We start from the raw sequence: 56,863 nt of genomic DNA on the forward strand, positions 1-56,863 counted from the left end.
TGCGCACCGGCTTCGGCGACGACTGGCTGTCCGTGGGCGCGCTCAAGGTCTACACCGACGGCGGCATGATGGCCCGGACCGCCGCCCTGACCCGTCCGTACGAGGGCATCGGGGCGACCGGCCACACCGGCGAGTTCCAGGACGACCCGGAGCGGATCAAGGACACCGTCGTGGCCGGCCACCTGGCCGGCTGGCAGCTCGCCGTGCACGCCATCGGCGACCGGGCCGTCGACCTCGCCCTGGACGCCCTGGAGGCCGCCCAGCGCGCCCGGCCGCGCCCCGCCGCCCGGCACCGCGTCGAGCACGCCGGACTGGTCCGCCCCGACCAGCTGGAACGCTTCGCGGCCCTGGGTGTGGCCGCCGTCGTCCAGCCGAACTTCCTGCGGTACCTCGGCGACGACTACGCCACGATCATGGGGGAGGAGCGTGCCCCCTGGCTGTACCGGGGCCGCGGCTTCCTCGACCACGGGGTCACCCTGGTCGGCAGCTCCGACCGGCCCGTCACCGACGGGGCGCCGCTGCGGGCGGTCCAGTTCATGGTGGAGCGCGCCACCCTCTCGGGCCGGCTGGTCGGCCCCGACGAGGGCATCACCGTGGACCAGGCGCTCCGCGCGTACACCGTGGGCGCCGCCTACGCCTGCCACTGGGAGGACGTCGCCGGCAGCCTGGCCCCGGGCCACCGCGCGGACCTGGTCGTCCTCGGTGACGACCCGCGCCGGGTCGACCCCGGACGGATCGGTGTGATCGACGTGGTACAGACATTCGTGGACGGCCGCGCTACCGTGAAGACGGCCGCATGAGCGCGCTCGCCGGACAGCACGACACCGATGTCGACGCCCTGGGCCCCTACACCCACCTCTGGCAGGAGTCCGGTCCGCCCGCCCGCTGGGTGCTGTGGAACACCCCCGAGGGAACGCTCGTCTTCGACACGGAGATCAACTGCCCCGTGTTCATCGACGACGAGCCGGTCCTCGCCCGGGTCCTGCACCGGATGCGCCGCGCGGGAGCGCCGGAAGGCCGGGAGTACCCGGGCCGGCCCTGCTCGTAGGACCCCACGCCCAGGCCCCACGCCCAGGCCCCGGGCCGCACCGCCCGTGCGGCCGCCCCAGGAAGGAAGGTCAGCTCCTTGACCACGGTTACCCGGCGCCGCCCCGGCGCGACTCTGCGGTCCCCGCACGGACCGCGCCTTGTCCCGTCGCCGGTACGGCGCGGACGCCGGGAGGACGCCACCGCCCTCCAGGCCCTGTCCCGGCCGTTCGTCCGCACGGGCGCGCTCCGGGACCGGCCGCTCTCCGTGTACGCCTCGGAGGCGTCCGACTTCCTGGTGTACCAGGCCCCTGACGGGACCCTGGGCGGGTGCCTGGGCCTGCGGCTGCACCCCGAGGAGGACGGCCGGGGGCCCACCGGGGTGCTGTTCAACTTCTGTGTCGCCCGTCACATGCAGGGGCGCGGGGTCGGCGGCATGCTGCTGCGCGACGCCCTGTCCCGCGCCCACGCGAACTCGCTGTTCGCGCTCTTCGCCGCCACCACCGGCGGCGGCGCCCTGTTCCGGACGTACGGCTTCGCCCCCGAGGGCGCGGCGGGCTTGGCCCCGGCGGCCTGGCTGGCCTCCCTGGACCCGCGACGCGGCGCGCAGGTCCTGGCCCGCCGGCTCACGGCGTAGGCGCCGGCCGGCGGCGGGCCGCACCGCCCGCGGGTGGTGGACGTACCGGGTCCGTCAGCAGGCGGACCGGTACCTCACGGTCGCGGGGGAGGCGGCGGCAGGGGTGTCGTCCGGGAGGACCGTGGTGCCGCCGGGGGCTCCGTCGAGGAGGGTCCGGAGCACCGCGCCGGGGACGCGGCCGTCGAGGACCCGGGCCGACCGCACCCCGGCCCGCACGGCCCGCAGGCAGCCCTCCATCTTGGGGAGCATGCCGCTGGTCAGCTCCGGCATCAGCTTCTCCAGCTCGGCGGCGGTGAGGCGGTCGATCACCTCGGTGTCGTACGGCCAGTTCGCGTACAGCCCGGCCACGTCGGTGAGCACCACCAGCTGCTCCGCGCCCAGGGCGGCCGCCAGGGCGGAGGCGGCGAGGTCGGCGTTGATGTTGTAGACGCTTCCGTCGGCCCCGCGCGCCACGGGGGAGACCACCGGGATGCGTCCCTGCGCGAGCAGCTCCCGCAGCGTCTCCGCGTTGACCTCGGTGATGTCGCCGACCAGGCCGATGTCCACGGGTTCGCCGTCGACCCAGGCGGCCCGGCGTACGGCGGTCATGGTGTGCGCGTCCTCGCCGGTCAGGCCGACGGCGAACGGCCCGTGACGGTTGATCAGGCCGACCAGCTCCCGCTGGACCCCGCCCGCGAGGACCATCCGGACCACGTCCATGACCTCCGGCGTGGTCACCCGCAGTCCGGCCTCGAAGCGGACCTCCAGGTCCAGCCGGCCGAGGAGGGCGCTGATCTGGGGGCCGCCGCCGTGCACCACCACCGGCTGCAGCCCGGCGGCGCGGAGCGCCACCACGTCGCGGGCGAAACCGCGTTTCAGCTCCTCGTCCACCATGGCGTTCCCGCCGAACTTGATCACGACCGTTCGGCCGCTGCACCGCTGGTCAGCGGTCACGAGGTACTCCATTCATGGGGGCGGGTATGACGGAACCTCAAACTCCGCTCCTGCGCGGGCCGTTGGGGTTCCGCAGTATGCGCCCATCAGGATTTAGCTTAGGCTAACCTAAGTCAAGTTGAAGTGCGCCGTCAGGCCCAGTCGTCCGGTCCGGGATCGCCGCCCTCCGCCCAGGTCACCAGGCGGCGGACGTAATGCGTCCAGACCTCCGCGTGGGCCGAGCACGCCTCGGGGGAGGGCAGGCCGCGGTGCGCCAGCCGGAACAGGGTGCCCTCGGCCGCCGGTTCGCAGGTGACCTCCACGATGGTGGAACCCGGCGGGACCTCCGTCCCGGCCCCGGCCCAGCCCCAGGTGAAGACCAGCCGCCCGGGCGGGTCGATCTCGGTGAACCGCCCCTCGGCCACGTGGTCGCGGGTCACGGCGATCCGGTAGGCGCCTCCCGGGCGGAAGGCGAACTCGCCGTACCGGCCCATCCAGGCCAGCCATTTGTCGTCCTCGGCGAAGAAGGAGAACACCGTCCGGGGGCGGGCGGCGATGCGCCGCTCCAGGGTCACCGGCTCCACCGTGTCAGGGGCCATCACACCATCCTTCCGAGCCGACCGCCGCGCTCCGTTCCGCTCCGGGGAGCCTGCCCCAGTACCCGGCCCGCGATGCCTCCCCGGCCTGGTGGCAGGCTGTCCGTGTGAAGATCGCCGCATCCCAGCTCACCTGTGTGCCCGCAGACGTTCCCGCCAACGTGCGCATCCTCGCCCGGCTCGCCGCACAAGCCCGCGACGAGGGCGCGGAACTGGTCGTCTTCCCCGAGTTCGCCCTCACCGGCTACGAACTCGGGGCCCTGGCCGGCGATCCCGGCCTCTGGGTGCACGACCCCGAAGGGGACCCCCGCCTCGACCCGGTGCGCGGGGCGGGCATCGCCACCGTGGTGAACTGCGCCGTGGCGACCGGCGGGGAACGGCCCGCCATCGGCACCCTCGTGTTCGGCGCCGACGGCCGGCTGCTCACCACCTACCGCAAGCAGCACCTCCACGGACAGGAGCAGGACGTCTTCACGGCGGGCGACCGGGACGGCCGGTTCGCGCTCGGCGGCCTGCGCTTCGCCCTGGCCACCTGCTACGACAACCACTTCGCCGAGCTGACCTCCCGTGGGAGCGCCGACGGCTGCCGGGTCCACCTCGCCTCCTCCCTGTACGGCACGGGCGACGGCGTGCGGGAACGCGCGACCGTCCACCCGCGCATCGCCGCGGACTCCGGCATGTACGTGGCCCTGGCCAACCACGTGGGCCCGGCAGGGCCCTGGACCGGCTGCGGCCGCGCCGCCGTATGGGCCCCGGACGGCACCCTGCTCGCCGAGGCCGACGACCGTACGGCCTCCGTGGTCACGGCCGAGGTTCCGGCCGAGGTTCCGGCCGAGGTTCCGGCGACGGGAACGCCCCCGAACGGATGAACCGGTCCACGGTGGCCGCGAACAGGTCCGGGGCGAGCGGCGCCGGCCGCGTCCCGGGCAGCAGCGCGCGGGTCGCGGACGGGTCGTAGCGGGGTTCCGCCCCGCCCGGTCCCGGCCGCAGCGTGCCCAGCAGCGCCAGACCGGCCGGCCGCCCCAGGGCCTCGACCCGGGCCGTCCAGGCGGCGGTTCCCGCGTCGGCGATGCGGTACCCGAGCGTCCGGAGCCAGCCGACGGCGGTGCGCAGCGGCAGCTGCCGGTCGGCGGAGATGTGGAAGGTCCGGCCCGCCGTGTCGGGGCGCAGGGTGAGTGCGACCACGGCCTCGCGGACGTGGTCGACGGGAACGAGATCGAAGTCCGGGCCGTCCAGGGTCGGCGCCACCCCGGCCTCCGCGCAGGCCCGCAGCAGCAGCCAGAACCAGTCGTCGGCCCGGCAGATGCCGGTGGTGGTGTCCGCGGCGATCCGGGTGGGCCGGTGCACGGTCACCGGCAGCCCGCGCCCGGCGGCCTCCGCGACCAGGCGCTCGGCCACCCACTTGCTCTGCGCGTAGCCGTGCCTCAGCAGGCCGGGCGCGGGCAGCGGCGCGTCGGCGCCGGTCAGGCGGTCCCCGCCCGGCGGGGGCGCGAGCACGCCGACGGTCGAGACGTGGTGCAGGGCGACCGTCCGGTGGCGGGCCGCCAGGCGCAGCAGTTCCACGGTGCCGTCGACGTTCGCGGCCTTCAGCCGGCCGTAGGAGTGGGCGAGGTTGACCGCGGCCCCGCAGTGGTAGACCGCGTCGGCCAGCCGGGCCAGTTCCTCGAACCGGTCCGGGGCGAGGCCCAGCCCGGGTGCGGCCAGATCGGCCGGGACCGCCTCGACGCGTTCCGCGAATCCGGGGCGCCACAGCTCGTGCTCGCGCAGCGCGGCCACCACCCGGCGGTGCGCGGCCGTCGCGTCGTCGGCCCGGACCAGGCAGTGCACCGTGGCCCGGGTGCGGGTGAGCAGCTCGTACAGCAGGTGGACGCCGAGGAAGCCGGTCGCCCCGGTGAGCACCAGGTGCCGGGGCTCGGCCACCCACCCCTCGACCTCGGCCGCGGGGACGACGTCCGGCGGGAGCACGGCGTCGGCGAGCATCCGGTCGGCCGGTCCGCTCTCCGGTCCGCTCTCCGGGCCGGCGACCGGACCGGCGGCCCGGCCGGGGTGCCGGTCCGTGTCCGGGACGGCGTGCGGGCACGCGGGGCGGCCGACCGGCGATCCCGCGACCGGGCCGGCCTGCGCGGCGGAGGAGACCGAGCACGCGACTGCGTCCGTTCCCGCAGCGGGGGAGCGGCCCGTCCCGGCATCCGTCCGTGCCATCCCGTGGGCCGTCCCGGCGGTCCCGGCGGTCCGGGGAGCCGCCGCCGTCCGCGGGGCCGTACCGTCCGTGCCGGGGCCCGTACCGGACGCCGTCCCGCAGCACGTGCGCGTACCCGTACCCGTGCCCGGGCGCGGGCTCGCGCCCGTGTCCGGGCCCGCCGCGGTCCCGTCGGTCTCGGCGGCCGCGGTCAGGCGGGCCGTCAGTTCCCGTACGGTCGGGGAGCCGAAGGCGGTGTGCGCGGGCAGGGGAACCCCGGTCGCGGTGCGCAGGGCCAGGACCATGCGGACGGCCAGCAGCGAATCGCCGCCCGCGTCGAAGAAGTTCTCGTCCGCGTGCGCGGGCGGGCTGCCGAGCAGTTCGGCCCACACGTCGGACACGATCGCCGCCGGTCCCGGTTCGTGTGCGGCCGGTGCGGGCCCGGCCGGCGCGGGGCCGGCCGGGGCATGGTCCGGAGCCGCCAGGTCCGGGGCCGGCCGGTCGAGGGCGAGCCGGTCGAGTTTGCCCGTGGGCGTCCGAGGGAGGTCCGCGTGCTCCACGACCCGGGACGGCACGCAGGCGCCGGGCAGTACGGCGGCCAGCGCCTCCCGCACCCCCGCCGGCGTGAGGGCGGCCCCGGCCGCGCCTGGCGCCCGTACGACGTGGGCGTGCAGCCGCGGCCCGGCCGGTCCCGGGACCACGGTGACCGCGGCCTGGCCGACCCCCGGCAGCCCGCGCAGCACCGGCTCCACCTCGCCCGGTTCCACCCGGTGCCCGCGCACCTTGACCTGGTCGTCGTTGCGGCCGCGGAACTCGATCAGCCCGTCGGGGCCGAGCCGTCCCACGTCGCCCGTGCGGTAGAGGCGCCCCCAGCCCGAGTCCTTCGGACCGGCGGTGAACCGCCGGGCGGTCTCCTCCGGCCGCCCCAGGTAGCCGTCCGCGAGCGGCACGCCCCCGACGCAGATCTCGCCCGGCACGCCCTGCGGCACGGCCCTCCCCGCCCGGTCCAGGACCAGCACGCGCGCGTTCTGCACCGGCCGCCCGACCGGCGGCCGCTCCGGCCAGCCGGCAGGGTCTCCGGTCAGCCGGTGCGCGGTCACCACATGCGTCTCGGACGGCCCGTACTGGTTGTCGAGCACCGCTCCCGAGCCCGCGAAGAACTCCCGCACGGCCGGGGTGACATGGAGCTGCTCCCCGGAGGTGACCACCTCGGCGACGGGGCAGCGCACCCCGGCGGCCGCCGCGTGTCCGGCGAGCTGCTGCAGCGCCACGAACGGCAGGAAGAGCCGGTCGATCCGGTGCCCGGCGGCCACGGCCAGGAGCCGCTCGGGATCGCGGCGGACGTCCGCGCCGGCCGTCACCAGGGTCCCGCCGCCCGCCCAGGTGGCGAACACCTCCTGGAAGAAGACGTCGAACCCGGCCGGTGCGAACTGCAGGGTCCGGGTGGGGCCCGGCGACCGGCGGCACTGCCAGTCGACCAGGTTGGCAAGCGCCCGGTGCGGCATCACCACGCCCTTGGGAACGCCCGTGGAGCCGGACGTGTACACCACGTACGCCGGGTCGCCCGCCCCCGCCGAGGGCAGCGGTGCCCCCGCCGGGCCCGCGGGCGCCCCCTCCGCCTCCGCCGGGGCCGGCGGTTCCGCCAGGTCGTCCAGGCAGAGGACCCGCAGCCCTTCGGCGGCCGGGCCACCGCCCGCCAGGGCCGCCCGGTCGGTCAGCAGGACCTCCGCGCCGCTGTCCGCGAGCACCAGCCGGGTGCGTGCCTCCGGCAGCCCCGGGTCCAGCGGGACGCAGCAGGCGCCGCTGCGCAGCACCGCCAGCACGGCCGCCGGCAGGTCCGAGGCCCGGCCCAGCCGCACCGCCACCCGGGTACCGGGCCCGGCGCCGAGCGCCGCCAGCTCCCGGGCCAGCCGCCCGGACCACGCCGCGAGCGCTCCGTACGACAGGCCTCCGGTGGCACCGTGTCCCGCGGCCGCGTCCTCCACGGCCGCGCGGTCCGGCGTACGGGCCGCCTGCCGGAGGAACGCCTCGTGCACCGGCGGCAGTTCACCTGCCTCCCGGACCGGCCCCTCGGCGAACCCGGCGGCGACCCGGCCGTGTTCGGCGGCGGACAGCAGAGCCAGCTCGCCCAGCGCGGTGTCCGGCCGGGTCACCGCGGCGTCGAGCAGCCGGGTGAACCACCCGGCGATCCGGTCCGCGTACGCCGCGTCGTACAGCCCGTCCGCGAAGGTGAGCATCCCCAGGTAGCCGCCGTCCTGCGGGACCAGGTGGAAGAACAGGTCGAACTTGGCGGTTCCGTGGTCGGCCCGCACCTGCTCCGAGGTCACCCCGGGCAGGTCCAGGCCGGGAGCGGCCGCGTCGTCGACGGTCAGGACCACCTGGAAGAAGGGGAACCGGGCCGGGTCCCGGTCCGTGCGGAAGGCCCGCACCAGATGCCCGAACGGGATCTCGCGGTGGTTGACGGCGTCCCAGACGGTGTCCTTGGTGGACCGCAGCAGCGCGGCGAACGGCATCCCGGCGGAGACCCGCTGCCGCAGGGGCAGCAGATCGGTGAGGCAGGCGAGGAGCGGTTCCAGGGCCGGCTCGGCCCGCCGGGACACCGGGGTGCCGATGACCACGTCGTCCTGGTCCGCGGTCCGCGCCACCAGCGCGGTGAGCGCGGCGGCGAGCACGCAGAAGGTGCTGGACCGGTGCACCCGGGCCAGCTCCCGGACGCGCCGCCCGGTCTCCGCCCCGATCCGGAACCGGACCTGGCCGCCGCGGTGCCCCTGCACCGCCGGGCGTCCCCGCAGCGGCGGCACGGTGGACTCGGCCGGGGCGTCCGCGAGCACCGGGCCCCAGTGGGCCGCCAGGTCCTCGTGCCCGGCGGCGGAAACGGACCTCTGGCGGTGCGCGTAGTCGGTGAACTCCGTCTCCAGCGGCGGCAGATCCGGCTCGGTCCCGGCCAGCGCGGCCCGGTAGCGGGCGGTGAACTCGAGGTCCAGCAGGCGGAAGCACCAGCCGTCGACCAGCGCGTGGTGCAGGGTGACGGCGAGCACCGAGTCCTCCGGACCGAGCCGCAGCAGGGAGGCCCGCAGCAGCGGCGGCCGGGACAGGTCGAGCGGCCGGGACACCGTCTCCCGGAGCACCTCCTCCCAGTCCTCCTCCCGTACGGTGCGCTGCTCGACCCGGACGGCGCGCGGCGGCTCGACGTACTGCACCGCCCGGCCGTCCACCAGGGCGTGCCGCGACCGCAGGGCCGCGTGCCGGGCCACGATGCCGGTCAGCGCGGCCTCCACGGCCCGGTGGTCCACGGGGCCGCGCAGCCGGTGGTTCCAGGACTCGGTGTAGCGCGAAGTTCCTTCGTGTAGCTGGTCGTTGAGCCAGATCGACTCCTGCTCGTGCGTCATCGGGTGCGCGACGGGAACCGACGTGACGGAGCCCTGCGCAGAAGCAGCGGAAGCGGCAGAAGCAGCAGGGGTAGCGGGGACGGCGGGGACGGCGGGGTCGGACATGGGAGTGGCGGGGAACGCGGTGGTCATCGGGTGCTCCGTGCGGCGGTGAGGGTGGACAGCAGGGCGGCGGAGTCGACCTTGCCGTTGGCGGTGACCGGCAGGTACGGCACGCGGCGGACCTCGGCGGGCACGCTGTACGCGGGCAGCCGCTCGGCCAGCGCCCGGCGGACGTCGGCGGCGGTCATGCCGCCCGTCAGGGAGGTGTAGAACAGCGCCAGGTGCGCGGGGCCGGCGTCCGGCCCCGGGCCCGGCACCGGCAGCACGTGGCAGTGCCGGACGCCGGGCACGGCCCGGGCCGCGGACTCGATCCCGGCGGGCTCCAGCCGGTGCCCGGCGATCTTCACCTGGCGGTCGGTGCGGCCCAGGAAGTGCAGGACGCCGTCCCGGTCGTACGCGCCCCGGTCGCCGGTCCGGTACGCGCGTTCGTCGCGCCCGTCGATCCTCAGCCGGGGGAACGCGGCCCGGGTGGCCGCCGGGTCGGCCAGGTAGCCGTGGGCCAGTCCGGTGCCGGTCAGCCAGATCTCGCCGTCGACCAGGTGGACGCCGGTGCCCGGTACGGGCCGGCCGATGGGGATGCCGTGCGGCAGCCCGCAGTCCTCCGGCCGGACCGTACGGGTGGTGGCGAACACACAGCTCTCCACCGGGCCGTAGCCGTTGACCAGGCGGATGCCGGGGTGGCGGCCGAGGAAGGCCCGGACGTGGGCCGGGGAGAGCACCTCGCCGCCGGTGAGCACCGTCCGCAGACCCGCGAAGGAGTCGATGTCCTCGTCCACGAACAGGTTGAACAGCGCGGAGGTGATCCACAGGGTGTCCACGCCGCTCCGGGTGCGCAGCAGGCGCAGGTCGTCGGGGAGCAGCCGGTTCGCGGGGGCCAGGGCGCACGTTCCGCCGGTGCTCAGCGGCCCCCACACCTCCAGGGAGAAGGCGTCCCAGCCGGTGGGCGCGGCCTGGGCCATGGTCCGGCCCGGGCCGAGGCCGGCGACCGGCCGGTGCCCGGTGAACAGGCGCAGGGCCGCGGCGTGCGGGGACAGCACGCCCTTCGGCGAACCGCTGGTGCCGGAGGTGAAGAACACCGAGGCGACGGAGGACGGGGACACCTCGGTGTGCACGGCGCCGGTACGGCGTCGGGCGGCGTCCTCGAGGGCCTCCTCGGGCGGGGTCCAGCGGATCCGCCCGGCCGGCCCGGACGGCTCGTGCGCGGTTGCGGCGGGGACCACGGCGACCCGGCCGCCGAGCCGGCCGACGCACTCCCGGAACCGGTACGCGGGCAGGGCCGGGTCGAGCGCCGCGTACCCGGCACCGCACTTGAGGACGGCCAGCAGTACGGCGATCAGCCGGGCGCCGCGCGGCAGCGCGACCGGCACCAGGTCGCCGGGCCGGACGCCGAGTCCGCGGAGCTCCTCCGCGTAGGCGTCGGCGGCGTGGTCCAGGGTCCGGTACGTGATCCGGTCGCCGCCCCCGGCGGTGCCGTCGGCGAGGGCGATGGCGTCGGGCCGGAGCCGGGCGTGCCCGGCGACCGCGGCGTGCAGCAGATCGCGGGGGTAAGGGGCGGGGTCAGGCGACAGCATGGCGTATGTCCGGATCGAAGGTCAGGAATTCCTCCAGCGTGGCGCTTTCGAAAAGGTCCTGCGGGAGGAAGGGAATTCCGGTGGCTTTTCTCAGACGGGCGCAGATGCGCATGGCCTGGAGGGACGTTCCGCCGATGTCGTGGAAATTGTCGGCGGGCGTCAGCCCGGGCCGCGCGGTGACGTCCCGGACGATGCCGAGGAGCACGGCGGTGACGGCGGAAGCGGTGACGCCCCCTGCGACGGTTCCGGGCACGGCGGGCCCGGACGCTTCGGCGCCGGAGAGCTCCGGCCGGGTGCCGCGCGGGTGGAAGAGGGTGCCGCACGGCCGGCCGGCCAGGGCGTCGGCCGCCCGGGCTGCCGAGGCCACCCGTACGGTGATGCCCTCCTCCGTCGCCGTGCGCGCCGCCTCGATCTTGGTGGCCATGCCGCCGGACCCCAGCCCCGAACCGGGGGAGGACAGGTCCAGCCCGGACAGTTCCCCGGGCGACCGCACCTCGGCGATCCGCCGGCTGCCGGGCAGCCGCGGGTCCGCGTCGTACACCCCGTCCACGTCGGACAGCAGGACCAGCCGGTCGGCCCGGACCAGCCCCGCGACCAGCGCCGCGAGCCTGTCGTTGTCCCCGAATCGGATCTCGTCCGTGGCCACCGTGTCGTTCTCGTTCACGACCGGCAGCACGCCCAGCGCGAGCAGCGCCTCCAGGGTCCGGCGGGCGTTCCCGTAGCGCCCGGCATGGGCGACGTCGTCGCCCGTCAGCAGCACCTGCCCGACCCGGATCCCGTGGCGGGCGAAGGACGCGGTGTACCGCGCGATCAGCAGGCCCTGGCCGACACTGGCCGCCGCCTGCTGGTGCGCGAGGTCCTCCGGGCGGGCCGCCAGCCCCAGCGGGGCCAGACCGGCGGCGATCGCCCCGGAGGACACCAGCACCAGCTGCTCGCCCCGCCCGCGGGCCGCCGCCAGGGCGTCGACCAGCGCGTCCAGCCGCTCGGCGTCCAGACCGCCGGCCGCGGACGTCAGGGAGGACGAGCCCACCTTGACGACGGCGCGCGGCCCCTGCTCCCGCACCTGTGATGTCTGCATGGCTTCAGCCCCCTCAGAACGGACGCGGAAAGGCCCGTCACGACGGAATCGGATTTCCGAACCGGATTCGGATTCGGATTCGCTGGAATGGCCGGAACCGGCCTGGTGATCTTTCTATCAGCGGGTTCCGTGCACGGCAGGGGCGGCGCTGACAGGAAACTGCCGGAGCGTGTGCAGCTTCCTGATCCGGGCGGCTCTGGTGACGGCCGGCCGGCGCTGCGAGATTTTCCTCCGTCGGCGACAGGGACTTGCCGTCACATCCGGTGCGGAGGAAAGAGGGAAGCCGTGTCCACCACCATTCACTACACCGACCCCGTCGAGGGATTCCAGGGCTGGCTCGTCTACGACGGCCACACCGCGGACCTCGCGGCGGGCGGCTTCCGGGTCCAGCCGGGCGTCACCGAGGAGCTGGTGGCCTCGCTGGCCTCCCGCATGACGCTCAAGCAGCGGGTGCTGGGCCTCGGTGTCGACGGCGCGAAGGCCGGCATCGACTACGACCCGGCCGCGCCGGGGAAGCCCGCGGCGGTCCGCCGCTTCCTGGCCTTCCTCCGCGAGGAGCTGTCCGAACGCTTCAGCATGGGCTGCGACATGGGCACCCGCTGGCACGAACTGGAGGAGCTGGCCGCCCTGGAGGACATCCCCTCCATCAAGTACGTGGTGAAGAAGGCCCAGAACCTCACCGACGAGGACTTCTTCGGGCGGCTCCGCGCGCTGGACGACCGGGTCGGCGCCCTCACCCTCGGCCAGCGCCGCGCGGGCCACGCACTGGCCCACGCCGCCCTCGCCGCCGCCCGCAAGCAGGGCCGCGAACCCGCCGCGCTCACCTGCTCCCTGCAGGGCTTCGGCAACATGGGCAGGGCCGCCGCCTACTCCCTGCTGGAGCACGGCGTACGCATCACCGCCGTGGCCGACGCCCACGCCTGCGTGGTGGACCCGCGCGGGCTGGACATCGCCCGGATGCTCGACACCGACCAGAACCGGGCCGTGGACTCCATCGCCCCGGGCGCGCTCCGGCTGCCCCGCGAAACCCTGCTCGACCTGCCGGCGGACGTCCTCATCCTGGCGGCCGGCGAGAACGCCATCACCGGGGAACAGGCCCGGGTGCTGCCCTGCCCGGTGGTCGTCGTCGGCTCCAACCACGGTCTGAGCGCGGCGGCGGAGCAGACCCTCGCCGACCACGGGGTGCTGGTCGTCCCCGACTTCATCGGCGGCATCGGCGGCTCCGCCTCCATCGACGCGCTGTTCGGCCCGGAATCCGCGCCCTCGCCCGGCCAGGTCCTCGACAGCGTCGCCGCGATGATGGACGACCTGCTGGACGACCTGCTCAGCCGCGCCCGCAACCTGGGCACCACGCCGCGCCAGGCCGCCATGGACTTCGCCGCGGTCGCCGTGGACAAGCGGGGCCGCCGCCCGTACGGCACCGGCCCGTACTCGCAGAGCGGCCTGCGCCGGGCGATCCGTACCGGCCGCGCCACCACGGCCCCCGCCGCCACCACGGCCCCCGCCGCCTCTGCGGTCTCCGTCGCCTCCGTGCCGGGTGACGGCCGGTGACCGCCCCCGCCGCCCCCCTGCCCCGGCACGCCCCGCCGCCCGTACGGCCCGCCGGGCCCGCAAAGAAATCGGACACCGTTCACCCGATGCACGCCCACGCCGCCATGCCGACCCCACCCGACGGGCCCGACGCGCACGCCCTCCGGATCGCCGCCGACGAGGATCCGGCCGCCGAGAGCTGTCGCCACGAACGCGGCCACATCACCGACTCCCGTTTCTACGGCCACATCTACGCCACCGAGACCAGCCGCGCCATCTTCTGCGACGTCTGCCGCTTCCAGAGCTGGCTCGATGTCGAGGCCGAACTCGCCCTGGCCCAGGCGGAACTCGGGATGATCCCGCAGGCTGCGGCGGACCGGATCGCCGAGTGCGCCCGGGTCCACCTCCTCGACCTGGACGGGGTGCGCGCCGAGATCCGCCGTACCGCCCACTCCCTGGTCGGACTGCTCCGCGCCTTCCAGACCGTGTGCGGGCCCGAGGCCGGCGAGTACATCCACTTCGGCACCACCACCCAGGACATCCAGGACACCGGCCAGGTGCTGGCCATGAAGCGGGTCCTGGACGCCCTAGGGCAGCTGATCGCCGGACTGGTCGCCCGGCTGGTCGAGATCTCCGAAGAGCACGCCGGCACGGTCGTCCTGGGCCGGACCCACGCCCAGCCCGCCCTGCCCATCGGCTTCGGCCTCAAGGCCGCGAGCTGGATCGACGAACTGCTGCGCCACGCCCAGCGGATCGAGGAGATGCGGCCGCGCGTGCTGGTGCTGCAGATGTTCGGTGCCGCCGGCTCGATGGCCGGGTTCGACGGCAAGGGGCCGGAGCTGCTGTCCCGCCTCGCCTCCCGCCTGGGCCTGGCCGTGCCGGACTCCGGCTGGCACGCCGCCCGGGACCGGATGGCCGAGTACGTCTCCACCCTCGCCATGACCGCCGGCACGCTCGGCCGGATCGCCGACGAGATCCGCACCCTAGGCCGGCCCGAGATCGGCGAACTGCGGGAGGCCTGGTACCTGGGCAAGGTGGGCAGCTCCACCATGCCGCACAAGCGCAACCCCGAGGGCTGCGAGCAGATCGTGGTGATGGCGCGGCTGGCGGCCGCGCAGGCCGCGACCGCCCTCTCGGCGATGGGCGGCGACCACGAACGGGACGGCCGCACCCTGCGCATGGAGTGGGTGTGCGTCCCGGACGTCTCCCACTACACGCTGACCGCCTGCGAGATCATGACCCGGGTCCTGGGCGGGCTGACCGTGCAGACCGACCGGGCGCTCGCCAACGTGCTGTCCGTGCGCGACCAGGTCGCCACCGAGGGCCTGATGCTGGCCTTCGCCGGCCACCTCGGCAAGCAGAGCGCCCACGAGCGGATCTACCAGCTGATCCAGCGGGGCATCAGCGAGCGGGTGCCGCTGCGCGAGCTCATCGACGCCGACCCGGACCTGTCCGGCGTACTCGCGCCGGAGGAGCTCGACGCCCTCTTCGACCCGGCGCGCTACCTGGGCGACTCCGCCCTCCTCACCCACCGCGTCACCACCCGCGCCCGAACCTGGCTGACCACCCGCAAGGCCGCCTAGGCACCCGCACAGCCGCCGCGTGAGCCGGCCGGCCGCACCGCACCGCCGTGTGGGCAGGCCGCCCGCACCACCGCGCCGCCGTGTGGGCAGGCGTGCCGCAGGGCGGCACGGGTGGGCACACGGCACCCCGGCCCCGCGCCGCGCAGCCTTCCCACAGCCCGGCCCCGCCCGGCCCCGCGCCCTGTCCAGCCGCCGCGGCCCCGGCCCGGCCCGTGCCCAGCACTCGCCCCAGCCCAGCCCAGCCCGTCCCGCCCCGCAGCCGGCTCCACTTCGCCCCCGAGGAACCACTGATGAACCCCGCCACCGCCACCGCGTCCCCGCTCTCCGCCGGCCAGCAGGCCCTCTGGCTCGACGAGTCCCTCCGCGGCGAATCCGCCGTCTACAACGTCCCCGTCGCCTACGAGATCCACGGCGAGCTCGACACCACCGCCCTCGCCGCCGCCCTGACCTCGCTGGTCGGCCGCCACCCGGCCCTGCGCGGCATCGTCGGCGAGGACGCCGGCCGGCCGGGCCGCCCCGCCGTGCTCACCGCGACCGCCGACGGGGCGCCGGTGCCGCTGGACGTCCGCGACCTCGGGCACCTCCCGCCCGGGGAGGCCCGCGCCCGGGCCGCCGACGAGGCCCGGGAGTTCGCCGCCGAACCGCTCTCGCTGTCCCGGCTGCCGCTGCTGCGCGCCCTCCTCCTGCGCACCGCGGCACAGGACGCCCTGCTGGTCCTGGTCGTCCACCACGGCTGCTTCGACAGCTGGTCGGTCGACGTGCTCCGGGAGGAGCTCGCGGCCGGTTACGACGCCGCCCTCGCCGGGAACCCGCTGCCCGCCGAGGACCTCCCGGCCTACGCCGAACACCGCGCCCCGGCCGAGGCCGGGAACCCCGCGGAGGACCCCGCAGAGGACCTCGCGGAGGACCCCGCCGGGAGCATCGCCGAGGACCTGGCCCACTGGCGCACCCGCCTGGCCGGCACACCGGCCGAGAGCACCTGGCCGCACGACCGGACCCGCCCCGAACACCCCACCCAGCAGGGCGCGGTGACCGGCTTCACCGTCCCCGGACCGCTCGCCGGCCGGCTGCGCGCCCTGGCCCGGAAGCAGCGCACGACCCCCTTCGCCCTGTTCACCGCAGCCCTCCAGCTCCTGCTGGCCCGGGTCGCCCAGGACACGGACGCCGAGGACGCTGCGGTCGACGTCGCGATCGGCACCCCGGTGGCCCGCCGCGAGCACGCCGCCGCCGAGCAGCTGATCGGCTACCTCGCCAACACCGTCGTACTCCGCCGCCGTATCGATCCCGCCGAGTCCTTCACCGGTCTCCTCGCCCGCACCGGACGGGAACTGCGCACCGACCTCGCCCACTCCGCGCTGCCCTTCCCGGCCGTGGTCAGGGAACTCGCCCCGGTCCGCAGCCCCGGCCGTTCACCGTTCTTCCAGGTGATGCTGGTCGTGGAGGACGCCCCACAGGCGGACCTGCGGCTCGGCACCGCCACCGGGCACCCCGTCCGGCTCCACTCCGGTACCGCCAAGTTCGACCTGACCCTCACCCTGGAGCCGGAGGGCAGCGGCTACCGCGGCACCCTCGAATACGCCACCGACGCCTACACCCCCGCCACCGCCGAGGAGATCACGAGGGCGCTGCTCGCCCTGCTCCAGGGCGTGGCCGCCGACCCGGACGCCGCCGTCGGCACGGTCCCGGTGACGGCCGCCCGCCCGGCTCCCGGGTTCGCCGCCGCGCAGGCCGCCGCCGCCCGCGAGCTCCCCTTGTCCCACGTCCTGTTCGACCGCACCGCGGACCGCGTCCCGGAGGCCCCCGCCCTGCGCTGGGACGGCGGCGAGCTCTCCTACGCCAGGCTCCGGCAGGCCGCCGACCGGCTCGCCCGCCGCATCGGCACCCACCGGGCGGTCGCCCTGTGCGCACACCGCTCCCCGGAGCTCGCCGTCGCCCTGCTCGCCGTGCTCAAGAGCGGCGCGGGCTACGTGCCGCTCGACCCGGCGTACCCGCGCGAGCGCCTCGACTACATGCTCGCCGACAGCGGCGCCGGCCTGCTGCTCGTCCACTCCGACGCGGCCGAGGGCCTGACCGTCCCGGACGGGGTGAAGGTCCTGCCGCTGGACGACGTGCTCCGCGACCTCGACTCCCCGGAGCCCGCCGGTCTCCCGCAGCCCGCCGGTCTCCCGGAGCCCCGGCCCGCCGGGTCCGGGGACCTCGGATACGTGATCTACACCTCCGGATCCACCGGCCTGCCCAAGGGCGTCGAGATGCCGCACGCCCCGCTCGCCAACCTCATCGACTGGCAGCTGGCCCGATCCGCCGCCCAAGAGGGCTGGAACACCCTGCAGTTCGCCGCGTTCAGCTTCGACGTAGCCTTCCAGGAGCACTTCTCCACCTGGGCGAGCGGCGGAACCCTGGTCCTCGTCGACGAGGACGTACGCCGTGACCCGGCCCGGCTGCTCGCCCACATCGACGAGCAGCGGGTACACCGCGTGTTCGCCCCCTTCGTGGCGCTCCAGCAGCTCGCCGACGCCGCCGCCGAGACCGGCCGCTACCCGGAGTCCCTGCGCGAAGTGGTCACCGCCGGTGAGCAGTTGCAGGTCACCGACGCCCTGCGGACCTTCTTCGAGCGGGTGCCCGCCTTCCTGGAGAACCAGTACGGCCCCTCCGAGACCCACGTGGTGACCGCCGAGCGGCTGACCGGCCCGCCCGCGACCTGGCCCGACCTGCCGGCCATCGGCCTGGCCGTGGACCGCACCGCGGTGGAGGTCCTCGACGACCGGCAGCAGCCGCTGCCGGCCGGGGTGCCCGGCGAGATCTGCGTCTCCGGCGCCGCCCTCGCCGACGGCTACCGCGGCAAGCCCGACATGACCGCCGAGCGGTTCACGGTCCGCGACGGCCGCCGCCTCTACCGCACCGGCGACTTCGGCCGCATCCTGTCCGACGGCCGCATCCAGTGCCTGGGCCGCCGCGACGGACAGGTCAAGGTCCGCGGCTACCGTATGGAACTCGGCGAGATCGAGGCCCAGGTCCGGCGTCAGGAAGGCGTCGCCGACGCCGTCGTGGTCGTCGACGACGTGCCCGGCCGGGGCAAGCGGCTGATCGCCCACTGCCTGCCCGCCGCGGGCGCCGGGCTCTCCCCGCAGCGGCTGCGCCGCGCCCTGCGCGGGGTCCTGCCCGACTACATGCTGCCGGCCGCGTACGTGGTGGTGGACGGCTTTCCGCTGACCCCCAGCGGCAAGGTCGACCGCAAGACCCTCGCCGCCCGGCCGCTGCCCGGCGCGACGGGAGCGGGCCCGGTGGCCGCCGCCCGCGACGCAGTCGAGTTCGAGATGTGCGACCTGTGGGCCACCGCCCTCGGCCGGGAGAGCGTCGGCATCGACGAGGACTTCTTCGCCCTCGGCGGGGACTCCCTCACCGCGGTCCGGCTGATGGCCTCGGTCCGCGCCCACTTCGCCACCGGCCTCGAACTCGTCGAACTCTTCCGCGCCCCCACCGTCGCCGAGCTGGCCCGCCGGGTCCGCGACGGCGGGGACGGCGCGGACGGCGAAGCGGCCGGCCCGCTCGTCCGCCTCCAGGCGGGCGACGGAACGGCCCCGCTCTACCTCTTCCCGCCGCTGGCCGGCACCGTCGTCCGCTACGCGCCGGTCGCCCGCGCCCTGGGCGGTGGGCGCACCGTGTACGGGCTCCAGTCGCCCGGCCTGCAGCCCGGCGAGGACCACTGCGACACCATCGCCGACATGGCCCGCGTCTACGTCGAGCAGATGCGCAAGGTCCACCCGGGCGGCCCCTGGCACGTCGGCGGCTACTCGATGGGCGGGGTGATCGCCTTCGAGGCGGCCCGGCAGCTGAAGGAGGCGGGCGAGGAGATCGGCCTGGTGGCCCTGCTGGACACCAATCCGCGGATGGACCTCGACCCGGCGGAGGACTACGCCACCCGCATCCTCGTCACCATGGGCCTCAAGCTGGACCTCGACCTGGAGGCGCTGGCCGCCCTGCCCGAGCCGGAGCGGATCCGGCTCCTGCTGGAGCAGGGCATCGCCACCGGGGCCCTGCCCGCCGACTACGACGAGGACAGGCTGGTCCGGATGCTGGCCGCCTACCGCCGCAACGGCAGCGCCCTGGAACGGCACACCATCGAACGGTTCGACGGGGAGGCCGTGCTGTTCCGCGCCGAGGACCGCAGCGCGGACGTCACCGAGGAGCCGTACGACCTGGGCTGGGGCGACCGGTGCGCCCGCCTGACCGTCCGGGACACCCCGGGCACGCACTTCACCATGCTGGACTCCGGCGGCCCGCTGGAGACCCTTTGCGCGCTGGTCGACACCGAACTGGAGGCCCGCCGATGACCGCCGCCGCCACCGCGACCGGCCCCGCCGGTGACGCCGCCGGTGACGTCGCCGGTGAGGCTGCCCACGACGCCGGTGAGGCCGCCCACGACGCCGCCGGTGCCGCGGCAGGCGGCGGCACCGGGCTCCGGGTCCCGCTGCGCCGCCGCCGGTTCCGGCTGCTGTACGCCGGCCAGTGCCTGTCCCGCACCGGTGACTTCGTCTTCCAGGTCTCGCTGGCCGGGTACGCCGTCACCGCGGGCAATCCGGCCCTGCTCGCCTACACCCTGTTCGGTCAGGCCACCGGGACCGTGCTGATGCTCCTCGTGGGCGGCGCGCTGGCGGACCGGTTCGGCGCCCGCCGCGTGATGCTCTGGGCCGACGCGGCCCGGGTGCTGGCCACCGCCGGGGTCGCCGCCCAGGTGGCGGCGGGCGGGCAGCACGTCTGGGCGATCGCCGCCTGCGGGCTGCTGCTCGGACTCGGCGACGGCGCCTTCGAACCGGCCTTCACCCTCGCGTTCACCGAACTCCTGCCCAAGACCGAGCTGCTGGCGGCGAACGCCCTCCAGTCGATCGCCCTGCGCACCGCGGGCATCGCGGGCGCGGCCCTCGGCGGGGTCCTGCTGGCGGCGGTCGGCGCCGCCGGCTCCCTGGCCCTGGGCACGGCCGGTTTCACCCTGGCCCTGGCCCTGGTGCTGGTGGCGGGCAGCTGGCCCACCGCGGACCGGCCCCCCTCGGGCGACGGGCTGCTGAAGGAGGCGACCGGCGGCATCCGGTACGTGTTCGCGCACCGCTGGCTGTGGGTGTCCATCGGCAGCTTCGGCGTCAGCGTGGCGCTGGTCGTCGCCCCCGCGAAGGCCCTGCTGCCGCTGGCCTCCGCCGACGTACTGGGCGGCGGGGCGGGCACGTACAGCCTGCTGGTCGGCAGCCAGGCGGCCGGAGCGCTGCTGGGCGGGCTGCTGGTGGGCCGGCTGCGGCGGGTTCCGCCCGGTGTGCTGGTCTTCGGCGGGATGACCGTGGTCTGCGCCGGGTTCGCGGCGCTGGGCCTGTCGCCCTCGGTGGCGGCCTCCGTGGGCGTGGCCCTGGTGGTCGGGGCGGTGCTGTCCGCGGCGACCGTGGCCTGGGCCGCCACCCTGCAGAGCCGGGTGCCCGGGGAGCTGATCGGCCGGGTCTCCAGCGTCGACTGGCTGATCTCGCTGGGGGTTTCCCCGCTCGCCCTGGTGGCCGTACCGCACCTGCTGGGCTTCGGCGCCCCCGCCACCGTCCTGGTCGCCGCCTCCGTGATCGCCCTGGCCGTGAGTGCCGCCACCGTGCTGGTGCCGGACGTACGGCGGCTGGCCTGGCCGGCCGGCACCGCTGCCTGACGCCTTCTTCCCCTTCCGCTCTCATCGCATCCCTCTTCCGATCTCCCTCACGCCCCGTACTCACCAGGAGGACCCCCATGGACGACCGCAAGCTGTTCACCGACACGCCCGCCGTGCCCGCCCTGGACGCCACCGAGGCCGCGGTGATCCGTCTGTGGGAAGAGGCCCTGCAGGTCAGCCCGATCGGACGGGAGGACAACTTCTTCGAGATGGGCGGTACGTCGATGCTCGCCGTGCGGATCTGCGGCGGGGTCGAGCGGGCCACCGGCACCCGGCCCTCGGTGGACCTGGTCTTCGACACCGACACCCTCGCCGAGTTCGCCGGGCTGGTCTCCGTCTCCGCCCGCGACGGCGTCCTGGCCGGGGCCGCGTGATGGCCGACATCCTGATGGTGGACCCGATCCACCCCGAGGCCCTGACCGACCTGCGCCGCCGCTACCGGGTGGCGCTGCACCCCAAGCCCGACCCGGGCCGACTGGCCGTGCTGGCCCGGGACGCGGACGCACTCGTGCTGCGGGCGAGCGTCCGGGTCACCGAGGAGGTGATCGCGGGCGCGCCCCGGCTGCGCACGGTGGTCCGGGCCGGCGTGGGACTGGACAACATCGACCTCGCGGCGGCCGCCCGCGCCGGGGTGACCGTCCGCAACGTGCCCGGCGGGTCCGGCGACGCCGTGGCCGAGCTGGCGCTCGGGCTGATGCTCGCCGTGTGCCGCCGGATCGTGGTCGGCGACCGCCACACCCGGTCGAACGTCTGGCACAAGCAGGGACTTCTGGGCGGCGAGCTGCGCGGCAAGACCCTGGGACTGGTGGGTTTCGGAGCCATCGGCTCCCGGATCGCCACCCTCGCCCAGGGGTTCGGGATGGAGGTGGTGGTGGCCGTCGCCCGTCCGGGCGAGGACCGGGCCCGGGAGCTCGCCGTGCGCGGCATCCGCCTCGCGGCGCTGGACGAGCTGCTGCCCATGGCCGACGTGCTCTGCCTGTCGGTGCCGCTGACGGAGGCCACCCGCGGGATCGTCGGCCGGCGCGAACTCGCGCTGATGAAGCCGGAGGCGTACCTGGTGAACGTCTCCCGGGGCGGCACGGTGGACGAGGAGGCGCTGCTGGCGGCGCTCCGCGACGGCGCCCTCGCCGGGGCCGCCACCGACGTACTGGCCCGCGAGGGTTCCCCGACGGAGCTGGCCGAGCTGGACAACGTGGTCCTCACGCCCCACATCGGGGCGCTGACCCGGGAGGCGCAGCGGCGGATCGGCCGCCGGGTGGTGGAGCTCCTGGACGAGAACCTGGCCCCGCTGGAGCGGCTGAAACTCACCGCCTGAGCCCCTGGAATCACGCCCGGCCCGTGCTCCCCACCTGCCACTGAGCCCGCGAAATTCCGAGATGCGGAAACACTTATCCAAAAACAGCCCCCTGGGGTAGCATCGCGCCGGACCGAGCGGAGCCGTGCCAGGGGGAGAACTGCACCGTGACCTTGACCAGCCTGGGCCTGAGCCAGCGTGAGGAACGCGTCTACCGGCACTCGCTCCGCACCACGAGGGTGTGCCCCGAATCGGTCGGCCGGAGCCTGGGCATCAGCCAGGACGAAGCGGACAGCGCGATCCGCAGCCTGTGCCGGCACAAACTGCTCCGGGTCGCACGCGAAGGGCACGCGGTCGCGATCGACCCGGTCCTGGGCATCGAGCGCCTCATCGAGCAGCGGCTGCAGGAACTCAACGAGCAGCTCCGCGAGGTGGCTTCCGCCCGGTCGCTGATCCCGGAACTCGTCGAGGAGGCCCGCGGCGGCGACGGCCCGGGGGAGGCCGCGGGCGAGGGTCAAGCGAGCGGGATCGAACGGCTCGACGGACTCGACGAGATCCGGGCCCGTCTCGACGAACTGGCCTTCTTCGCCCGCACGGAGATGTTCGCCCTGCAGCCCGACGGGCCGCTCACGCCCGCCTTCATCGAGGCGGCCCGGCCCCTGGACCTCCGATGTATCAGGCGCGGGATCACCATGCGTACGGTGATCCTGCGCACCGCCCTGGACGACCCGCTCACCAGCGGGTACCTGCACGAGATGGCCGACCTGGGAGCCGAGTTCCGGGTCGTCGACAAGGTCATGGACCGGATGGTCATCTACGACCGCGCCACCGCGGTCGTCCCGCTCGACCCGTCCGACAGCGCCCGCGGAGCGCTCATCGTCCGCCAGGGCGGACTCGTCTCCAACATGGTCGCCCTGTTCGAGAAGGTGTGGGCCTCGGCTGAGCCGCTGCCCGGCCGGGAGACGGCCCCGCAGTCCGAGGACATCACCGACACCGACCGCCAGGTCCTCACCCTGCTGGCCAGGTTCGACAAGGACGAGATCGCCGCCCGCGAGATGGGCATCTCCATCCGGACCTTCCGCCGGCACGTCGCCGACCTGCTGCTCCGCCTCGGCGCCTCGAACCGCTTCCAGGCGGCCATGTTCGCCAAGGAACGCGGCTGGATGTAGCCCGGCCGGACGGAACGCGGCTGGATGCAGCGCGGCCTGACGGAGCCGAGCGGCGGTCGGCATGCGGAAAGGGCCCGGTCCACTGTGTCCAGTGGACCGGGCCCTGCCCGTACCGCTCCGGGTGCCGCCTCACGGGGTGTCATGCGCCACCTCCCGGCAGGCCACGAGGTCCCAGCCGTCCAGCGCCGGATCGTCCAGCACCTTCCGCGCCTCCGCGCACGCCCGCGGCACCGGCACCCCGCCGTCCCGCGAGAACCGCAGGACGATCGACAGGCCGTCGTCCGCGACCCCGTGCAGCTCCGCGCGCCACGCCGCCGGAAGCAGCGCCAGCCAGCGTACGGCGCTCAGCAGGGCGCCCTCGGCGACCGCCGCCGACCGGGCGCGGGCCACCAGCTCGATGTCGCGGCTGACGGACTGCACGCGGTGCTCCAGCCCGGCGGTCACTGCCAGCCGTTCAGCGGCTTGGCCTCCGCCGGCTCGGCCTGCCAGCCGTTGTCCGCGACCACGGACGTCGCGGACGCGTCCGGCCGGCCGCCGTCGGCCACGGCGACGCCCAGCGCCACGGCGGTACAGACGGCGAACAGGGCGGTGGCGGCCTTGATGCGGGTGCGGATCGAGACGTTCATGATTCCTCCTGGGCGGTTGTTCCGGTGACTCCGCTGACCTGCGGTGACAGGAAGAAATCTGTCATCCGGCGGCCGCCGGTCCAACGCCCCGGGGCGCCAGCTAACTGCCGCGGGCCCGGCAGTTTGCTGCCACCGCCGCACCCGGCGACCGCGCCGTACGGAACGCCAAGTCGCCGAACGGAAGGCCCGGTTCAGCCGCTCCGGCGGTCTTGACGGCCGTCCGGACGGCCATGACACTTGGGCCGACTCGCCTGCTGCGAGCCATGGGAACGGAACGGACGGGACGGGACCGGTGGAGATGGCGAGAGCGTCGGACCAGGAGGCGGCAGCCCCCCGTCACCGGTACCTGACCCGCCGCCTCCACATCGATCTCCTGCGGGTGTGCAGCGCCGTCGGCGCAGCGCGCTGACCTCGCACACCCACCCCGTCCGATCCCGCACCCCAGGAGAGCCATGTCCGGCACGTCCGCGTCCTTCACCTCCCCCTCCGACACCCACCGCACCCCCGCGGGCCTGATCCGCGGCCGCATCGGCAGCGGCTTCCACCCCGCCCCGCACCGCTACCGCCTGTACCTGTCCGCCGGCTGTCCCGATTCGGAACAGGTCCGGCGGGCCCACGAGCTGCTCGACCTCGCAGGCTTCGTCGGCCTCGCCGTCCTCGACGCGGCCGGGCCGACCGGCCCGGCCGCGCCCGGACACGCCGCGCTGTGCGCCGCGTACGAGGCAGCCGACCGCTCCTGGGACGGGACCGCGACCGTCCCCGCCCTGTGCGACACCTGGAGCGGCCGGGTGGTCAGCAACCACACCCCCGACATCCTCCACGACCTCGTCGTACGCCTCGCCGGACGGCCCGACCTGCTGGAGCGGGTGCTCCGTCAGAGCCAGGGGATCTGTTCGGCCGCGTACCGGTAGGCGCGGAAGACCGCGTTCTGCGCGCCGGCGGAGGACTCCAGCCCCACGCCCTGCCCGAAGGCGCCGAACTCCGGGACCACGAATTCCCACACCACGTCACCCTCCGGGGTCACCTCGAACAGGCGCCCGAAGGAGCCCTCCGCGATGAAGGTGTTCCCGTTGGGCAGCCGCTGGGCGCTGGACATGTACGGGCTGTAGAAGTTCTGCGGCGGGTTGTCCTCGTACGACCACACCTCCCGTCCCGTGTGCGGGTCCACTTCCACGGCCCGGGAGTACGGCACGGAGGTGGTGTCCCGGTAGGTGCCGTTGTCGAAGACGAGGATGTTCCCGTTCTCCAGCTCGTGCGGGTAGTGGTGCTGGGAGTGCGTCTCCGGGCCCAGGGTCCAGCGCACCGATCCGTCGGCGCGGTCCACGGCCACCGTCGTGGACGCGCTGCGGAAGCCCACCACGATCCCGCCGTCGGCGAGTTCGTTCACCGTGTTCGCCATCGGCCAGTGATTTCGGGCGAAGTGCTTGTTCAGCGGCACCTGTTCGGGGTCGAGGTGCTCGATGGCGGCCCAGCGCCACACCACCTCGCCGTCCCAGGTCAGTTCGTACACCACGTCCCCGTAGATCACCCCGCCCGGGGCCTCCGAGTCCGGGATGCCGCCCTGGACGCGGGCCGCGTCGGCCGGGGCCAGCGGCTCGACGCCGAGGACGATCAGGTTGCCGTTGCGCAGGACCGAGGCGTCGTGGTGGTGGAAGGGGTGCCGGGTCTCCCGCACCACCGTGGAGTCCGGGGCCAGTTCCTGGAAGACGCCGCCGTGGTAGACGTCCCAGATCGGGAACAGGGTGGGGCTGCTCAGGTCCTTGCCCTGGTTGAAGAGGTTCCCGTTGGGCAGCAGCCGGGCGTGCCGGCCGGGCGGCTGCGGCGGGTTCCAGGTGTGCACGGTCCGGCCCTCGATGTCCACGAGGCGGATCTCGCCCGAGCCGGCGATCGGGGTGTAGAGGGTGTACCCGCCGAAGCTGCGCTCGGGGTCGTGGGCCCGGAGGCCGACGCCGCGCCGGACCAGGGTGTTCTGTTCAACGGTCATGGGGTTCTCCTGTCGGTGGAAGAGAGTGGGGAAGAGGGGAGAGGGAGAGAAGGGGGACGGGCCGGCGCCCGTCAGGGGGACACGGTGACGGCGGCCGGGTCGGCGGCCTTCAGCGGCGCGGTGTCCAGGTACCGCAGCAGGGCCGCCCGGTCGGCGGAACCGGGCAGCTTCTGGGCGGCCTTCGCCCAGGCGGCCTCCTCCGTCAGCTGGGTGAGGAGCTGCGAGGAGAGCGTCGCGCCGTACTCGTACCGGGGGTGGAAGGCGTCGACGTGACCGGCCTGCACGGTGCCCTTGGACTGGGCGACGACGGCCTTCCGCGCACCGGCCGGGTCCGCGGCCGCCTCGCGTTGGGCCCGAACCAGGGTGCGGAGCACGGCCGTGGTGGTCTTCTCGTCCGCCTTGGCGCCGGCCACCAGCAGGGTCCGCGCGGTGTACCCGGTGAAGGGCAGTTCGGCGTACCGGTCGCCGAGAGCGGTACGGGTGGACTCGTAGAAGCCGGGGAAGGTGACCCCGGCGTCGATGTCACCGCGGGCCAGCGCCGGGCCGACCTGGTTGGGGGCGAGGTTGACCACGGTCACGTCGGCGGGCGTCAGCCGGGCCGAGCCCAGCATCCGGGACAGCGCGTACTCGACGTTCGTGCCCTGGGGGACGCCGACCTTGCGGCCCCGGAGGCCGGCGAAGGAGCCGATGCCCCGGTCGGTGCGGGTGAGCAGCCGCCAGTCGGAGAACCGCGAGAGGTCGGCCACGACCCTCAGCTCGCGCCCGCCGAGGGCGGCCGTCACGGCGGGCAGGTCACCCACCACGCCGAGCGGGGCCTGCCCGCCGAGCACGGCGTTGAGCGCCTCCCGCCCGGTGGGCAGGGTGGTCACCTTCGCGTCCAGGCCCTCGGCGGACCACAGGCCGCGCTCCGCGGCGATGTAGACGGGTGCCCCGCCGAGGTGGTCGCTGGCGGCGAGGGAGACGGCCTTGGTGCCGCCCGCGCCGGAACCCGGCCCGGAGCCGGAGTCCCCGGCGGAGCAGCCGGTGACCAAGGAGGTGAGCAGGGCGGCCGCGAGGGCGACGGCGGCGGCCGCACGGGGTCTGGAGAAGGGCATCGACACGGTGATCGGGTCCTGTCGTCTGAGGGTGGCGGTCGGTACGGGGGGGGAGTCCGGTGAGGAAGGTCAGGAAGGAGTGCCGAGGTGACGGGCGATCAGCGCCCGCAGCCTGGGGTCGGGCGGCCCGGCCGGCACCGGGTGGTCGGCCAGCACCCGGCCGGGCCTGCCGCCGAGGACCACGACCCGCTCGGCGAGCGCCAGGGCCTCGTCGATGTCGTGGGTGACGAACAGCACGGTCAGACCGGTGCGTTGCCACAGCTCGCGCAGCAACTGCTGCATCCGGGACCGGGTGAGAGCGTCCAGCGCGCCGAACGGCTCGTCCATCAGCAGGACTTCGGGTTCGGCGGCCAGCGCCCGGGCCAGCGCGACCCGCTGCTGCATTCCGCCGGACAGCTGGGCCGGGTACTTCTCCGCGCCGTCCGCGAGGCCCACCTCCTCCAGCGCGGCCAGCGCGCGGCGGCGGCGTTCGGCACGCGGCAGCCCGAGCCGCTTGAGCGCGAACTCGACGTTGCCGCGGGCGGTGCGCCACGGGAACAGCGCGTAGTGCTGGAACACCACGCCCCGGTCGGGCCCGGGCCCGACCACCGGCGCAGAACCGGCGGTGACCGTGCCGGAGGACGGCCGGACGAAGCCCGCCACGGTGTTCAGCACGGTGGACTTGCCGCAGCCGCTCGGCCCGAGCAGTGCCGTGAACGACCCGGCCGGGAACTCCAGGTCGGTTCGCTCCAGCACCGGGGCGGCCCCGGACCCGTATCCGACGGACAGGCCCTCCAGTCGTACGTCCAGGCTCATGAGCTGCCCCAGTGCACGAACCGGCGGCCGATCCCGGCCAGGACGAGGTCCACGGCCACCCCGAGGAGCCCGAGCACGATCAGCCCGGCGAACATCCGGTCCACCCGCAGGAACTGGCCGTCGACCTGGAGCCGGTACGCCAGCCCGCTGTCGGCGCCGCCGAGCTCCGCGGCGACCAGGGCGAGCAGCGCCACCGAGGCGCCGTACCGCAGGGCGGCGAGCAGCGCCGGCGCGGCGGCCGGCAGCAGTACCTCGGTGAACCGCCGGTGCAGCGGCGCCCCCAGCGAGCGGGCCGCCCGCAGATGGCTGACCGGCACCCGTGACACCCCGTCATGTACGTACAGCCATACGGCGAGCAGCACGGCGTACGCGATCAGCAGCCGCTTCGCGGTCTCCCCGATGCCGAACCAGGCCGTGGCCAGCGGCACCAGGGCGATGGCCGGGATCGGCCGGAGGAAGGACACCACCGGATTGACCGCGGCGGCCAGCCGCGGCAGGCACCCGGTGGCGAAGCCCAGCGCCCCGCCGATCACCGCACCGAGGGCGAATCCCTGCCCGGCGCGGGCCAGGCTGGCAGCGAGATCGGTGGCCAGGGTGCCGCTGCGGGCGCTGTCCGCCAGCGCGGCGGCGGTCTCCGACGGCGTCGGGAGCAGGCCCGGGGCCACCGCCCCCGACCAGGCGGCCAGTGACCAGAGCGCGAGCACGGCGGCGGCCGCGCCCAGGGGCGGGCCCAGCCGGCCGAGGGCCCGGCCCGGGGGTGAGGGGGTGGCGTGCACGGGACGACTCCTCGCTCGTGTGCTGCGTCGATAAGTGAGGTCAATAATTGACCACGCTTATGAACTGGGTGTTGCAGCAGTACGAAACCTCCCGGGCCCACCCGGCGGGTGATCAGAGATGAGGTACGTTCACCTGCGTGTCACGCCCCGAACCCACCCCCGAATCCATCGCGGTCGGGCAAGTGATCCGCGCCTGCCGCAAGCAGCGCGGGGTCTCCATGGCCGCACTCGCCGCCCGCTCGGGACTCTCCCAGCCCTTCCTCAGCCAGCTGGAACGCGGACTGGCCACCCCGAGCCTCAGCTCCATCTACCGGATCGCGGAGGCACTCGACGTCACGCCCGGCACCTTCCTCCGCCCCCCGGACCGGCCCGGAGCCGTCAGCCACGAGAGCGACCCACAGGTGATCCGCGTCGCCGAGACCGCCGGACAGGTGGCCCGGGTCCTGATCCCCGGCGGCCGCAGCGGCCTGATGGAGGCGTACGAGCACCACTTCGAGCCCGGCCGGGGCGAGCGGGGCTGGTTCGAGCACCCGGGCGAGGACTTCCTCTACGTACTGGAGGGCGAGATCGTGCTGGAGGTCGAGGGCGAGGAACCGCTGACCCTGCGGGCGGGCCAGAGCGCCCACCACCGCGGCGAGGTCCCGCACCGCTGCCGCCTGGCGGGCCCGTCACCGGCCCGCACGCTCCTGGTCGTCGCCAACGGCTAGGACCCGCCTCGGATCTCGTGGAGAACCTGCTCCATCTCCTTGAGTTCGGGCTCACTCAGGGTGGTCCGGAGACCGAGGAGTTCCGCGGTCCATGCGGGCGTGCGCATGACGAGGATGCAGTGGAGGGCGGGGTGGATGACGGCCTCCGCCCGGTAGGAGGGGTTCTCGGTGTGCCGGAACACGGCCCGCAGTGAGCCGTCGGCGGTCTCGGTGATCGGGACGGAGGGGTCCAGGGCCCAGTCGTGACCGTGCCCCCCGTCGATTCCCCGATAGCGGGGCAGCAGAAGCGCCACCGCGGAAGTGAAGGAGGGGGTGGTGGGACGGCCCGTGCGGACATCCCCGTCGGGGCCGGTGTGACGGGAGCCGTGCGGGGTGCTGACGGTCCGCCCGCCGTGGTCCAGGTCCAGGATCCACCGGTCGGTCGCCAGATAGCGCAAGGTCCCGGTCTCGCCGATCTCCCCGTCCGCGAAGACCGTGCGGAACGCGCAGGCCGCCTGCGGTGGATCGGCGGCGAGCAGCAGTCGGAGGAGGACGGTGTGGTCCATGGCCCTGCCCTTTCCGTTCCGGGCTCGGGTATCGCCCTTCTCGAACGTGCACCCCGTCGTTTGTAGCAGGCGGAGAGCCCTGAGAACCCGGAAAACCGGGACGTCCCCGGGCCCCGGGAGGGGGCCGGGGACGTCCGGGTCTTGTTCCGGGGCGGGTCAGGACTGCTTGGCGGCGTTCTTCGCCTTGATCCGGGCCGCCTCCTTGCGGACCTCGGCCTGGGTGGCGCGCTCCTTCTGGAGCCACTCCGGCATGTCCTGCTTCAGGGTGTCGATCTGCTCGGTGGTGAGGGCCTCGGTGACCCCGCCGCGCGCGAGTCCGGCGATGGACACGCCCAGCTTCGCCGCGACCACCGGACGGGGGTGCGGGCCGTTCTTGCGCAGCTCCACCAGCCACGCGGGCGGCTCGGTCTGCAGCGCGTTCAGCTCGGCGCGCGAGACCACGCCCTCCTGGAACTCGGCGGGGGTGGCCGGAAGGTACACACCCAGCTTCTTCGCCGCGGTCGCGGGCTTCATCGTCTGGGTGTTCTGGTGCGAGGTCATGCCGTCAAGGGTATCGAGCGCGTGCACGACCTCCGACCACGCCGGGTAACCTGGCCAGGTGACAGGCTCGGACACCTCCCCCCCGGCTCCCTCGGCCCCCGCGGCACCCCCGGCTCCCGCCCCCGGCTTCCGGCTGGCGTACGTACCGGGCGTCACCCCCGGCAAGTGGGTCCGGATCTGGAACGAACGGCTCCCGGAGATCCCCCTCACCCTGCTCCAGGTGCCCGCCGCCGAAGCCTGCGGACTGATGGCGGGCGGGGACGCGGACGCCGGCATCGTCCGGCTGCCGGTCGACCGGGACGTCTTCAGCGCGATCCCCCTCTACACCGAGACCACCGTCGTGGTGATCCCCAAGGACCACCTGCTGGCGGCCGCCGACGAGGTGTCCACCGGAGACCTCGCCGACGAGATCGTGCTGCACCCGATGGACGACACCCTCGACTGGGAGTCCCTGCCGGGCCGTCCCGCGATCGAACGGCCCGCCACGACGGCGGACGCCATCGAACTGGTCGCCGCCGGCATCGGCGTCCTCGTCGTCCCGCAGTCCCTGGCCCGTCTGCACCACCGCAGGGACCTCACCTACCGGCCGGTGGCGGACGCCCCGGAGTCCCGGGTCGCGCTCTCCTGGCCGGAGGACCGCACCACCGACCCGGTCGAGCACTTCATCGGCATCGTCCGCGGCCGCACGGTCAACAGCACCCGCGGCCCGCAGGCCCCCGGCGATCAGCCGAAGTCCCGCCCCGCACCGGACAGGAAGTCCGGCAAGACCCCGGCGAAGGGGAAGACCGCCGGGAAGCCGACCGGGAAGTCGACGGGGAAGTCGACCGGGAAGCCGGCGGGCAAGAACCCGCGCGCCGGCGGAGCCGCGCCCAAGGCGGCCAAGGGCCGCAAGCCCCGCCGCCGCCCGTAGGACACCCCCAACCCGTCACCCGCGCAGCGGTCCGGTCGTTCCCCATCCGGGCGTCCGCGAGCCGGTGCGCCGCTAGGCTGGGCAGCGCGCCGAGGGGCGGCGGGGACGCGTCCAGGGAAGCGAAGGGGAGAACCGGAGCGATGGACGACCGGGCGCGCCGCGCGGCGCGGCGGGTGGGGCTGCTGGTCATCGCGGTGGTGCTGTTCGCCGCCGGATGCAGCGGCGGCGGGGACGGCGGGGACGGCGACGGGGTCCCGGACACCACGGACAAGGCGAGCCCCGGCGCGGTACGGCTCCCCGAGCCGCACATGGCCTTCGACTACCAGATCGGCGACCCCTACCGCCCGCCGAAGGGAGTACGGGCCGTCTCCCGCGACCGCACCGCACCGCCCGCCCCCGGGCTGTACAACATCTGCTACGTCAACGCCTTCCAGGCCCAGCCCGACGCCACCGCGTGGTGGCAGAAGAACCACCCCGACCTGCTGCTCCGCAAGAACGGCGGCGCCGACGGCCCGCTCGTGATCGACGAGGACTGGGACGAGGCCCTGTTCGACGTGTCCACGCCCGCCAAGCGGGAACGGCTCGCCCGCGTCGTGGGGGAGTGGATCGACGGCTGCGCCGCCTCCGGCTTCCAGGCCGTGGAGGCCGACAACCTCGACTCCCACGAGCGCTCCGGCGGACGCCTCACCCCCGAGCACGACCTGGCCTTCGCCCGGCTGCTCATCGACCGCGCCCATGCCGCCGGCCTGGCCATCGGCCAGAAGAACGCCGCCGAACTGGCCGGCCGCGGCAAGGGCATCGGCTTCGACTTCGCCATCGCCGAGGAGTGCGGCCAGTACGACGAATGCGAGGTCTACGCCGAAGCCTTCGAGAACCGGGTCTTCGACGTCGAGTACGAGGCGGCCGGGCTCGCCGCCGCCTGCCGGGCGTACGGAGGAACCCTCTCGATCGTGCTGCGCGACAAGGACGTCCGGCCGGCCGGGGAGGCCGGCCACCGCCGCCGGACCTGCTGACTCCCCGAAGTGCGGGGAGTGCGGAGCGTGCCGAGACTGATGCCATGGCGAACACAGCGAACCCCGCGAACGGGGCGAACACGTCGCAGACGGCCGTACTGGAGGGCGGACCGCCCGACCTGCCGTCCCGGACCGTCCCGGTCCCCGCTCCCGGCGAGGACCTGAAGATCCAGCACCGCGGCGGCTACGAGCACTTCCGGCCGACCCCGCGGCACCAGGACACCTCCGAGGGGCGGCTCCCGGTCTACGAGTGGTGGGAACGCACCGAGATCGCCGAGTGACGGCCGGCCGGCCCGGGTGAACGCCGGCCGGCCGGGCGGGACGCACGAGCCGTCCCGCCCGGCCGCCGTCTCACACGGCCGCGGCCTCCGCCGGCGCGGACGGCCGCACGGGGGCGAGCCGCCCCGACCGGTGCAGCCCGTACACCGCCGCCGCACACACCAGGCCGAGCGCCGCCAGCGCGATCCACGGCAGGGCGGGAAGCCCCGCGTCACGGGCCGCGTCGAGCGCCACCCCGGTCAGCAGGTTTCCGAGGGTGATCCCGATCCCGCAGACCGTGTTGTACAGCCCGTAGTGGGTGGCCACGAGCCGGTCCCCGGCGAGCCGCACGATGGTGTCCATCTCGAACGGATAGGCGATCATCGTGCCCACCGCCAGCAGCACTGCGCACAGCGCCGGTGCTCCGCCGGCCATCAGCCACCGCCCCGGTCCGGCGTCCGGCACCGGCAGCACCGCCGGCACCAGCAGCGGCACGAAGCCCGAGCCCATCGCGAGCAGCCCCCAGGTGAGCGCCCGGCCCGGCTCCAGACGGGCCTTGCACCACGCGGTGATCCGCGTCTGGAAGAGGATCGTGCTCAGCCCCGACACGGCGAACAGCACCGCCACCGCGACCGTGCCGAACCGCCCCTCCCCGCCCAGCCGCCGTACCTCGAGCGGCAGCGCCAGGTACACCTGGAACGACATCACGTACGAGCCGGTCATCGCCACGGAGAACAGCAGGAACGACCGGTTGGCCAGCATGCCCCGCCACTGCCGGAGCACCCCCTCCGCCGGACCGTCGCCGTCCGCCTTCGGATCCGTGCCGCGCCGGGCCGGCAGGGCACGGATCTGGACCACGCTCAGCACGGCGAAGGTGCCGGCCGCCACCAGACAGGTGACCCGGAAGTCCACCCCCGTGAGCACCATGCCGACCAGCGGGCCGAGCAGGATCCCGGCCTGGTAGAAGACGTTGAACAGGGCGAACGCCTCCACCCGCCGCTCACCGGCGTCCGTGGCCAGGTACGCCCGGGTGGCCGGGTTGAACAGTGCTCCCGCCAGCCCGGTGGCCGCGGACGCGGCCAGCAGCGCGGGCACCGAGTCGACCAGCCCCAGCGTGGCGAAGCCGATGACGCGGAGCACCAGCCCCGCGATGATCATCGGCTTGTAGCCGAGGCGGTCGGCCAGCGTGCCGCCGATCAGGAACATGCCCTGCTGACTGAAGTTGCGCACGCCGAGGATCAGCCCGACCAGCCATCCGGCCAGCCCCAGCGGACCGGCCAGATGGGCCGCCAGGTAGGGCATCAGCATGTAGAAGCCCAGGTTGATGGTGAACTGGTTCACCATCAGCAGCTGGACGCTGCGCTCGTACGTGCGGACCTGCGCGAAGGTGCTCCTCACTCGCCCGCGTCCTTCGTCTCCGGAGCACCGTCCGCGCCCTGCCCGCCGTCCAGGCCGTCCCGGGCCTCCCCGTCCGCCAGGCCGAGCGGGTCGGTCACGGCGGTGCACCGGGTCCAGCGGCCGACCTCCTTCTCGTTCAGGCTGCCGATCACCTCGGGCTCGGCCGCGGGCGGCGCGTCCAGCAGGCCGTGCGCCGCGCAGTAGTCGTCGTCGTAGACGGTGCCGAGGTAGCGCTGCGGCCCGTCCGGGAAGACCGCCGCGATCCGGGTGTCCGCGGGCAGCGTCCGCGCCAGCCAGCCCGCCACCAGGGCGACGGCGCCGACGCTCCAGCCGCCGGTGGCGTAGTGGGAGGAGGCCAGCCGCCGGCAGGTCCACACGGCCTCCGCCGGGGACACCCAGTGCACCTCGGAGAACTGGTCGTACGCCACGTTGCGGGGGTAGATGCTCGACCCCAGCCCGCGCATCAGCCGGGGCCTGGCGGGCTGGCCGAAGATGGTCGAGCCGATCGTGTCGACGCCCACCAGGCGCAGGCCGGGGTAGAGCTGCCGGAGCACCCGGGACACCCCCGCGGAGTGCCCGCCGGTGCCCACGCTGCACACCAGCACGTCGATGTGGCCGAGTTCGGCGGCCAGTTCGAGGGCCAGCGGGGTGTAGGCGGTGGTGTTGTCCGGGTTGTTGTACTGGTCCGGGCACCAGGACCCGGGGTGCTGCGCCATCAGCTGCTGCACCCGGTCGCGGCGCGCCTGCTGCCAGCCACCCGTCGGGTGGGGCTCCGACACCACGTTGACCTGCGCCCCGTAGGCGGTCAGCAGGCGCGTCATGGAGTTCTCCAGACCCGGGTCGGTGACCAGGGTGACCGGGTGGCCGTGCACCATGCCGGCCAGGGCCAGCCCCAGCCCCAGGGTGCCGCTGGTGGACTCGATGATCCGGGCGCCCGGCTTCAGGTCGCCCCGGGCACGGGCCCGTTCGACCATGTGCAGTCCGGGACGGTCCTTGATGCCGCCGGGGTTGAACCCTTCGAGCTTCGCCCAGAACCCGCGTCCGGCCGGAGCCAGGGGTTCGGAGATCCGCAGCAGCGGGGTGTTGCCGACCAGCCCCGACAGGGCGGATCGCGCGGAAGGGGTCACGTCGGTGGTCGAGGTATGCATTGTTCCGCTCTCGTTCGGTGAAGCGCTTCGGGGATTCACTCGGAACGCACGCCGTCCCGCGCGGGCCCGTGGCCCGGGGCGGTGGGACGAGCATGCGGCGGCCCTTTCGCGGGCCGCTCGGCGAGCGGTCTAGATGCGCCACCGGCAGACGGCCGTGAGGGTGGACCGGCCGGTCGCGGCCGGACGGGCTCTGGTCGCGCCGGGTGCGGCGGCCGTCGGCGGGAGACCGGCCGGGCCGCCGGCCGTCGCGTACCCCGGCACTGCCGGGGTGGCCGGGGCGGGCTGGGGCGTGCTCTGCGCCTGCGGCGCCAGGCCGGGCGTGTTGCAGTCGGTGGCGTGGCCGTGCCCATGCCCGTGCCCGTGCCCGTGCCGGTTCTCGTGCCCGTGCTGGTTCTCGTGCTCGGGCTCGGGCTCGTGGGGGCGATGGCGGTGGCCGTCCGGCGCGACCGGCGCCACCGCCACCACCGGCGACAGCGCGGGCGCGGCGGGCGCGTACGGAGCCGGGTCGATGAGGGCGAGGCAGTGGAACGCCGCGAACAGCAGCGTCCCCAGCAGCCCGGCGAACACCCCGGCGGCGCGGTGGACGCGGAACGGCGGGACGCCGAGCGGCGGGACGCGGGAAGGCGTGAAGCGAGCAGGCAGGACGTGGACGGGGCGGACGCGGAAAAGAGGGAAGCGGGACGGGCGCGGCACAGTGCCTCCGTGCAGCAGTGAGGAGAACGGTCTGCTGGGAACAGACCGCCCCTACACCCGGAGGACGCCCGTGGTTCTCCCGCCCGGCAGCGCGGCACCGGATCCGTCGGCGACGGGATGCGCCACCCCGCGCGGGGCGGCCTCGGGCGCCGTGTCCGCGGCGGCCGCGCGCGGCGGGTGGGCCGGGTGCGCCGGGTCCACGGGAAGCGTCTGCGGCGCCGTCGCCGCCGAGCACTCGTGGGCCGGATGTGCGGGCCCGTGCCCCTGCGGCGCGACCACGGCGCCCGCCGTGGCGACATGCCCGTGGGCGGAGGCGCTCCCCGCGTCCGGAGCGTGGGCGCACAGGAAGCCCACGACGATCAGACACAGCCCGAGCAGCCGCAGCAGAACCGCTGCGGAGCGGCCCGAAGAGGCGCGAGAACGAGACCGGGCTGTGATCACTCCGTGATCGTAACCGCCACGCGCCCCCGTCAGGTGAACAGATCCGGTCAGTTTGTGGAGGATTCGCGTCGGTGCCGCCCGGACGGCTCTGCCCGGGCGGCACCGGCACCGGCCGGACCGCCGCTCTCCGGCGGCTCCTCGGGACGCAGGGCGAGGGTGCCGTCCGGCCGGGGCCGGATCCGGACGCCGAAGTGACGGCTGACCCGGTCGAGGGTGCCGCCCAGCCACCGCGAGTCCGCCGCCGAGGCGCGCCGCAACCGCATCCGCCTGGCCTGCAGCGGCACGACGCACAGCTCGCGCAGCCGGCCCGTGGCGGCCTCCACGGAGACCAGGTAGAGCGGCCGCAGGTCGTCCCGGTACGTGGCGTAGCCGGTGATGCCCTCGTAGTCGTTGATCAGGTCCCCGCAGCCGTACGCGATGAGCCGTCCCCGGTACACCTCCACCGGCCGGGGGTGGTGCGAGGAGTGCCCGTGCACCACGTCCGCACCGGCGTCCACGAGCGCGTGCGCGAACCGGATCTGGTCCGGGGGCACCCGGTAGCCCCAGTTGGAGCCCCAGTGCACCGAGACGACGCACACGTCGCCCGGCCGCTTCGCCTCCCGGATCCGGACGGCCAGCTCGGCCGCCGCGGAACCGGAGGCCTCGGCGGCGAACGCGACCCCGCTCCGGTCGGCCGTCGCCGCCCAGTCCGGCGGCACCCCGCTGGACTCCATGCCGAGCGACAGCACCAGGACCCGTCGGCCGCGGCCCACGGGCACGGCCGCCGGCCGCGCTGCCTGTTCGGCGTCCCGGCCCGCCCCGGCCGTCCGCAGTCCGGCCGCGGCCAGCACGTCCAGCGTCTCCTCGAGCCCGCGCCGCCCGTAGTCCAGCACGTGGTTGTTCGCGAGCACGCACACATCGGGGCGGGCAGCCGTCAGGCAGGGCAGGTTGGCGGGGTGCATGCGGTAGTGGATCCCCTTGCCGGGGATGGCGTCGTCACTTCGCGTGACACTGGTCTCCAGGTTCAGCACCAGCGCGTCGGGCGCGGTCCGGGCGAGCACCCGCAGCACGACGCCCCACGGCCAGGAGAAGTCCACGGGCCGCGGGATCGGCCCGTTCACCGCCTCGGCCAGCTCCACGTACGTCCGGGCATCCCGCACGTACGCCTCCGCCAGCGCCGGATCACCGGGGTGCGGAAGGATCTGGTCCACGCCGCGGCCGAGCATCACGTCCCCGGTCAGACACAGCGTGACGGCACCACCCTGCACCCTTCCCAGCCTAGGGGGTGTCTCGCCGATCAGGCCGGGCTCGCGGCGTCCGGCACCGCGGAACTCGCCCGCCGGGCGTCCCCGGCCCGGAACCTGATCCTGGTTCCCGCACGCTCAGCGGCGCTGCCACTCCTCGGCCAGCAGGCGGTAGGAGCGCACCCGGTCGGCATGGTCGTGCGTGATCGTGGTGATCAGCAGCTCGTCCGCGCCGGTGGCCTCCCGGAGCCGTTCCAGGTGGTCGGCGACCGTCCCCGGGGACCCCGTGAACTGCGTGTCCACCCGGTCCGCCACCAGCTTCGCGTCGGCCTCCGTCCACGGCAGGGCCCGGGCCTCGGCCGGCGAAGGGAAGGGGACGGCGCCCTCCGCGGTCCGGATGCTGCGCACCCACGGGCCGTATCCGGCGGCCAGTTCCCGGGCCGTCGCGTCGTCCTCGGCCACCACCACGTCCGCCGACACGCTCACGTACGGCCGCTCCAGCCCGTCGGACGGTTTGAACGCGGCCCGGTAGGCCTCCACCGCCTCCAGCACCGTCGCCGGACTGACGTGGTAGTTCGCCGCGAAGCGGAGCCCGTTGCGGCCGGCCGTCTCCGCGCTCTGCCCGCCGCTGCTGCCCAGGATCCACACCTGGACCCCGGCCCCCCCGCCCGGCACGGCATGCGCTTCGACGCCCTCCGGCGACCGGTACTCCCCGCGCAGCAGCGCGAGCACGTCGTCGACCTGCTCGCCGTAGTCCTGCGGGCCGGCACCGGGCAGGTTCAGCAGCTTCTGCTGGAGGGCGACCCGGGGATGGCCCAGGAGGTGGGCGAAGGAGAAACGGGGCGGGATGAGCAGCCCGTTGGGGGCGTGCCCGGTGAAGGGCTCGGGGGCCGCCTCCGCGCGCTGCGGCGGGCGGCCGGCCGACCGGCCAAGGCCCAGGTCCAGCCGGCCCGGGTGGAGGGCGTCGATCAGGCCGAACTCCTCGACCGTGGACAGCGCCGTGCGGTGGCCGAGCTGTACGGCACCCGAACCGATCCGGATCACGGACGTCGCGGAGGCGGTCAGTGCCAGCACCACCGCCGGGGAGCTCCCCGCCACACCGGGGTTGAGGTGGTGCTCGGCGAACCAGTAGCGGGCGTAGCCGAAGCTCTCCGTCTGCCGGGCCAGGTCGATGCTGCGGTGCAGGGCCTCGGCGGCGGTCGAACCGGAACTGATCGGCACGAGATCGAGGACCCCGAGCGGTACGCCGGTCATGGGCGGGTCTCCTTCGCAGGTCGGGGAACGGGGGTCGGGGATCTCACGGCCGGGAACTTCACGGGGCCGTGGCCCGCCGGTCGGTGCGCTCCCCGGACCGCTGCGCCCCGGGCACGGCCAGCCCGAGGTGGTCGCGCAGGGTGGTGCCGGTGTACTCGGTGCGGAACACCCCGCGTTCCTGGAGCAGCGGGACCACCGTTTCGGCGAACGCGTCCAGGCCGCCCGGGGTGAGGTGCGGCACCAGGATGAAGCCGTCGGCGGCGTCCTGCTGCACCAGCGTGTCGATGGAGTCGGCGACGGTGGCGGGGGAGCCGGTGAAGGTCTGCCTGGCGGTGGTGGCGATGACCAGCTCGCGGATCGACAGGTTCTTCGCCTCGGCCAGCGCCCGCCATTCCCGGGCGGTGGAAAAGGGGTCCCGGAACTGCCGTACGCTCGCCCGGCCGAGGGCGACGGTGTTCTCGCCGGGCACCGGGTCGGTCTCGGGCAGCGGGCCGTCCGGGTCGTAGGCGGACAGGTCGCGGTTCCAGACGTGCTCCAGGTACTTGATCGCGGTCTGTCCGCTGACCTGGGCCCGCCTGACCTCGTGGGCGAGCTCCCGCGCCTCGGCGTCGGTGTCGCCGAGGACGAAGGTGGCGGCCGGCAGGATCTTGAGCTCCTCGGGGCGGCGGCCGTAGCGGGGCAGCCGGTCCTTGACATCGGCGTAGAACGCCCGGCCTTCCTCCAGGGTTCCGTACCGGCCGAAGATCGCCTCGGCCCGCGCGGCGGCGAACTCCCGGCCCTCGTCCGAGTCGCCCGCCTGGAAGAACACCGGCCGGCCCTGCGGGCTGCGCGGTACGTTGAACCGGCCCTCGATGTCGAAGTGCTGCCCGCGGTGCGCGAAGGCACCGGCGCGCGCGTCGCGCAGGAACACGCCGGCGGCCGGGTCCGCGGCGATCTCGGTGCCGTCCCAGGAGTCGAACAGCTCGGTGGCGGTCTCCAGGAACTCCCGGGCGCGGGTGTACCGGTCCTCCCGGGGCAGGAACCCGCCGCGCCGGAAGTTCTCCCCGGTGAAGGCGTCCCAGGAGGTCACCACGTTCCACGCGGCCCGCCCGCCGGAGAGGTGGTCGAGGCTGGCGAACTGGCGGGCCACCTCGTAGGGCTCGTTGAAGGTGGAGTTGATGGTGCCGGTCAGGCCGAGGTGTTCGGTGACGGCGGCCAGCGCGGCCAGCACGGTGAACGTGTCGGGGCGTCCCACCACGTCCAAGTCGTAGATCTTCCCGCCCTGTTCGCGCAGCCGGAGCCCTTCGGCGAGGAAGAGGAAGTCGAACTTGGCGCGTTCGGCGGTCCGTGCGAAGTGGACGAAGGAGTCGAACTCGATGTGGCTGCCGGCCGCCGGATCGGTCCACACCGTGGTGTTGTTGACTCCGGGGAAGTGGGCCGCGAGGTGGATCTGCTTGAGCGGTTTGCCGTCCGCCCGGTGCGTGCTCATGGGTCCTGCCGTCCTTCCGGGTACGGGGTTTCTGCCGGTACGGGATCAGGCCGCCGGGTCGGCGGCGTACCGGTTCGCGGGGCGGTCCAGTCCGAGCAGCCCGCGCAGGGTGCCGGCCCCGTACGCACGCCGGAACGCGCCGCGCCGCTGGAGCTCCGGGACCAGGCCCCGGGTGATGGCCGGCAGGTCGTGGGCGATCACGCCCGGCAGCAGCCGGAAGCCGGTCAGGCCCGTCCCCTGCCATTCCTGCAGCAGGTCCGCGAGGTCCCCGGGCGTGCCGGTGAACACCGCGGTGTCCGGGCCGTACGCACCCCCCTCCGGTCCGGCGAGTGCGTCGAGCCGGTCGCGGCGGGCGGCCGCGGCCGCGCCGTCGGTGTCCAGGAACACGGTGAGGTCGGCGAAGACGTGCCGCGGGCCGGGAGGCAGGGGCAGCACGGCCGTCGCCGCCCGCGCCTCTTCCAGGTCGCGCGGGGTGACGTACACCAGGTCGAGCAGACCGGCCCGGGGTGCCGCGGCGCCGACGGAGGCGGTGACCAGGGGCTGTCCCTGTGGCGGTCGCGGGGTGATGGAGGGCCCGCGGACGCGGAAGTGAGGCCCCGTGAAGTCGATGTAGTGGAGCTTGTCGCGGTCGATGAACCGGCCGGTGGAGCCGTCCCGGATCTCGGCGTCGTCCTCCCAGCTGTCCCACAGCCGCCGGACCACCTCGATGTGGTCGGCGGCCTCCCCGGCGAGTTCGCCCACCGGGACCGGGAACTCCCGGCGGCCGAAGTGCGCTGCCTCGTGGGCGAGTCCGGAGGTCTGGACGCGCAGGCCCGCCCGGCCCCGGCTGACGTGGTCGAGGGTGGCGATCGCCTTGGAGACGTGGAACGGCTCGGTATGGGTGGCCGTCACGCTCGGGACCAGTCCGATGTGCCGGGTGAGCGGCGCGATCCGGGCGGCGGTCAGCACCGCGTCCAGCCGGCCGCGCACCCGGTCGGTGCGGGCGTCGGGCTCCGCCGCCGCGGAGGACTGGAGGGCCAGGCCGTCCTCGAAGGTGACGAAGTCCAGCAGCCCGGCCTCGGCCTCGGTCACGACATCGGCCCAGTAGCGGGCGGTGAAGAGTTCCGCGGGCCGGGCTCCCGGCTCGCGCCAGGCGGCCGGGTGCCGGCCGGCGCCGTCGAGCGCGACGGCGAGGTGCAGTTCGGACACGTCGAGGGGCGCCTTCCTGATCCGGGACCCGGGGGGAGTCCGGGTCCGCGGAACCGACGCTAGGCGGGAGGGGGATAAGGGACAATGCCCGTGGTATTAAGGCTTTTTGGCGGGATTGTTTCCGGTGTTTCCGGTGTCCTGACCGCGAGGAACAACGGCCGACGGCGCAGGGTGAAGCCGATCGGCTCGTAGAGCCGGATCGCCGTGGTGTTGACCGCTGCGGTGTGCAGGAAGGGCACCTCCCCGCGGTCCCGGATGCCCGCGGCCACCGCCCGCACCAGCCGGGTTGCCAGCCCCCGGCCGCGATGGCCGGGGTGCGTGCACACCGCGCTGATCTCCGTCCAGCCCGGTGGCCGCAGCCGTTCCCCGGCCATGGCGACCAGCCGCCCGTCGTACCGGATCCCCAGGTACGTGCCCAGCTCCACCGCGCGCCGCAGGCACGGGCCCGGCCGGGTGAGGGCGATCAGGCCGAGCATCTCCGGCACGTCGTCCGGACCGAGCCGCACGGCCTCGGGCGCCGGTTCGGAGCGCAGCCCGGTGAGCCCGACGACCCGCCCCGGGCCGGCCAGGGCGTGCAGGTCCGCCCAGGAGCGCGGGTCGCCGGGGTCGGCGAGGGCCGCAAAGGGTCACCAGCTTCCAGCCGTCGCGGTAGAAGCTGAGGTTCCCCGACCCCATGTCGTCGACGAGGACCACGACGATGTTGGGGGCGCGTCCTGCGGGCCGTCGCGGCGGCTGCCAGGAGGGCTCGGACTCGGCGAAGGTACGGCCCACACGTCCGGCGAAGCCCTCGTAGGGGTCGCGCCTGACCGGGCCGGCGGCGGAGGCCCCTGGTATCCCGGTCATGCCCGCACCTCCGCGCCACGACGGTTGGACGGCAGCCGGCCGGGCAGCCCGGCCAGACCACAGGTGCCGGAGACGGCGGAGAACACCAGACCACCCCCGACCACCGCGGACAGCAACGGGAAGGCCGGGTGCACCAGCTGCCCCCGCTCGCCGGCCTCCCGCAGTCCGGCCACGCTCCGCGCGAGCCGGTCGAGGGGCACGTTGAGGGCGTCCGGCAGATGGCCGGGGGAGACACCCGAGGTCAGGAGGCCCTGCCGGGGATACCAGGCACGGCGGGAACGCCCGTCCCCGGCCTCGTGCGACTGCTCGTGCAACTGCCATGAGCCGGCCATGTTGCGGCAACAACCCCACCGCCCCGCACCCTTCACCGCTCGGGCGACCCCGCGTCCGCCACGCGGGACCGCCCTGTCGCGCCCCCGCTACAGAGCCCGCCCCGACCGCAGGTCGGGGAGCGGTTCGACGGGGTCGCGGTCGCCGGCACGGATCCAGTGGCTGTTGTCGTGATACCGGATCGACTGCCTGTCGCCATGCCGACTCGGCTCGTACCTCGTGAGGCGGACGCCGGTGTAGTAATCGGCGGGCGAGCCGTCGTACAGCCCCAGGGCGTGGGCGAAGACGCGGTCGGCTGCGCTGGGCCCCAGGAGGAGAATGCCGCGCTCACGGAGCACCGGCGCGGCCTCACGGAGCCGACGCTGCCAGTTCTCGCCCGCCAGTTCGATGAGTACGGAAGGCGGCACACCTCTTCCCTCGAACCGGGTGAAGAGCTCGACCAGGCGGTCGAGGCTGCTCCCCCGAACGGTCCGGAGCTGGTCCGCGTAGGAGACGTGCAGCCGGAAGGCCGGAGGGAGCGGTTTGTGGCGGTGGAGCCACAGCACCTCGTTGCGCAACGTCCGTGCGCTGAGTCTGGGGCGGTCCCCTTGGACCATGTGCTCGGCTTGGAGCCTCAGCAGCCCGACGGACCAGCGGGACACCCTGTCGTCGACGTGGACGAGCATCACGAGTCGGCCGAGCGCGGAGCGGGGAAAGTCCCACTGCTGGGACAGTGACAGCTTGACGTCGAAGCCCACGGCCTTGTCGTGCAGATCCCGCGCGAGCAGGATCAAGTCGGTCGAGCCCCCCGGCCCGAACGGCCCCCAGCTCCGCAAACCGTGCTCGACCGCCAGCGCAAGTCTGGAGCGTGCCGCACGGTTCCTCCACTTGAGGTTGCCCGTGGAACCCGCCTGGGCCGCGTCGGCGTCGATGCTGTCGCGCAGCAGCCTGGCGAGCCGATCGCCGTCGGGGTCCGCTGCGTTGCACGCCATCGCGAGCTTGTGCATCCCGGGGTCACTCAAGGGCCAGGTTGCTTCCGCCGGCACCAGGAGCCGGCTCCCGGCGTCCGCACCGGTCGGAGTCGCGTCCACGTATACGCGTTCGGCAGACGGGCTCGCCGCCATGACGGCATGCGCCTTCGCGGACATGTGGACGACGGGCCAGGTGCTGCTGCGCCGGGCGAGCGAGCGGACTTCATGGGCGTGCAGCAGCAGTTCGACGCCGTGTGGCCGTGTTCCGCTGAATTCCGTCACGGTGACGGCCATATGCACCGCGTACGGGAAACCCGATGCGGTCAGCGCCCGGGGAAGCTGCTCCGCCAGGCCGTTCACCAGGTCCGCGGTGCCGATCGACGCGTCACAGACCAGGACACAACCGCCCGCGATCAGTTCCGACCCGACGAGGCAGTTCTGCGCGGTGCTCAGGTGGCGGATCACCTGTTCCGCCACTCGGGCCAGGTGCTCGGAAAGGCGTTGGACCTCCTCTTCGCCGGCGGGTCCGGCGGCCATCTCGAAGCCGATCAGCGTCCTCATCCCGAAGAGGGCCCGTGCAGTGGCCCTGAGCCGGCCCACCCGCTCGGGGTCGCGGCCGTCCATCAGGTACCCGGCCCGCTCCAGGACACGAAGGGCCGTGTACACGTCGTCGGCGTGCCGGAGGAGCACGGCCGCCTGGAGCTCCAGGGCATCCGCCTGTTCCCACTCGAGTCCCGGGTCCTGGAAACGGAGGACGGCCTCCTCGGAGGCTGCGAGCGCCTCCAACCGTCGACCCAGCTGGAGGCAGGCGTCCACGGTGTCGACCAGGACCTCGCCCACGGCCCGCTCGTCGCCCAGGGACTCGTGGGCCCGGCGGAGTTCCGTCAGGACCTCCAGCGCCCGGTCGTGGCGGCCCGCCGCCGAGGCCGCGACAGCGACGAAGCGCAGGGCCTCACGGGCGAGCGGCACGCGGACCGGATCGAAGTCCTCTTCGAGGACCTCCTCGGCCCGTTCCAGGGCCTCCGGGGTCCTGCCGAGCCGCAGCTCCGCCCTGGCGAGGCCGAGATGGGCCGACGCGAGGGCGTAGGGGTCGGATTGCACGGTGAAGCCATGGGCCGCCTCCTGCAGGTACCCCCGGGCCCGCGCCGGTTCACCCTGCTCGACGGCCAGCGTTCCGGCCAGCAGCAGCACGTGGGAGGACAGCAGGTGCCAGGGCGAGAGCTCGGCATCGGGCAGCAGCGGCTCCAGACGCTCGGCGGCGTCCCGGATCCGGCCGCAGGCGTGGTCGGCCCAGGCCAGGGCCAACCGGGCGAAGCCCTGGTCTCCGGACCGGATCAGGATGTCCGCCGCGCGTTCGAAGGCATGCCGGTGACGAGCCGGTCCGCCGGTGTCACGCAGCAGGAACAGCAGTACGACCAGATCCTCTCGTGCCTGCCGGTCGCGCATGCGATCGCCGGCATCGATCACCGAAGCGAGCGCGTTGGAGATCCATGTGTCCGACGGCGGCCCGAGCAGGCTCTCGGTCTCCTCCGGGGTCAGGTCCGGGTCGCGTTCACCCAGCAGGTGGGCGAGGTGAGAGGCGGGACGGGAGGCATCGTGGAGGAGGACGGCGGCGGACCGGTGGAAGGCGGCCAGACCGCCGTCGATGCGCTGTCTCCAGCCGGCCTCGCAGACGCGGAGGAAAGCCGCGTGGAGGGCTGTGTGGAACCGGTATCCGTCCTGGCTCCGCCTTTCCAGCACTCCCGCGTCGGCGAGCTGTTCCATGGTCCTGCGCGCCCGGTCGGCAGTGACCCCGAGCAATGACCGGGCCTCGTGGACCATCAGGCGGCCCGTTCCCGCGACAGCCATGCACGCGGCCGCATCGAGCAGCTCGGCCGGGAGAACCCGCTCCATCAGACCGTGGAACGAGAAGTCGGACCTGGAACGCCCTCCTGCGACGTCGGCGTGGAGCAGCACCCTGATCAGGTCCTCCTCCACGGCACACGACGGGTCCTCCGCCAGCCAGGCGCCGCAGAGCCTTGCCTCCAGCGGGTACCACTTCCCGTTGCCGCCGAGGAAGGCGAGCATCAGGGACCGGTCCCGTGGGTCCAGCCGCGGCCCCGCGGTGGCGGCCACCACCGCCACGGCGTCCTCCCCGGACAGCGGGAGCAGGTGAGCGGTGGCGAACCCGGAGGGCACGTGCTCGGGATTCCGTACGGTCACCAGCCAGGCGCAGTCCGGGGCCCCGGCGCACAGCCGGCCGAGGAAGCCGGTGTCGTGCGCATCGTCCAGGACGACCAGGACCCGCTGCTCCCGCAGGGCGTCGACGGCGGCGGTCAGGAGCTCGCCCGTGCTCTGTGGGCCGCCCTCCGCAGGCCGGCCCAGTGCGGTCAGCAGCATGCTCAGCGCGGCATCGGTGTCGACGGGGTGCGGGGTCGAGCCGCGCAGGTCGAGGAAGACCTGGCCGTCGGAGAAGGAGTCCCGTACCCGGTGGGAGACGTGCAGGGCCAGCGCGGTCCTGCCCACGCCCGGCTCGGCCCCTTCGGCGGTCAGGCACCACCGGCGGGGTCCGCCGAGGTCCGCGCCGAGTGCGTTGACCAGGGTGTGGACCAGCTCTTCGGAGCCGACGAACGGGTCCGGCGCCGGCGGCAGGTCGTAGGGCCCGGGCTCGGGCGGCGGGGTGGTCCGCTCCGGTGCGGCCACGCCGAGCAGTTCCAGCGTCTGCCGGGAGGCGCGGGCGAACGGCCGCAACTCCACCGGGAGTTCGCCGGCAGCTGCCGCATCGGGCAGGACCGAGGCGAGTCCGGTGGTGCCGGCGCGTTCGGCGACGTGACGGTCGAGGGAGTCGTGGAGGTGCCACACGTCTTCCGTGGTGAGCCGCTCCCGCAGGACCGACTGCGCGTCCGCGCCCAGCGAGAGCGTCACCGAGCCACCCTCGTCGGCGAGTTCGAACAGACCGCTGGTGACCACCTCCGCCACGTCCGCCGTGGCGGCCTCCGGTACCAGGGCCTCCCGGATCAGCTGCAGTACGGGCAGGCCCAGCCGGTCGAAGGCGGAACACAGCACCGCGAGGCGGACCGCCGGCCGGCTCGCGGTGCGCAGGAACCCGTGTGCGCGGACCTGCGGCGGCACCGGCCTGGCGGCCGGCCCGGACCGGGCGGGCAGCCGGCCGGTCGGCGGGACCAGGACCGCACTGCAGCCGGCCGGGTCGTTCCGCATCAGCGCGCGCGACCACCGCCCCAGGGAGTGCGCGGACAGGGACAGTACCGGCACCGGCTGCCAGTGCGAGGGCCCTCCGGCCGTGTCCCGGTCGAGCAGCGGCGGGTTCTCGTGGGGGAGCTGCGCGCCGTACGGGCCGGGGACGGTCGGGGTGACCCGTACGAGCGGGAGGTCGAGGCCGGTGCCGCGCCACAGCCGGGTGGGCAGCGGGTTGAGCAGGGCGGTCGGGGTCGTCCCCGCCCACGCGTGCAGCAGCCGCCACACCCCGGGCCGCCGCCACGCGTCCGCCGAGCAGTCGGACACGACGACCACCAGCATCCGGCCGTCCGGGGAGCCGGCCGGGCCGGGCGCCACGGGGCTGCCGTCCGGCCGGAACGACAGGTCGCGGACCCGGAGCGTGCGGAAGGCGCCGAGCCGGGCGACGACCGTGGCGAACTCCTCCACGGTCCCGGACCAGACCCGCATGCCGGGGGAACGGTCGACGACGAACGTCACGTCGAACCACCGCTCGGGCGCGGGGGTGAACACCGGGACGAGTTCCCCGCTGCGCGCGTAGTCGGCGACCGTCCGGTCGACGTCGAGTGCGCTCAGGCGGCCCTCCCGCCATCGCCGTTTCCACGGCCGCAACGCCCGGGTGAGCTCCAGGGCGTGCGGGAGCGCGGGGGCACGGGGGGCCGCCACGGGGGTTCCGCGGAGCGCGTCCGCCCCGGTGGCGCGCCGCTCGTGGAGGGAGCGCGTGCCGTCCCCGCCGTCCCGGTCCGTTCCCGGTGCCGCAGGCCCGCCGACCGGGGCCGGCCGCGGTCCGGTGGGTCCCGGAGGCGCGGTCGGCGCACCGGATCCGTCCGCCGTCCGCCCGGCCGGGGGCACGGGAGGTTCCGCCCCGGCCGGGTCGGGCCGGGGCCGGGCGGGACCCGGGCCGGCCGGATCCCGGTCGGCGGCCATCCGGGCGGCGAGCCAGAGGACCTCGGCCAGCGCGGTGCCGTCGAGGTCGGGCGCGGCCGTGCGCAGCGCGCCGAGCACCCGGGCAAGCCCCTCCGGCATCTCGGACCCCTCCGGAGGCCGGAACCTCCACGGCTCCTCCGGCCTTTCAGGCAGCTCCAGTGCCGGCGGCTGTTCCGGCCGCAGGTGCTGCTCCGGCCCCAGCGGCCCCACCAGCTGCTCGGGCCCCCGCGGCCACTCCGACATGCCGGACGCCTCAGGCACGGGACAGCTCGCGCAGCACCAGCTCCTCGATCTCCCGACGGCGGTCCTCGTCCGGAGCGCTCTCCGTGCTCATCAGGTGCACGGCGTTGAGCAGTTGGTCGACGGCCAGGTTCTCGCCCTCCGCCAGCCGGGCGACGAAGGAGGCGATCAGCCGCTGGGACGCCACCGCCTCAGCCGCGTCCGAGCTGAGGTGGGCGGCGACGACCCGGGTCAGCGACTCGACCGTGGGACGCGGCACGGTGAACCGCACGCAGCGCCGCAGGAACGCGGCCGGGAAGTCGCGTTCCCCGTTGCTGGTCATGACGATGAACGGGAACTCGGTGCACTGCACCCGGCCCCGCTCGATGCCGTGCTTGCCGTCGCCGTCCCACTCGCGGACCGGCACCACGTCCTGCGCGTACCGGGCGAGCTCCGGGATCTCGAACTCCCCGCGCTCCAGTACGTCCAGCAGGTCGCTCGGCAGGTCGAGGTCGCTCTTGTCGATCTCGTCCACCAGCAGCGCCCTCGGGTGCGGCGAGGGCAGCAGTGCGGTGCCCAGCGGGCCCATGCGCAGGAAGGGCGCGATGTCGTCGCTGCCGTCGGGTCCTTCCAGCCGCTGGGCGTGGATCCGGCCGAGCGCGTCGTACCGGTAGAGGGCCTCGCCCAGGGTGCTGCGCGAGGTGACGTGCCAGCGCAGCACCGGCCCCAGTGCGAGCTCGACGGCGACCTGCTCGATCACGGTCGACTTGCCCGAACCGGCGGGGCCGGTCAGCAGCAGCGGGCGGCGCAGCAGCAGGGCCGCGTTCACCGCCTCCACCAGGCCGGGCGGAGGGACGAACTCCCGGTGCAGGGGCCGGCGCGGGAACTCCCGCCAGGGCGGTGCCGGGTCGAGCCGGCGGGCCTGCTCGGGAGCTCGGCCGTGCCCGGCGTAGAAGGGCTGCCAGGTCATCAGGGTGTCTCCCCATCGGTCGGGTACCCGGCCGGGTAGTCAGTCGCGTGGTCGGCGGCGTGGTCGGTGGCGTAGTCGGTCGTGTACTTCTGGAACCAGCGGCAGAAGTCGAGGTAGTCCAGGTCGTCCCAGACGGCTCGGAGCCGGTGCAGGTCCTCCCGGCCCGGCCGGCCGGAGCCCTCACCGGCCGGATCGGAGGGGCCGCCGGGTGCGGCCGGGCCCGGCGGGCTGGACCGCCGGTTCTCCCGGTAGGCCGCGCAGAACTTCCCGGGCAGCTGGTGCCAGCTCTCGTCGACGTAGCGGCGGGCGTCCTCGGAGACCCGGTCGGCGCCGTCCGGCCACAGCACGATCGGTGACGCGGCCAGCAGGGTCACCATGATGTCGCCGAGTCTGGCCGGGCGGTGACCGAGGGCCACCGCCTTGCCCTCCGGGCGGCCGCTCAGCCGGGCGCGCAGCTCCCCGTCGGGGCGGGTGTCGCTCTCCTCCAGCCAGTGGACGCGCTCCCCGCACCGCGCGGCCTCCAGTACCCGAAGGTTCTCCCGGGCCTCGTCGTTGATCCACCACAGGTGCTCGGGCGGCTGCATCCGGTCGCTCCAGCGCAGCACCACGTCGTGCCGGTCGCCGAGCCGCCGGCCGTAGTCCGTCTCCTCGGGCCGCCACTGCACCAGCAGCGGGGCCGGGGCGGCGATCTCGACCCGTTTCAGCGGCAGGCCGACGGTCTCGGCGAGCCCGGAGGCCCAGCGCAGGGCAGCTCCGATCTGCCGCTCCACCCCGGTGCGGTCCGGGCGGCAGGGGAACTCCCGGTGCCCGTGGTGGGTCTCGCCGTCGAGCAGCCAGGCCGTCAGGGACTCGGGCCATTCGTCGCCGACGGCGGCGTGCAACGAGACGACGAGCCGGAGCCGCATGTCCCGGCTGCGTTCCGCCCACCGCTCGAACGCGTCGTTGAGGTCGATGTCCGCGCCGATGTCGGCGGCCCACTGCCGCAGGGCGGGGTGTGCGGAGGGAACGCCCGTCGCCATCGCCAGGGAGGCGACGAAACGCACCAACGGGACCACCGGACTCCGGTTGACCAGCGGCGCGCTCAGCCGGAGGTATTCCACCGCGTCGCGCAGCAGGTCGTTCCCCGCGGCCGTGGGCAGCCCCGCGGCCTGCGGGACGGCGGTGAACAGGGACCGGTTGAGCACCTTCGAGGTCAGCTCGCTGCCCGGCCACGCGGCCAGCAGCGCACGGGTGCGCGCGCAGTGCCGCAGGGCTTCGAGGACCGCCCGCGCTCGCGCGCCCTCCCGGGCACCGAGCGCGGACGCCGCCCGTTCCAGGTCGTCGAGCCCCTCCGGGCCGTCGATCGCGCGTACGCCGGCGATCCCGTGCGGGGCGTGGTGCGGCCGTACGCCGTCGGGGCCGGGGGCGGCGAGCCCAGCGGGCAGCACACGGGCGAGGGCCGCACGGGCCAGGGGGCCCAGCATCCGGCCGGCCGAGCGCACCGCATGCCGCCGGTTGTACGCCAGCCACAGCCCGGCCTCCTCGAACTGGGCGCCGTCCCAGTCCATCCGGTGGAGGTCCTGGCCGAGGGCGCCGCCGTCCAGGCGGACGGCGTCGATGACGGCCTCGGGTGACAGGTGTTCGGCGGCCCCGTCCACGCCGTCCCGGAGGATCCTGGTGACGGTCCGGCTGAACCGCAGCTCGAACGCCTCCTCGGCGACCCCGGCACCCATCAGCAGGGACAGCCGGGTGTTGCCCTGCCGGATGCCCCCGGCGACCGCCTTGACCTCGGGCACGGCGCCCGCCGCGTGGCAGGTGTCCACGACCGTGATGATCCCCGACAGCCCCGGGGTGTCGGCGATCTGCCTCAGCAGCGCGGCCACGTCCACGGTGGTGGTCGGTTCGGCGCCCTTCGAATCACCGGCCATGAAGTACAGGCCGCCACCCGAAGCGATGCCGTGCCCGAGCAGCCCGAGTACCAGTACCGCTCCGGCCCGGCCGGCCGCCCGCGCCGCCGCACGGATCGCCTGTTCGATCTCGCTCTGGCAGATCTCCCCGTACAGCAGGGTGTGCGTGGCCACCGGCCTGGCGCAGGCGCCCAGGTCCGGCTCGGTCAGCACGGCATGGAACTCCCGTGCCGCTGACTCCAGTTCGTCGAGTATGCCCAGATCGGGGCACTGTGCCGCGATCACCAGGGCGTGACGGCCGCCGCTCACAGTCCCGCGAGGGTGTCCAGGGCCTCGACGACGGGGCCCGCGACGGCGGGGTGGGCGAGGTACAGGGCCGCGGGGTGCACCCAGAGACCGTCCGAGTCGACGCGCTCGCTCCTCGGCAGCACCCGGGCCGTGTTGGGGCGGGTGCAGTCCTCCAGGACCGGACGCGCGGCGATCACGTCGTCGCGGTCCCAGAAGTTCAGCCAGCGGCCGGCGCATTCGGGAGTGGCGAGCGGCTGGGGCCGGGTCCGGGGCAGGACGGCCGTCCGGATGCCGAGGGGAGAGCCGATCGTGACGAACAGCGGTACCTCGCCTTTGTGTTCGTGGAGGGTCTCCAGGGCGACGACGGTGCCGAGGGAGTGCGCGACGACCACGGTCGGCCCGTCCTGGTCGAGGCAGGACGCCACCCGCTCCCGGATGCGCCGGTCCAGCGTCGCCCCCGAACCGTCCGGCTCCCCCCGGTTCAGGTAACGGGCGACCTGCCCGAGCGTCGTCGGAGTGAGCCGGGAGCTCGCCAGCTCGCCGAGCCGCCGCAGGCCGGGCGCCGACGCCAGAGTGGTCAGCGCGTTGAGCACCCGGCGCCCCGCTTCCCCGGCCCCCTGGCCCTGCCCGGCCGGTGCGAGCCTGGCCCGCGCGTGGCGCAGCACCCGTTCCTCGCCGGGGTCGAGACCGGGCTCGGCGAGCCGCTCGTCCAGGACCTCCAGCAGCAGCTCGGCCACGACGGCGGCGTCCTCAGCCGTGCCGCCGGCCGCTTCGGGGGCGCCCCCGCCCTGGGCGCCGGAGCGGTGGAAGAGGTCGCCGTAGTAGGCGAACCGGGTTTCCACGCCCCAACCCCGGGTCAGCGCGGACACCTTGCGGGCGTGGCCGGCCCGCCGGGCCCCCTCGGCGAGGGCCCGAAGCCACTCCTCCTGCTCGGTATCGGCGTCCCGCGGGCCGCCGATACCGTGGACGAACACCAGACGCATCGTCACACCCCCACCCCCCTGGCTCGGTTCACCACCCTAGAGGACGCGTCCGGTCGCGCCGCCCCGTACCGGGCCCGCAGTTCCGTCAGGGCTGGACCGCGTGGTCTCCCGAGCACTCCTTCTGCTGACGCGCCCCGTCCCGCGGCGGGCGAGGACCCGAACGGCCATGGCGGACGGCTGACCGAGACCGGTGCCCACGTCCTCCGGGGCCCCGGCGCCCTGCCCCGGGCCCGGCACCCGGCCCGGCCCCGGGCCCGGCTCCGGTCGTCCCGATGTCCCGCCCCGGGCGGTCCGTGTACGGGCGCGGCAGCCAATCCGGCGTGTACGACCCGGGGTTGACCCCCGCGCCCCGTACGCCCCCCGTACGGGGGAGCCGGTCGAGCCCGCGGTCGGACGCGGGGACGTGCGGCAGCTGGCTAGCGTCGGGTCCATGCGTACTCCGACGTCTCGCAGGGCGGCCGCGGCCGCCGTACTCGCCCTCGCCCTCGCGCTCCCGGTCGCCGCCGGTACGGCCTCCGCCGCGCCGGCCCCTTCCGTCCCGTCCGCGGCCAGTCCGGCCGATGCCGGCCGGCTTCTGACGACCGCGCCCGAACTTCCGCGGCCCACTGGCCCCTTACCGGTCGGCAGTACCGTGCTCCACCTCGTCGACCGGTCCCGTTCCGACCCGTGGGTGCCGACCGCCGAGGGGCGGGAGCTGATGGTCACCCTGCACTACCCGGCGGCCCGCTCCGGCACCGGCCGGCCGGCGCCCTACGCGACCACCGAGGAGGCCGCCCGGCTGATCGAGGGGGCGGAACTGGGCGATGGCGTGTCGCCGGCGGAGCTCAGCGCCATGCGTACGCACAGCAGGAGCGACGCCCGGCCCGCGCCGGGCCGCCGGCCGCTCGTGGTGCTCTCGCCCGGCTTCAGCCTCTCCCGCTACACCCTCACCGCGCTGGCCGAGGACCTCGCGAGCCGCGGCTACGTGGTGGCGTCCGTGGACCACGCGTACGAGTCCTTCGGCATCGCCACGCCCGACGGCCGCGTCCTGGGCTGCGTGGCCTGCACGGAGGTGTTCGAGGGCCGGGCGAAGGGCGACAAGGTCACGGCCGCCCGGGCGAAGGACGTGTCGTTCGTGCTCGACCGGCTGACCGGCCGTCACCCCGTGTGGAAGCACGCCGGGATCATCGACCGGAAGCGGATCGGGATGGCGGGCCATTCCATCGGAGGCGCCGCGGCGGCAGCGGCGATGGTCGGGGACGCGCGCATCAGGGCGGGGGCGAACATGGACGGCGCCTTCCACGACCGGCTCCCCGCCGGGGGCCTGGGCGGCCGGCCGTTCCTGATGCTGGGCACCGACGACGGGGTGCACCGGCCGGGAGGCGAGGACACCAGCTGGGACCCCACCTGGCGCGCGCTCGGCAGTGGTGAGAAGCGGTGGCTGACCGTGTCCGGGACGGACCACGGCTCCTTCACCGACGCGCCCGTCATCTTCGGGCACTTCGGCCTGCCCCGTCCGCCGATCCCGGTGGACCGCGCGACCGGGATCCCCCGTGTCTACCTCGCCGCGTTCTTCGACCGGCACCTGCGCGGTACGGAACAGCCGCTGCTGGACGGGCCGTCACCGGCGAACCCGGAGGTCGTGTTCCACACCCCCTGACCGGAGTGGCACGGCACGGCACCGCATCGCTCGGTCCGGCCCGGGACGGGGGTCCGGGCCGGACCGGGGACAGGCCGGTCCGGCCGCGGACGGGTCGGGGCCTACCAGATGGCCTCGACCCACTCGGGGTGGTCGATGAACGGGTTCCGGTTGTGCTGGTAGGTGTCGAAGATGATCTGGTTGCGGCGCTGTTCGAACGCGTCCGGCGGGTCCATCTCGTTCCACTGCTTCAGCACGCTGATGCGGCCGTGCCACGGGACGGAGCCGTTGCCGGAGGAGTCGTTCACCTCCAGGTCGGCGAAGCCGTCGCCGCCGTCGTAACGGACGGCCATGTAGAGGATCATGCGCGCGACGTCGCCCTTGACGGCGTTGCGCGGCTCGAAGGAGTTGGAGTCGGTGTAGCTGCCGGCGGCCTCGCTGACCGGGCTGCCGCCAAGGTCGAAGTCCTTGTTGCCGCGGGTGCTGTTGACCGTGACGTCCTCGGGGCGGATGTGGTGCAGATCGGTGCCCGGGCCGGTGGACGTACCGAAGTCGCCGTGGCTCTGGGCCCACACGTGCTCGCGGTTCCAGTCGTTGACGCCGCCGCCGTTCGTCGACTTGGACTGCGAGCGGCCGGAGTAGACGAGGATCACGTTCGAGGAGTTGTTCGGGTCCTGGTCGGTGACCTTCAGCGCCTCCCAGACGGCGCTGTAGGAGATCTTGGACTGGTTCTTGATGATGCCGTGCAGCGCGGACTTGAGGTCGGCGCCCGTCTTGCCCTGGGCCGCGGCGTAGTAGTCGGCTGCGGCGGCCGGGGTCGCGGGGGACTGGAGCAGGAGGAGGGCGGCCGCGGCTGCGCCGAGGGCGGCCCATCTCGAACGTCGGGCGAAGATCTTCACGTGGGGGAAACCTTTCGGCACGCGCAACCCCGCCGTCGGGTACGGCAGGTGTCGGTCACGGGGGGAGGGTCACATCGCGGCATGCCATTCAGGTGACGGCCGGAAGGCATGCACATGACGAAGATGCACGGTGAACGTACACGTGACCGCCCGTCCCCGGAACCCGGGGCGCGAGCCGGGCCGGCAGGGGTGGGGCCATGGCGGACGGCGGCACGTACGGAACCGACCGGCCGAACGCCACGGCGCGTACTGTCGGCGAACTAGAATCCGTCGACGCCGAGTTCGGTGATGCCGGCGAAGACGTGCTCCCAGACCTCGCCGGAGGAGTCGTCGTCGAGGGCGTCCGGATCGAGGGCGCGCATGGAGCGGAGGAAGCCGGATCCGCCGCCTTCGGCGGCGTGGCCGTCCCAGCAGGAGCCCATGTGGCGGCGTACGCCCTCCAGGAAGCGGACGAACACCTCGGTGTCCCCGCACAGCGGGAACGGTTCCTCGCCGCCCGAGCCGAAGGTGGCGTCGGGCTGGCGGAGCAGGACCGCCCCGGTCGCCCCGTCGACGAGGACCTCGCCCTCGTCGCAGTAGCCGAAGTCGAAACCGCCCAGGCGCAGCAGTCCGTCGGCGGAGTCCGGCCGGGGGCCGTCGGATTCCGCCCGGAACGCGACCGAGCCGGCCGCCCAGAACCCGGGCAGTCCCGCTCCGGACAGCAGGTTCCGGGTGGCGGGATGCCGCAGTGCCTCCGGGAGCCCGGCGGCGGGTACGCGCACCACGTTGCCGACGCCGAACACCTCGTCCAGCCGCCGGGCCGTCAGCGGGCCGGCACCGTCCCCGCCGTCCGCGAACCAGGGTGCGGGGGCGGGTGCCTCGCCCGGTTCCTCGGGCTCCTCCGGCTCCTCGGGCTCCTCCGCCTCCTCGGCTTCCTGCGCCTCCCCCTGGGCAGGGTGCCGGTTCTCCTCCACGAGGAACAGGCCGCGGGCGACCACCAGCAGGTAGCGGCCGGGCGCCACCTGGAGTGGCTCCTCCCATTCCTCCGGCGTGAACGGCGCCGGGCCGTCCTCGGGGTCGAACAGCCAGGGCCCGTCCGGGGACAGGTCCTCGTCCACCTCGGTGACGCCTTCCGGCGCGGTCGTGGACCGCGCCCCGGTGCCCAGGTCGATCCAGGTTTCCGGGCACCACATCGCGGAGACCCGGACGAACCGGCGGCCGTCACCCGCCCGTTCGAAGACGTCGGCGTTCGCGCCCCCGCTCAGGTTCGGGTGGGCCTCGTACGCGCCGACCGGCCGGTACCACGCCCAGACGGTCCGCCAGGGCAGCCGCGGCGCCTCGGCGGCGATCCGGTCGGCGTACCCGGTGTGGCCGAGCGCCGTCGCCGCGAAGTGCAGCCAGGACGCGTACGCGGAGCGCGGGACGGCTTCCGTGCCGAGCAGCGCCTCGGCCTGGGACACGACCTCGCGGCCCGGGCCGCCCGCCCCGGGGGCGGGCGGGCAGGAGGCGAGCAGTCCGCGCAGCCGTGCGCGGCCGGTGCGCAGCACGGCTGCGGGGTCGTCGAGGGCCGCGGCGGGATCGGCGTGGGGCCCGGAGTGGGCATGATCATCGCTCATGTGGCGCCATGCTGCCAGGCGGTTCGCGGCCTTCGCCGACCGCCCCTGCGGCCCCGCCGTACGCGGGCTCAGCTCTCGCAGGACTCTTCCAGGTAGCCGGCCGCCAGGGCGCCGGCCCGGCTGAACCAGTCGGAGAGGACGGCCACTTCGTCCGGCGTGTACTCCGCGAACAGCTGCGCCAGCCGCGCGTAGTACGGCTCGTAGACGGCCCGGACCCGCTCCTCGGCAGCCGGCACCGCCACCACGCGCACCCGCCGCCGGTCGGCCGGATCCGGCTGCCGGGTCACGAAGCCGCCGCGCTCCAGGCGGTTGAGGATTCCGGTGACCGCGCCGGTCGTGACGTGCGCGCGTGCCGCCAGGTCGCCGGCGCTGACCGGGGCGTCCCCGGCCTCCAGGACGTACGCGAAGCAGATCAGGTCGGTCACGCTGAGCCCCAGGTTCCGGGCGAACTCCTGCTGGCCGATCATGCTCGTCGCGATCAGGTGGTCCATCGCGGAGATCGCTTCCGCGGGCGAGGATGCGGGGCGGATCGTGCCCTCCATTGAAATTCCCTTAGCACCTAAGATAAATTGCTCACTTGCTAAGACATCATAGGCAGGTGCCGTCGGGAACAGGGGGAGGCCGCGCATGAGCGGACAGTACGACGAGGGTCACACCGTCGCGGGATGGGCCGGAACCGCGGTGGGCAGCGTGGGGGCCCTGGTGGCCGGCGTGGGCGTCTGTGTCTGGAGCCCGGGGATATGGCTGGGCCTGGGCGTGATGGCGGCGGCGGTGCTGCTCACCTGGGGGCTGCACCTCGCCGGCTGGGGGAAGCCGCCCGGCCCGCGGTCCGCAGTCCACTGGGACATGAGGTCCCGGGACCACGGCGCGCGCTCCGGCCACCCGGGCTGCACGGCCTGCCGCCTCGCCGGCCGGGGCCTCGCCGCCCGGGGCCGGGCCGGCTGAGGACTCGCAGCCCGGACCGCTCTGCTGGCTGCTCGCTCGGCGTACGGCCCGAACGTCAGGCGGGTGGCAGCAGATCGCCCTCGCTGATGGTGTACGTCAGCGGCGGGTAGGTGAAGTCCGTTTCGTCGTTCTCGCGGCGCCTCAGCCGGTAGAACTCCTGCCTCTGCTCGTCGTCGGCCGGCATCAGGCGATCGCCGTGCGGGAGGTACGCATGTCCGTCGCGGAACCGGACGAAGGTCTTCGAGGTTCGAAAGGTCACGCCCAGCCATTGGTTCTCCGCCGTCCCGGCGGGCGCGTCCAGGACGATCCTGTGCCTGAGCCGCCGGTTCGAGTCAACGGAGAACGCGACGACACCGTTGTGGGCGAGAGGGATCTCGAACCCCTCGCCACCGGACC

48 protein-coding genes and 1 pseudogene (2 of these 49 running past the window's edge) are annotated in these 56,863 nt (G+C 74.5%); 18 read left to right on the forward strand and 31 right to left on the reverse strand.

Features of this window, described 5'->3' with window-relative positions; genetic code table 11:
- The 3 genes from ACGFQ9_RS13570 to ACGFQ9_RS13580 all read left to right on the forward strand — a co-directional run.
- Positions 1-800 carry the 3' portion of an amidohydrolase gene (locus tag ACGFQ9_RS13570; protein ID WP_393573916.1) on the forward strand. The gene continues 784 nt to the left of window position 1, outside the view, so only the last 800 of its 1,584 coding nucleotides appear in the window; the start codon falls outside the window, past its left edge; the stop codon is at positions 798-800.
- Positions 797-1,048: a hypothetical protein gene (locus ACGFQ9_RS13575; protein WP_393573917.1), complete on the forward strand. Its 252-nt coding sequence runs from the start codon at positions 797-799 to the stop codon at positions 1,046-1,048. The genes ACGFQ9_RS13570 and ACGFQ9_RS13575 overlap by 4 nt, the downstream gene beginning before the upstream one ends.
- A 78-nt stretch (positions 1,049-1,126) precedes the next feature.
- Positions 1,127-1,663, forward strand: coding sequence for a GNAT family N-acetyltransferase (locus ACGFQ9_RS13580; RefSeq protein ID WP_393573918.1), 537 nt, complete (start codon positions 1,127-1,129; stop codon positions 1,661-1,663).
- A gap of 54 nt (positions 1,664-1,717) precedes the next feature.
- Here ACGFQ9_RS13580 and argB read toward each other — a convergent pair whose 3' ends face one another.
- On the reverse strand, positions 1,718-2,596 hold the full coding sequence (gene argB, locus ACGFQ9_RS13585; RefSeq protein WP_393573919.1) for an acetylglutamate kinase: 879 nt from the start codon (positions 2,594-2,596) through the stop codon (positions 1,718-1,720).
- Positions 2,597-2,727: 131 nt separating this feature from the next.
- Positions 2,728-3,174, reverse strand: coding sequence for an SRPBCC domain-containing protein (locus ACGFQ9_RS13590; protein WP_393573920.1), 447 nt, complete (start codon positions 3,172-3,174; stop codon positions 2,728-2,730).
- Between the two features lie 104 nt (positions 3,175-3,278).
- On the opposite strand from ACGFQ9_RS13590, the gene ACGFQ9_RS13595 reads away from it, so the two are divergent.
- Positions 3,279-4,040, forward strand: a complete 762-nt coding sequence (locus ACGFQ9_RS13595; protein WP_393573921.1) for a carbon-nitrogen hydrolase family protein — start codon at positions 3,279-3,281, stop codon at positions 4,038-4,040.
- Here ACGFQ9_RS13595 and ACGFQ9_RS13600 read toward each other — a convergent pair.
- From ACGFQ9_RS13600 to proB, 3 genes are read right to left on the reverse strand one after another with little or no spacing between them, the layout of a single operon-like run.
- Positions 3,973-8,871: an amino acid adenylation domain-containing protein gene (locus ACGFQ9_RS13600; RefSeq protein WP_393573922.1), complete on the reverse strand. Its 4,899-nt coding sequence runs from the start codon at positions 8,869-8,871 to the stop codon at positions 3,973-3,975. The two genes, ACGFQ9_RS13595 and ACGFQ9_RS13600, sit on opposite strands and share 68 nt — an antisense overlap.
- Positions 8,868-10,412 carry an AMP-binding protein gene (locus ACGFQ9_RS13605; RefSeq protein WP_393573923.1) on the reverse strand — a complete coding sequence of 515 codons (1,545 nt, stop codon included), beginning with the start codon at positions 10,410-10,412 and terminating at the stop codon, positions 8,868-8,870. The genes ACGFQ9_RS13600 and ACGFQ9_RS13605 overlap by 4 nt, the downstream gene beginning before the upstream one ends.
- A complete protein-coding gene (proB, locus tag ACGFQ9_RS13610; RefSeq protein ID WP_393573924.1) occupies positions 10,399-11,490 on the reverse strand; it encodes a glutamate 5-kinase in 1,092 nt (363 codons plus the stop codon). The genes ACGFQ9_RS13605 and proB overlap by 14 nt, the downstream gene beginning before the upstream one ends.
- Before the next feature lie 285 nt (positions 11,491-11,775).
- Between proB and ACGFQ9_RS13615 the strand changes: the two genes are divergently transcribed.
- The 7 genes from ACGFQ9_RS13615 to ACGFQ9_RS13645 all read left to right on the forward strand — a co-directional run bounded on the left by ACGFQ9_RS13615 (position 11,776) and on the right by ACGFQ9_RS13645 (position 22,740).
- A complete protein-coding gene (locus tag ACGFQ9_RS13615) occupies positions 11,776-13,041 on the forward strand; it encodes a Glu/Leu/Phe/Val dehydrogenase dimerization domain-containing protein (protein WP_393573925.1) in 1,266 nt (421 codons plus the stop codon).
- 86 nt (positions 13,042-13,127) lie between these two features.
- Positions 13,128-14,603 carry an adenylosuccinate lyase family protein gene (locus ACGFQ9_RS13620; RefSeq protein ID WP_393573926.1) on the forward strand — a complete coding sequence of 492 codons (1,476 nt, stop codon included), beginning with the start codon at positions 13,128-13,130 and terminating at the stop codon, positions 14,601-14,603.
- A 290-nt stretch (positions 14,604-14,893) separates the two neighbouring features.
- Entirely contained in the window at positions 14,894-18,934 is a 4,041-nt protein-coding gene (locus ACGFQ9_RS13625; protein WP_393573927.1) for an amino acid adenylation domain-containing protein, read from the forward strand.
- On the forward strand, positions 18,931-20,277 hold the full coding sequence (locus ACGFQ9_RS13630; RefSeq protein WP_393573928.1) for an MFS transporter: 1,347 nt from the start codon (positions 18,931-18,933) through the stop codon (positions 20,275-20,277). The genes ACGFQ9_RS13625 and ACGFQ9_RS13630 overlap by 4 nt, the downstream gene beginning before the upstream one ends.
- A 77-nt stretch (positions 20,278-20,354) precedes the next feature.
- Complete coding sequence (locus ACGFQ9_RS13635) at positions 20,355-20,651, forward strand: phosphopantetheine-binding protein (protein ID WP_393573929.1); 297 nt, start codon at positions 20,355-20,357, stop codon at positions 20,649-20,651.
- Complete coding sequence (locus tag ACGFQ9_RS13640) at positions 20,651-21,592, forward strand: hydroxyacid dehydrogenase (RefSeq protein ID WP_393573930.1); 942 nt, start codon at positions 20,651-20,653, stop codon at positions 21,590-21,592. The genes ACGFQ9_RS13635 and ACGFQ9_RS13640 overlap by 1 nt, the downstream gene beginning before the upstream one ends.
- Positions 21,593-21,738: 146 nt before the next feature.
- Entirely contained in the window at positions 21,739-22,740 is a 1,002-nt protein-coding gene (locus ACGFQ9_RS13645) for a LuxR C-terminal-related transcriptional regulator (protein WP_393573931.1), read from the forward strand.
- Positions 22,741-22,869: 129 nt separating this feature from the next.
- Here the strand turns inward: ACGFQ9_RS13645 and ACGFQ9_RS13650 are convergent, their stop codons facing one another.
- Together ACGFQ9_RS13650 and ACGFQ9_RS13655 are read right to left on the reverse strand one after the other, a co-directional pair.
- Positions 22,870-23,160, reverse strand: coding sequence for a hypothetical protein (locus ACGFQ9_RS13650; RefSeq protein ID WP_393573932.1), 291 nt, complete (start codon positions 23,158-23,160; stop codon positions 22,870-22,872).
- A gap of 20 nt (positions 23,161-23,180) precedes the next feature.
- Positions 23,181-23,366, reverse strand: a complete 186-nt coding sequence (locus ACGFQ9_RS13655; protein WP_393573933.1) for a hypothetical protein — start codon at positions 23,364-23,366, stop codon at positions 23,181-23,183.
- Between the two features lie 452 nt (positions 23,367-23,818).
- On the opposite strand from ACGFQ9_RS13655, the gene ACGFQ9_RS13660 reads away from it, so the two are divergent.
- Positions 23,819-24,277 (forward strand): hypothetical protein, encoded by a 459-nt coding sequence (locus tag ACGFQ9_RS13660; protein ID WP_393573934.1) that lies wholly within the window; start codon positions 23,819-23,821, stop codon positions 24,275-24,277.
- Here ACGFQ9_RS13660 and ACGFQ9_RS13665 read toward each other — a convergent pair.
- The 4 genes from ACGFQ9_RS13665 to ACGFQ9_RS13680 all read right to left on the reverse strand — a co-directional run bounded on the left by ACGFQ9_RS13665 (position 24,241) and on the right by ACGFQ9_RS13680 (position 28,015).
- Entirely contained in the window at positions 24,241-25,350 is a 1,110-nt protein-coding gene (locus ACGFQ9_RS13665; protein WP_393573935.1) for an aryl-sulfate sulfotransferase, read from the reverse strand. The two genes, ACGFQ9_RS13660 and ACGFQ9_RS13665, sit on opposite strands and share 37 nt — an antisense overlap.
- A 71-nt stretch (positions 25,351-25,421) precedes the next feature.
- On the reverse strand, positions 25,422-26,444 hold the full coding sequence (locus ACGFQ9_RS13670) for an ABC transporter substrate-binding protein (protein WP_393573936.1): 1,023 nt from the start codon (positions 26,442-26,444) through the stop codon (positions 25,422-25,424).
- A 69-nt stretch (positions 26,445-26,513) separates the two neighbouring features.
- Positions 26,514-27,239, reverse strand: a complete 726-nt coding sequence (locus ACGFQ9_RS13675; protein WP_393573937.1) for an ABC transporter ATP-binding protein — start codon at positions 27,237-27,239, stop codon at positions 26,514-26,516.
- A complete protein-coding gene (locus tag ACGFQ9_RS13680) occupies positions 27,236-28,015 on the reverse strand; it encodes an ABC transporter permease (protein WP_393573938.1) in 780 nt (259 codons plus the stop codon). The genes ACGFQ9_RS13675 and ACGFQ9_RS13680 overlap by 4 nt, the downstream gene beginning before the upstream one ends.
- Before the next feature lie 137 nt (positions 28,016-28,152).
- Here ACGFQ9_RS13680 and ACGFQ9_RS13685 point away from each other — a divergent pair, with 137 nt between their 5' ends.
- Complete coding sequence (locus tag ACGFQ9_RS13685; RefSeq protein ID WP_393573939.1) at positions 28,153-28,722, forward strand: helix-turn-helix domain-containing protein; 570 nt, start codon at positions 28,153-28,155, stop codon at positions 28,720-28,722.
- Here ACGFQ9_RS13685 and ACGFQ9_RS13690 read toward each other — a convergent pair.
- A complete protein-coding gene (locus ACGFQ9_RS13690) occupies positions 28,719-29,267 on the reverse strand; it encodes a hypothetical protein (RefSeq protein ID WP_393573940.1) in 549 nt (182 codons plus the stop codon). The two genes, ACGFQ9_RS13685 and ACGFQ9_RS13690, sit on opposite strands and share 4 nt — an antisense overlap.
- 156 nt (positions 29,268-29,423) lie before the next feature.
- Positions 29,424-29,807, reverse strand: coding sequence for a DUF5997 family protein (locus ACGFQ9_RS13695; protein WP_393573941.1), 384 nt, complete (start codon positions 29,805-29,807; stop codon positions 29,424-29,426).
- Positions 29,808-29,865: 58 nt separating this feature from the next.
- Here ACGFQ9_RS13695 and ACGFQ9_RS13700 point away from each other — a divergent pair, with 58 nt between their 5' ends.
- From ACGFQ9_RS13700 to ACGFQ9_RS13710, 3 genes are all read left to right on the forward strand, one after another.
- Entirely contained in the window at positions 29,866-30,717 is an 852-nt protein-coding gene (locus ACGFQ9_RS13700) for a LysR substrate-binding domain-containing protein (RefSeq protein ID WP_393573942.1), read from the forward strand.
- Between the two features lie 140 nt (positions 30,718-30,857).
- Entirely contained in the window at positions 30,858-31,730 is an 873-nt protein-coding gene (locus ACGFQ9_RS13705) for an endo alpha-1,4 polygalactosaminidase (protein ID WP_393573943.1), read from the forward strand.
- 44 nt (positions 31,731-31,774) lie between these two features.
- Positions 31,775-32,011 (forward strand): DUF5988 family protein, encoded by a 237-nt coding sequence (locus tag ACGFQ9_RS13710; protein WP_393573944.1) that lies wholly within the window; start codon positions 31,775-31,777, stop codon positions 32,009-32,011.
- A gap of 70 nt (positions 32,012-32,081) precedes the next feature.
- On the opposite strand, the gene ACGFQ9_RS13715 is transcribed toward ACGFQ9_RS13710, so the two are convergent.
- The 14 genes and pseudogenes from ACGFQ9_RS13715 to ACGFQ9_RS13780 all read right to left on the reverse strand — a co-directional run bounded on the left by ACGFQ9_RS13715 (position 32,082) and on the right by ACGFQ9_RS13780 (position 51,410).
- A complete protein-coding gene (locus ACGFQ9_RS13715) occupies positions 32,082-33,386 on the reverse strand; it encodes an MDR family MFS transporter (protein ID WP_393573945.1) in 1,305 nt (434 codons plus the stop codon).
- A complete protein-coding gene (locus tag ACGFQ9_RS13720; RefSeq protein ID WP_393573946.1) occupies positions 33,383-34,534 on the reverse strand; it encodes a PLP-dependent cysteine synthase family protein in 1,152 nt (383 codons plus the stop codon). Before ACGFQ9_RS13720 ends, ACGFQ9_RS13715 begins: the two co-directional genes overlap by 4 nt.
- 129 nt (positions 34,535-34,663) lie before the next feature.
- A complete protein-coding gene (locus tag ACGFQ9_RS13725) occupies positions 34,664-35,227 on the reverse strand; it encodes a hypothetical protein (protein ID WP_393573947.1) in 564 nt (187 codons plus the stop codon).
- 51 nt (positions 35,228-35,278) lie between these two features.
- The gene (locus tag ACGFQ9_RS13730) at positions 35,279-35,668 is read right to left on the reverse strand and encodes a hypothetical protein (protein WP_393573948.1); all 390 of its coding nucleotides are present in this window, start codon (positions 35,666-35,668) and stop codon (positions 35,279-35,281) included.
- Positions 35,669-35,715: 47 nt separating this feature from the next.
- Entirely contained in the window at positions 35,716-36,915 is a 1,200-nt protein-coding gene (locus tag ACGFQ9_RS13735) for a CapA family protein (protein ID WP_393573949.1), read from the reverse strand.
- Positions 36,916-37,029: 114 nt separating this feature from the next.
- Positions 37,030-38,145 (reverse strand): LLM class flavin-dependent oxidoreductase, encoded by a 1,116-nt coding sequence (locus ACGFQ9_RS13740; protein WP_393573950.1) that lies wholly within the window; start codon positions 38,143-38,145, stop codon positions 37,030-37,032.
- A 58-nt stretch (positions 38,146-38,203) separates the two neighbouring features.
- Positions 38,204-39,613 (reverse strand): NtaA/DmoA family FMN-dependent monooxygenase, encoded by a 1,410-nt coding sequence (locus tag ACGFQ9_RS13745; protein WP_393573951.1) that lies wholly within the window; start codon positions 39,611-39,613, stop codon positions 38,204-38,206.
- 45 nt (positions 39,614-39,658) lie between these two features.
- On the reverse strand, positions 39,659-40,801 hold the full coding sequence (locus ACGFQ9_RS13750; RefSeq protein WP_393573952.1) for an LLM class flavin-dependent oxidoreductase: 1,143 nt from the start codon (positions 40,799-40,801) through the stop codon (positions 39,659-39,661).
- Between the two features lie 59 nt (positions 40,802-40,860).
- A pseudogene (locus ACGFQ9_RS13755) lies at positions 40,861-41,424 on the reverse strand (GNAT family N-acetyltransferase); the annotation flags it as partial.
- Positions 41,425-41,640: 216 nt separating this feature from the next.
- The gene (locus ACGFQ9_RS13760) at positions 41,641-41,976 is read right to left on the reverse strand and encodes a DUF2892 domain-containing protein (RefSeq protein WP_393573953.1); all 336 of its coding nucleotides are present in this window, start codon (positions 41,974-41,976) and stop codon (positions 41,641-41,643) included.
- Positions 41,977-42,063: 87 nt separating this feature from the next.
- Complete coding sequence (locus ACGFQ9_RS13765; RefSeq protein WP_393573954.1) at positions 42,064-47,307, reverse strand: NaeI family type II restriction endonuclease; 5,244 nt, start codon at positions 47,305-47,307, stop codon at positions 42,064-42,066.
- A 10-nt stretch (positions 47,308-47,317) separates the two neighbouring features.
- Positions 47,318-48,253 carry an ATPase gene (locus ACGFQ9_RS13770; RefSeq protein ID WP_393573955.1) on the reverse strand — a complete coding sequence of 312 codons (936 nt, stop codon included), beginning with the start codon at positions 48,251-48,253 and terminating at the stop codon, positions 47,318-47,320.
- Positions 48,253-50,448 (reverse strand): hypothetical protein, encoded by a 2,196-nt coding sequence (locus ACGFQ9_RS13775; RefSeq protein ID WP_393573956.1) that lies wholly within the window; start codon positions 50,446-50,448, stop codon positions 48,253-48,255. Before ACGFQ9_RS13775 ends, ACGFQ9_RS13770 begins: the two co-directional genes overlap by 1 nt.
- The gene (locus ACGFQ9_RS13780) at positions 50,445-51,410 is read right to left on the reverse strand and encodes an alpha/beta hydrolase (RefSeq protein WP_393574291.1); all 966 of its coding nucleotides are present in this window, start codon (positions 51,408-51,410) and stop codon (positions 50,445-50,447) included. The genes ACGFQ9_RS13775 and ACGFQ9_RS13780 overlap by 4 nt, the downstream gene beginning before the upstream one ends.
- Before the next feature lie 430 nt (positions 51,411-51,840).
- Here ACGFQ9_RS13780 and ACGFQ9_RS13785 point away from each other — a divergent pair, with 430 nt between their 5' ends.
- Positions 51,841-53,049, forward strand: a complete 1,209-nt coding sequence (locus ACGFQ9_RS13785) for an alpha/beta hydrolase family protein (protein WP_393573957.1) — start codon at positions 51,841-51,843, stop codon at positions 53,047-53,049.
- Between the two features lie 101 nt (positions 53,050-53,150).
- On the opposite strand, the gene ACGFQ9_RS13790 is transcribed toward ACGFQ9_RS13785, so the two are convergent.
- From ACGFQ9_RS13790 to ACGFQ9_RS13800, 3 genes are all read right to left on the reverse strand, one after another.
- Positions 53,151-53,927 carry an endonuclease I family protein gene (locus ACGFQ9_RS13790; protein ID WP_393573958.1) on the reverse strand — a complete coding sequence of 259 codons (777 nt, stop codon included), beginning with the start codon at positions 53,925-53,927 and terminating at the stop codon, positions 53,151-53,153.
- 260 nt (positions 53,928-54,187) lie between these two features.
- Positions 54,188-55,522, reverse strand: a complete 1,335-nt coding sequence (locus ACGFQ9_RS13795) for an SUKH-4 family immunity protein (RefSeq protein ID WP_393573959.1) — start codon at positions 55,520-55,522, stop codon at positions 54,188-54,190.
- 68 nt (positions 55,523-55,590) lie between these two features.
- Complete coding sequence (locus ACGFQ9_RS13800) at positions 55,591-56,064, reverse strand: MarR family winged helix-turn-helix transcriptional regulator (protein ID WP_393573960.1); 474 nt, start codon at positions 56,062-56,064, stop codon at positions 55,591-55,593.
- A gap of 85 nt (positions 56,065-56,149) precedes the next feature.
- Between ACGFQ9_RS13800 and ACGFQ9_RS13805 the strand changes: the two genes are divergently transcribed.
- Positions 56,150-56,467, forward strand: coding sequence for an HGxxPAAW family protein (locus ACGFQ9_RS13805; protein WP_393573961.1), 318 nt, complete (start codon positions 56,150-56,152; stop codon positions 56,465-56,467).
- Positions 56,468-56,522: 55 nt separating this feature from the next.
- Here the strand turns inward: ACGFQ9_RS13805 and ACGFQ9_RS13810 are convergent, their stop codons facing one another.
- A protein-coding gene (locus ACGFQ9_RS13810) for a hypothetical protein (RefSeq protein ID WP_393573962.1) crosses the window boundary here: on the reverse strand, positions 56,523-56,863 show its 3' end. 430 nt of this gene lie beyond the right edge of the window; the window shows 341 of its 771 coding nt (coding positions 431-771); its start codon lies beyond the right edge, outside the window; it ends in the stop codon at positions 56,523-56,525.

The sequence above is a fragment of the Streptomyces sp. NPDC048603 genome, from assembly GCF_043199475.1.
Lineage (GTDB): Bacteria > Actinomycetota > Actinomycetes > Streptomycetales > Streptomycetaceae > Streptomyces.

Coding starts and splice junctions, on each gene's coding strand:
- ACGFQ9_RS13600 (WP_393573922.1), bottom strand. CDS start 8,871: ATGACCACCGCGTTCCCCGCCACTCCCATGTCCGACCCCGCCGTCCCC.
- ACGFQ9_RS13710 (WP_393573944.1), top strand. CDS start 31,775: ATGGCGAACACAGCGAACCCCGCGAACGGGGCGAACACGTCGCAGACG.
- ACGFQ9_RS13630 (WP_393573928.1), top strand. CDS start 18,931: ATGACCGCCGCCGCCACCGCGACCGGCCCCGCCGGTGACGCCGCCGGT.
- ACGFQ9_RS13625 (WP_393573927.1), top strand. CDS start 14,894: ATGAACCCCGCCACCGCCACCGCGTCCCCGCTCTCCGCCGGCCAGCAG.
- ACGFQ9_RS13690 (WP_393573940.1), bottom strand. CDS start 29,267: ATGGACCACACCGTCCTCCTCCGACTGCTGCTCGCCGCCGATCCACCG.
- proB (WP_393573924.1), bottom strand. CDS start 11,490: ATGCAGACATCACAGGTGCGGGAGCAGGGGCCGCGCGCCGTCGTCAAG.
- ACGFQ9_RS13720 (WP_393573946.1), bottom strand. CDS start 34,534: ATGCATACCTCGACCACCGACGTGACCCCTTCCGCGCGATCCGCCCTG.
- ACGFQ9_RS13780 (WP_393574291.1), bottom strand. CDS start 51,410: ATGCGTCTGGTGTTCGTCCACGGTATCGGCGGCCCGCGGGACGCCGAT.
- ACGFQ9_RS13765 (WP_393573954.1), bottom strand. CDS start 47,307: ATGTCGGAGTGGCCGCGGGGGCCCGAGCAGCTGGTGGGGCCGCTGGGG.
- ACGFQ9_RS13670 (WP_393573936.1), bottom strand. CDS start 26,444: ATGCCCTTCTCCAGACCCCGTGCGGCCGCCGCCGTCGCCCTCGCGGCC.
- ACGFQ9_RS13620 (WP_393573926.1), top strand. CDS start 13,128: ATGCACGCCCACGCCGCCATGCCGACCCCACCCGACGGGCCCGACGCG.
- ACGFQ9_RS13665 (WP_393573935.1), bottom strand. CDS start 25,350: ATGACCGTTGAACAGAACACCCTGGTCCGGCGCGGCGTCGGCCTCCGG.
- ACGFQ9_RS13740 (WP_393573950.1), bottom strand. CDS start 38,145: ATGACCGGCGTACCGCTCGGGGTCCTCGATCTCGTGCCGATCAGTTCC.
- ACGFQ9_RS13745 (WP_393573951.1), bottom strand. CDS start 39,613: ATGAGCACGCACCGGGCGGACGGCAAACCGCTCAAGCAGATCCACCTC.
- ACGFQ9_RS13800 (WP_393573960.1), bottom strand. CDS start 56,064: ATGGAGGGCACGATCCGCCCCGCATCCTCGCCCGCGGAAGCGATCTCC.
- ACGFQ9_RS13640 (WP_393573930.1), top strand. CDS start 20,651: ATGGCCGACATCCTGATGGTGGACCCGATCCACCCCGAGGCCCTGACC.
- ACGFQ9_RS13760 (WP_393573953.1), bottom strand. CDS start 41,976: ATGGCCGGCTCATGGCAGTTGCACGAGCAGTCGCACGAGGCCGGGGAC.
- ACGFQ9_RS13635 (WP_393573929.1), top strand. CDS start 20,355: ATGGACGACCGCAAGCTGTTCACCGACACGCCCGCCGTGCCCGCCCTG.
- ACGFQ9_RS13695 (WP_393573941.1), bottom strand. CDS start 29,807: ATGACCTCGCACCAGAACACCCAGACGATGAAGCCCGCGACCGCGGCG.
- ACGFQ9_RS13795 (WP_393573959.1), bottom strand. CDS start 55,522: ATGAGCGATGATCATGCCCACTCCGGGCCCCACGCCGATCCCGCCGCG.
- ACGFQ9_RS13575 (WP_393573917.1), top strand. CDS start 797: ATGAGCGCGCTCGCCGGACAGCACGACACCGATGTCGACGCCCTGGGC.
- ACGFQ9_RS13605 (WP_393573923.1), bottom strand. CDS start 10,412: ATGCTGTCGCCTGACCCCGCCCCTTACCCCCGCGATCTGCTGCACGCC.
- ACGFQ9_RS13660 (WP_393573934.1), top strand. CDS start 23,819: ATGTCCGGCACGTCCGCGTCCTTCACCTCCCCCTCCGACACCCACCGC.
- ACGFQ9_RS13655 (WP_393573933.1), bottom strand. CDS start 23,366: ATGAACGTCTCGATCCGCACCCGCATCAAGGCCGCCACCGCCCTGTTC.
- ACGFQ9_RS13785 (WP_393573957.1), top strand. CDS start 51,841: ATGCGTACTCCGACGTCTCGCAGGGCGGCCGCGGCCGCCGTACTCGCC.
- ACGFQ9_RS13770 (WP_393573955.1), bottom strand. CDS start 48,253: ATGACCTGGCAGCCCTTCTACGCCGGGCACGGCCGAGCTCCCGAGCAG.
- ACGFQ9_RS13675 (WP_393573937.1), bottom strand. CDS start 27,239: ATGAGCCTGGACGTACGACTGGAGGGCCTGTCCGTCGGATACGGGTCC.
- ACGFQ9_RS13590 (WP_393573920.1), bottom strand. CDS start 3,174: ATGGCCCCTGACACGGTGGAGCCGGTGACCCTGGAGCGGCGCATCGCC.
- ACGFQ9_RS13705 (WP_393573943.1), top strand. CDS start 30,858: ATGGACGACCGGGCGCGCCGCGCGGCGCGGCGGGTGGGGCTGCTGGTC.
- ACGFQ9_RS13805 (WP_393573961.1), top strand. CDS start 56,150: ATGAGCGGACAGTACGACGAGGGTCACACCGTCGCGGGATGGGCCGGA.